The sequence below is a fragment of the Flavobacterium quisquiliarum genome (assembly GCF_019308285.1).
GTDB lineage: Bacteria > Bacteroidota > Bacteroidia > Flavobacteriales > Flavobacteriaceae > Flavobacterium > Flavobacterium quisquiliarum.
Genome location: NZ_WWEM01000017.1, coordinates 173,015 through 230,685, shown reverse-complemented (window position 1 = coordinate 230,685; position 57,671 = coordinate 173,015). Strand labels below are relative to the sequence as shown.

Annotated in this window: 29 protein-coding genes (2 of these 29 running past the window's edge); 7 read left to right on the top strand and 22 right to left on the bottom strand. The window is 34.5% G+C overall.

The window, feature by feature from the left end:
• The 22 genes from GSY47_RS07250 to GSY47_RS07145 form a co-directional block, all read right to left on the bottom strand.
• A protein-coding gene (locus GSY47_RS07250) for a glycoside hydrolase family 28 protein (protein WP_179005157.1) crosses the window boundary here: on the bottom strand, positions 1-883 show its 5' portion. 557 nt of this gene lie to the left of the window's left edge; only the first 883 of its 1,440 coding nucleotides appear in the window; it begins with the start codon at positions 881-883; the stop codon falls past the left edge of the window.
• A gap of 203 nt (positions 884-1,086) precedes the next feature.
• The gene (locus GSY47_RS07245) at positions 1,087-2,616 is read right to left on the bottom strand and encodes a glycoside hydrolase family 28 protein (RefSeq protein WP_179005155.1); all 1,530 of its coding nucleotides are present in this window, start codon (positions 2,614-2,616) and stop codon (positions 1,087-1,089) included.
• A 227-nt stretch (positions 2,617-2,843) separates the two neighbouring features.
• Positions 2,844-4,481, bottom strand: coding sequence for a sodium/sugar symporter (locus GSY47_RS07240; protein WP_219071205.1), 1,638 nt, complete (start codon positions 4,479-4,481; stop codon positions 2,844-2,846).
• A gap of 56 nt (positions 4,482-4,537) precedes the next feature.
• Complete coding sequence (locus tag GSY47_RS07235) at positions 4,538-5,680, bottom strand: acyltransferase family protein (protein WP_179005151.1); 1,143 nt, start codon at positions 5,678-5,680, stop codon at positions 4,538-4,540.
• A gap of 180 nt (positions 5,681-5,860) precedes the next feature.
• Positions 5,861-8,995 carry a glycoside hydrolase family 2 TIM barrel-domain containing protein gene (locus GSY47_RS07230; protein WP_179005149.1) on the bottom strand — a complete coding sequence of 1,045 codons (3,135 nt, stop codon included), beginning with the start codon at positions 8,993-8,995 and terminating at the stop codon, positions 5,861-5,863.
• A 181-nt stretch (positions 8,996-9,176) separates the two neighbouring features.
• A complete protein-coding gene (locus GSY47_RS07225; RefSeq protein WP_091493158.1) occupies positions 9,177-10,064 on the bottom strand; it encodes an inositol oxygenase family protein in 888 nt (295 codons plus the stop codon).
• 484 nt (positions 10,065-10,548) lie between these two features.
• Positions 10,549-14,583 (bottom strand): hybrid sensor histidine kinase/response regulator transcription factor, encoded by a 4,035-nt coding sequence (locus tag GSY47_RS07220; protein ID WP_179005147.1) that lies wholly within the window; start codon positions 14,581-14,583, stop codon positions 10,549-10,551.
• A gap of 52 nt (positions 14,584-14,635) precedes the next feature.
• Entirely contained in the window at positions 14,636-16,465 is a 1,830-nt protein-coding gene (locus GSY47_RS07215; RefSeq protein WP_179005145.1) for a metallophosphoesterase family protein, read from the bottom strand.
• A gap of 225 nt (positions 16,466-16,690) precedes the next feature.
• Positions 16,691-17,542: a DUF4861 family protein gene (locus tag GSY47_RS07210; RefSeq protein WP_109194089.1), complete on the bottom strand. Its 852-nt coding sequence runs from the start codon at positions 17,540-17,542 to the stop codon at positions 16,691-16,693.
• A gap of 84 nt (positions 17,543-17,626) precedes the next feature.
• Entirely contained in the window at positions 17,627-19,477 is a 1,851-nt protein-coding gene (locus tag GSY47_RS07205) for a hypothetical protein (RefSeq protein ID WP_179005143.1), read from the bottom strand.
• Positions 19,478-19,624: 147 nt separating this feature from the next.
• Positions 19,625-20,188 (bottom strand): hypothetical protein, encoded by a 564-nt coding sequence (locus GSY47_RS07200; RefSeq protein ID WP_179005141.1) that lies wholly within the window; start codon positions 20,186-20,188, stop codon positions 19,625-19,627.
• Positions 20,189-20,202: 14 nt separating this feature from the next.
• Complete coding sequence (locus GSY47_RS07195; RefSeq protein WP_246611278.1) at positions 20,203-22,512, bottom strand: GH92 family glycosyl hydrolase; 2,310 nt, start codon at positions 22,510-22,512, stop codon at positions 20,203-20,205.
• 80 nt (positions 22,513-22,592) lie between these two features.
• A complete protein-coding gene (locus GSY47_RS07190; protein WP_179005139.1) occupies positions 22,593-24,905 on the bottom strand; it encodes a GH92 family glycosyl hydrolase in 2,313 nt (770 codons plus the stop codon).
• A gap of 292 nt (positions 24,906-25,197) precedes the next feature.
• A complete protein-coding gene (locus GSY47_RS07185) occupies positions 25,198-26,811 on the bottom strand; it encodes a RagB/SusD family nutrient uptake outer membrane protein (protein ID WP_179005137.1) in 1,614 nt (537 codons plus the stop codon).
• Positions 26,812-26,829: 18 nt separating this feature from the next.
• Positions 26,830-29,841 carry a SusC/RagA family TonB-linked outer membrane protein gene (locus GSY47_RS07180; RefSeq protein WP_179005135.1) on the bottom strand — a complete coding sequence of 1,004 codons (3,012 nt, stop codon included), beginning with the start codon at positions 29,839-29,841 and terminating at the stop codon, positions 26,830-26,832.
• A 279-nt stretch (positions 29,842-30,120) separates the two neighbouring features.
• On the bottom strand, positions 30,121-32,295 hold the full coding sequence (locus GSY47_RS07175; RefSeq protein WP_179005133.1) for an alpha-N-acetylglucosaminidase: 2,175 nt from the start codon (positions 32,293-32,295) through the stop codon (positions 30,121-30,123).
• A 480-nt stretch (positions 32,296-32,775) separates the two neighbouring features.
• Positions 32,776-34,569: an alkaline phosphatase gene (locus tag GSY47_RS07170; protein WP_179005131.1), complete on the bottom strand. Its 1,794-nt coding sequence runs from the start codon at positions 34,567-34,569 to the stop codon at positions 32,776-32,778.
• A 263-nt stretch (positions 34,570-34,832) separates the two neighbouring features.
• Positions 34,833-36,575, bottom strand: a complete 1,743-nt coding sequence (locus tag GSY47_RS07165) for a RagB/SusD family nutrient uptake outer membrane protein (RefSeq protein WP_179005129.1) — start codon at positions 36,573-36,575, stop codon at positions 34,833-34,835.
• 16 nt (positions 36,576-36,591) lie between these two features.
• A complete protein-coding gene (locus GSY47_RS07160; RefSeq protein WP_179005127.1) occupies positions 36,592-39,561 on the bottom strand; it encodes a SusC/RagA family TonB-linked outer membrane protein in 2,970 nt (989 codons plus the stop codon).
• Between the two features lie 177 nt (positions 39,562-39,738).
• Positions 39,739-43,437 carry an AraC family transcriptional regulator gene (locus GSY47_RS07155; protein ID WP_179005125.1) on the bottom strand — a complete coding sequence of 1,233 codons (3,699 nt, stop codon included), beginning with the start codon at positions 43,435-43,437 and terminating at the stop codon, positions 39,739-39,741.
• Positions 43,438-43,578: 141 nt separating this feature from the next.
• Positions 43,579-44,559 (bottom strand): YheT family hydrolase, encoded by a 981-nt coding sequence (locus tag GSY47_RS07150; RefSeq protein WP_179005123.1) that lies wholly within the window; start codon positions 44,557-44,559, stop codon positions 43,579-43,581.
• 266 nt (positions 44,560-44,825) lie between these two features.
• Positions 44,826-46,295, bottom strand: coding sequence for a M28 family metallopeptidase (locus GSY47_RS07145; RefSeq protein ID WP_179005121.1), 1,470 nt, complete (start codon positions 46,293-46,295; stop codon positions 44,826-44,828).
• 342 nt (positions 46,296-46,637) lie between these two features.
• On the opposite strand from GSY47_RS07145, the gene GSY47_RS07140 reads away from it, so the two are divergent.
• From GSY47_RS07140 to GSY47_RS07110, 7 genes are all read left to right on the top strand, one after another.
• Positions 46,638-47,225 carry an RNA polymerase sigma factor gene (locus GSY47_RS07140; protein ID WP_179005119.1) on the top strand — a complete coding sequence of 196 codons (588 nt, stop codon included), beginning with the start codon at positions 46,638-46,640 and terminating at the stop codon, positions 47,223-47,225.
• A 222-nt stretch (positions 47,226-47,447) separates the two neighbouring features.
• Positions 47,448-48,491, top strand: a complete 1,044-nt coding sequence (locus GSY47_RS07135; RefSeq protein ID WP_179005117.1) for a FecR family protein — start codon at positions 47,448-47,450, stop codon at positions 48,489-48,491.
• Between the two features lie 189 nt (positions 48,492-48,680).
• A complete protein-coding gene (locus GSY47_RS07130) occupies positions 48,681-52,073 on the top strand; it encodes a TonB-dependent receptor (RefSeq protein ID WP_219071204.1) in 3,393 nt (1,130 codons plus the stop codon).
• A 12-nt stretch (positions 52,074-52,085) separates the two neighbouring features.
• Positions 52,086-53,453 carry a RagB/SusD family nutrient uptake outer membrane protein gene (locus GSY47_RS07125; protein WP_179005113.1) on the top strand — a complete coding sequence of 456 codons (1,368 nt, stop codon included), beginning with the start codon at positions 52,086-52,088 and terminating at the stop codon, positions 53,451-53,453.
• Between the two features lie 61 nt (positions 53,454-53,514).
• Positions 53,515-54,465: an ABC transporter ATP-binding protein gene (locus GSY47_RS07120; protein WP_179005111.1), complete on the top strand. Its 951-nt coding sequence runs from the start codon at positions 53,515-53,517 to the stop codon at positions 54,463-54,465.
• Positions 54,466-54,480: 15 nt separating this feature from the next.
• Positions 54,481-56,742 carry a Gldg family protein gene (locus GSY47_RS07115; RefSeq protein ID WP_179005109.1) on the top strand — a complete coding sequence of 754 codons (2,262 nt, stop codon included), beginning with the start codon at positions 54,481-54,483 and terminating at the stop codon, positions 56,740-56,742.
• Between the two features lie 11 nt (positions 56,743-56,753).
• On the top strand, positions 56,754-57,671 hold the start of the coding sequence (locus tag GSY47_RS07110) for a M16 family metallopeptidase (RefSeq protein WP_219071203.1). 1,896 nt of this gene lie beyond the right edge of the window; only the first 918 of its 2,814 coding nucleotides appear in the window; the start codon lies at positions 56,754-56,756; its stop codon lies off the right edge, out of view.

The following is a 57,671-nucleotide window of genomic DNA, read 5'->3' as shown; positions in this document are numbered from 1 at the left end:
CATCACGGTTTTGAATTCCTAATGCACGATTGCTATTTTTGATGATACAATTATTGAAAACTACTTGTCGAATCGCATCCATATTTTCTGAACCAATTTTAATGGCACAGCTGCTGCTGGTCATCGTACAATTGGTTACCGTAATATTTTCGCAGGCACCAAATTCTTCAAACTCCCTTCTATTTTTCAAACAGATACAATCGTCGCCACTTTCGATATAACAATCGCTGATTCTCACATTTTTTGAATGATCTAAATCGATTCCGTCGCTGTTGCGGACTTTCAAACTATTCAGTAAAGTAATACCACTGATGACAACATCATTACAACCAATCAAATGAACTGTCCAATACGCCGAATTTCCGATATGAACATCTTTAATTCTGATATTTTTTCCGCCAATAATTGTCAATACGTGAGGTCTTGGGTCTAATACATTGAACGGTTTTAAGACATAAGCATCCTCTTCTTCTGCACCCATAAAAGAAATTCCGTTTCCATCTATTTTCCCGCTGCCGCTAATGGTAAAATCTTCAATATTTTCTCCGCCAATCCAAATTGTTCCTTCTCCTGGATTGGTTCTGAAAGCACTTTTGGTATAAAGCTTTTCGTCAGGACTTGCTAATAATTTAGCACCAGCTTCGATATGCAAATCTACTTTTGATTTTACATCAATTGGCCCGGCCAAAAAGGTAAAAGGTGCTGGAATTAAAACTCTTCCGCCCGTTTTACTGCAGGCATCAATTGCTTTTTGGATAGCTGCTGCATCATTTGTTTTTCCGTCTCCTTTTGCTCCGTATTTTTTAATATCGTAAATTTTCTGTGCGGAAACGGTTAACGAAAGGCAGAAAATGATGAGCGCGATTATAGATTTCTTTTTCATATTTTTTAATTTTTTTTTATGCCACAAAGGCGCAAAGGCACTAAGTTTTTTTGTTTCACGCAGATCTTGCAGATTTTAGCAGATTCTGCAGATTTTTTTTAAGAAATCAAATTAAATCTGCTAAAATCTGCAAGATCTGCGTGAAACAAAATTTATAATCTGTGGCAAAAAACTTTGCGTCTTTGCGTCTTAGTGGCTAACTACTAATGTGCTGGTAATTCAAATTTATTTTGCTCTGGTTCGATTTTTCTTTTTAGAGATTCGCTGTCCAAATTACTTGATGAAACATCTTTAAAAACAATTTGATTGATTTTATCTAACGGAACATCAATTCCTTTCATGGTCAGATTTTTTACATCATCAAAAACGAAAGCGGGACGAAAATCTTCTTTATCTAAAATCAGTTTGATGTTCTTCATTTCGATTCCGTTTACGTGACGCACATAAAATCCCCAAGATGGTAATTCTCCAAACATAGTAAATTCAGGATAACCGTTGCTATTTTCTTTTACATCTTTCAATCGGCTTAAAGGATGATATGCCATGCCTTTTGAAGCTCTTCCTGGATAAACGATTTCAATATTTTCTAAAGTCACATTTTCAATTAAATACCCCGGAATTCCGGCAATTGAAGCTGGAAACGGATTGTGGAAATAATCGACTTCAGGCCCGCGCATATCGTAATCAATATCTGGACGACCAAAAGGAACTTGTACTTTCACATTTTTAACTGATACATTTTTAATATAACCCGGTTTATCTCCATTTCTATGACCTAAACGGATCAAGATTGCATTACCAGTATTTACGGCAGTAATATCCGAAACTTTGATATTTTCAATCTCCGCACCATCAACAGATTCAATGGCAACCGCAGATCTGAACGTATCAAATACCTTGATATTTTCAATCGTTACGTTTTTGAAACTTCCGTAAGAACCAGTTCCAAATTTCACTGCATTGGCACTTGATCTAATGGTACAATTTCCAATGTAAATATTGTTATTATGCAATCCCGGCACTTCCGATTTCAAACAGATTCCATCATCTGCAGCATTTACATTACAATTGGTAATTTGGGCATTTTCACAGCCATCAAGGTCAATTCCGTCATTGTTCCAATACGCGCGGCTTTCCACTTTCATAAAATCAATCACAATGTTTTTACATGCTCTAAAGCACATTGTCCAGCCCGGACTATTTTTCAAAGTAATTTGAGTCATGGTAATCGAATCGCATTTAACAAACGAAATCAGTTTTCCTCTTCCGTCTTCAGGACGCATTCTTCTGTAATTATATTTCGGGTCAATTCGCACTCCTGTATGGTGCAGAGAATCAATTGCCAAAGCCAGATCTCTTCCTTGCCCGTCTATAATTCCTTTTCCGTTTACTGCTATATTTTTGGATTCATTCGCTATAATAAAAGCTCTGATTCCTTCATATTTTGGATAATCATCTGGATTGGTACTTCCAAGCAAAACAGCGCCTTCTTCAAAAAACAATTCTACATCACTTTTTAAAACAATACTTCCAGATAAAAAAGTTCCTTTCGAAAAAACAACTTTTCCTCCTTTACTTTTATTGGCTGCGTCAATTGCTTTTTGGATTGCTTTTGTATTTAATGTTTTTCCGTCTCCAACAGCGCCGTATTTTTTAACATCAAATACTTTCTGTGCCGAAACAGTTAAGGAAACGCAAAAAACAAACAGTACAAGTACAAAATTTCTTTTCATTAGTTATTATTTAAATTTTTATTCGCGATAGTATTGCTAATTTTTTTCACGCAGATTTGAAAAGATTTAAGCAGATTTCGCAGATTCTTTTTTAAAAGAGATCAACTTTAATCTGCCAAAATCTGCTCCCGATAGCTATCGAGACTGCTTGAAAAAAAATCCTTTTTAATCTTAATAATCTGTGCAATAAATATTTGAGCCTTTGTGCCTTCGTGGCAAAACAAAAACTACCAGAAAACAATGTACAAAGCCACCAATATCCCACTTATAATAAAAGAACCAACAATAAACTCTGATGATACTTTGAACATCGATTTATCTACTTCTATTTTATGAATTTCAGACTCCTCTTCAGAAACTGGTTTTGCCAAACTAATTCCCACCATTATCAATACAATGATAAAGAAAACAATAGTCATACGATCTAAGAAAGGATAATCTGGGAAAGCCCCTTCTGTCCACATTGGCAGGAATTTTAAAATCGCTGCAAGTGGCACTGTTAATAATGCGCCTGCCAATCCAGCAGCTGGTGTTGTTTTTTTCCAGAACATTCCCAACAAGAAAATAGCCAAAACTCCTGGCGAAAAGAATCCCACATATTCTTGTATAAACTGATACGCCTGATCTAATGATTTTAAAGCCGGCGCTACAAAAGCAGCAATAATCATACAAACGACAACGCACCATCTTCCTGTACGTACCAATTTCTTTTCTGATGCCTGAGAATTGAAATATTTTTTATAAATATCTAAAGAAAAAATAGTCGAAATACTATTGGCTTTTCCTGCTAAAGAAGCCACAATTGCTGCCGTTAAAGCTGCTAAAGCCACGCCTTTTAATCCCGCAGGCAATAAATTCATTAAAGTCGGATAGGCATGATCTGGTTTTAAAACTCCTGCTGCATCCACCATTTCCTGCTGAAACATTCCGTTTTCATGCATTACAAACATGGCAATACCCGGTAAAACAGCAATAATTGGAACTAATAATTTTAGGAAAGCAGCAAATAAAATTCCTTTTCTTGCAGTCTTCAAATCGGCTCCTAAAGCTCTTTGAACAATATACTGATTACAGCCCCAATACGCCAGATTATTGATCAACATACCTCCAACCAAAACCGACATTCCCGGCAGTTCACTGTAATGCGGATTGGATTCATCTAAAATCATATGTAAATGTCCCGGTGCTTCATCAGCAATAATGGCAAGTCCTTTTAGAATGTCTTTCCCAAAACCAAATTGATCTGAAAGTAAGGTCAAAGCCAAATAAGTCGTCACTAATCCACCCAGAATGAGCACAATAACCTGAAACATATCCGTATAACCAATTACTTTCATACCGCCTAAAGTCACAATTACAGAGAATAAACTCAGCGCAATAACGCAAAATTGAAAACTTACTGGCGCGATAGACGAAATGGCTAAAGCACCTAAATAAATGATTGACGTAAGATTGACAAATACATAAATCAACAGCCAGATAATGGCCATAATTGTACTCACTGTCCCGCTGTATCTTTTGGCGAGAAACTGAGGCATGGTAAAGATCTTATTTTTAAGATAAACGGGTAAAATAAACATTGCCACAATAATTAATGTGGCCGCCGACATCCATTCGTAAGAAGCAATCGCAAGTCCGATGGCAAAGCCTGAACCGCTCATACCAATAAAATGTTCTGCTGAAATATTAGAAGCAATCAACGAAGCTCCGATTGCCCACCACGTAAGTGAACCTTCGGCTAAGAAATATTCGTTGGAACTGGTTGCAGCTGTTTTTTTGCTTCTGTAAATATACATTCCATAAGCCGTAACTATGACAAAGTAAATAAAGAATACAATGTAATCTGCGGTTTGTAATACATTCATAATGTGTGGTTATTGTGTGGTTAGATAGTTAGATGTATTTTAAAATTTGATTGGCATCAAATCTTGAGAAACCATTTCTTTTTATATAAAAAATAGAGTAACAAAAGCTGTACAACAGTCACCGACAAAGCTGTAAAAAAAGGCTGCCAAGCAATTGATGTATATTGTATCAGTCCGCCAAAAACATAATCTGCCGTATGTTTAAAATCTACAGAACCTTCGGCAGCGATATAAATCAAAATAGAATTAGAACCGATTAAAACCAATGGGAATGCCCATTTTTGAAACCCTAATAAGTCAATTATTACATAGAAAAAGACAAAAAATAAAATACTGAATCCACCGACAAAACAAACAAAGGAACTTGTCCATAAATGCTTGTTGATTGGAAAATTAATATCCCAGATTAATCCTGCAATAATCAGAACTACAGCGGTTAAAGTCATTAAAAGCAGTTTTACTTTTATCGAAAAAGGACATTTTGCTTTTAGAAACGTTCCAATAAAAACCCCTAATAAAGCTGTTGAAATTGCCGGAAGAGTTGAAAATATTCCTTCTGGATCATAAACGGTGCTATGTAATCTTCCTGGTAAAAACAAACGGTCAATATAACCTTCCAGTGAACCTTCTTTGGTTAAAACCCCTGCTCCAAAATCGGGAACTGGAATCCATTTCATTGCCACATAATAGCCAATTAAAATTCCGAAAAACCAGATTAATTGTTTCTTGAAATCAAAATTTAAATAGATGATTCCGGCAAAAAACCAAGCCAATCCGATTCGGCCTAAAACACTTGCAAAACGAGTATGATCAAAACCATCAAAACGAAGCAATCCATTTACTATAAATCCTAAAACCAGTAAAATACAGGTTCTTCTTAGCATTGATAAATAGATTTTACGCTTCTCGCTTGAAGGTAATTCTTGTGGTGTTTTTACTCCCGCCAAACTCATTTTCTTTTCAAAAGAGAAAGGCATCGAAACTCCAGCAACAAATAGAAAGACAGGAAAAATCATGTCATAAAATGTAATTCCATTCCATTCTGCATGATGCAGCTGTGAAGACATCCAGATAAAAATAGGAATTGGCGCTGCTTTGGCCAGAGCATGAATAATATGTTCACCGCTCATAATCCAAAACATAACAAATCCGCGAAGCACATCTAAAGAGATTAGTCTTCCATTTGTAGGGTTACTCATTTTATTTAGTATTCAGTGGTCAATAGTTAGTGGTCAATAGTTAGTGGTCAGTGGTCAGGTTTTTAGTGGTCAGTCTTACGAAAGTGGTCAGTGGTCAGATTTTTAGTAATCAGTTTAGTTTGTTTTTATCAACAAACTGTGGCAAAAACTGAACACTAAAAATCTGAATACTGAAGACTTTTAAAAAATTGGTTTAATAATAAATCCGTAGTTATACTCACTTTTTGTTAATTGATATTGCTCATGAGGCGGTAATCCCCAGCTGTTGTCTCCTCCTAGACCGCGTTGGGTTAAGTCAACACAAACTACAACTTCATTTCTTGGAGTGATGTCGCTGGAGTGAATGTTCTTTTTAGAAATTCCTCCGTCAAAATCACTCGGATAATTATTGAGAGTACTTATACCTAAAGGTTGCAGACCTTTTATTTCCAAGCCATTTCCTGAATTGCTTGACAATTTAAACCAGCGTATATCCGTCTTGTATCCATTTTCTTGTGGGCGTGTATAAGGCACATATTGGTCTGCAACTTTACTAGTATAAATTCCTTTGAAAGATGCTGTTTTTCTGTCTGGATAATTTTCTAATGGCCCTCTTCCGTAATAATCCAGATTTTCTAAGCTATTTTTTAAAGTAAAAATCATTCCGAAACGCGGTAATTCCGGAACTGGATTCGCTCCTTTTTTATAAGCAACCTGTATTTCTAAATCTCCATTGTTTCCCAGTGCATATTTGATGGTATAATCAGAAGCAACATCATTTAGTTTTAATTTCGCAACGATATATTTTTTGCCGTTTTCTTCTTTCTGCTGGATGCTTTCCAGAGAAGTATTTTTCCCAGCCGTTCTCCAGACATTGGTTCTAATCTGCATTTTATTTCCAATGTCATTATCCGTTGGCGCTCTCCAGAAATTTGGTTCAGGATATTGTTTGAAATATTCTTCACCTTTTAAACTGTAATACGAAATCAATCCAGTCGATTTGCTGATTTTAACTGTAACATTATCTGAAGTCAGCACAAAATGGTCTTTGTCGTCCTGAACTTTTGCAGTACTTTCTTTTTCTGATTTTTCGAAATATTTACTGTCTTCAATTACAAATTGTTCTTTGGCAATTTCAAAGTTTTTAGGCAATAATTCTGAACCTTCTTTTGTGTTAGCAAAAACATTCAGTAAATATTCTGTTCCTTCTTTCGATTCTATTTTTGGTAAATCAAGCTTAAACTGTTTTTTTGACTTTGGATCCAAAGCAACATTGATTGTTCCTTCTTTGATCACTTTACCATTTTCCAGAACTTCATATCTAAAGTTGTATTTATTCAGGTTTGTAAATCCGAAATCATTATTAATTTCAATTACGCCGTTTTTAATATCAACTGCTTTGAATAAAATATTCTGATAGACTTTTTTCACTTCAAAAGCTCCAACATGCGGTGTTCTGTCTGGATAAACTAATCCGTTATGGCAGAAATTTTCATCGTTTAGATAATTCTGGCTTCCCATATCACCACCGTAAGTCCAATATTTACGACCCGCTTCATCAACTCCATAAAATCCCTGATCTACCCAATCCCAGATAAATCCACCCTGCATATTTTTGCTTCCGCGAATGATATCCCAATATTCCTGAAAATTTCCGCTGCTGTTTCCCATAGCATGCGAATACTCACACATAATATACGGACGACTCACTTCTTTTCTTGCCGCATATTCTTTCATGTATTCAATTGTTGGATACATTGGGCAGACGATATCGGTATTTTCGTTTTCTTTCGCCTGCTCAAATTGAACCAAACGGGAATTATCTCTCTTTTTGATCCATTTGTAGGCTTCGTGGAAAACAGGTCCGTTAGCACTTTCATTTCCTAATGACCAAATAATGACCGATGGCATATTTTTATCTCTTTCTACCAAACTGTAAATTCGGTCTAAATGTGCTTCTCTCCATTCTGGAAGATGTCCTGGATTTGTTTTTGGATTCATCCAGATTAGAGGTTGCCCTTCTACTCCCATTCCGTGGCTTTCGATATTGGCTTCATCCACCAAAAACAAACCGTATTTATTACATAGTTTTACCCATAAAATATTGTTCGGATAATGACTGCAGCGAACGGAATTAATATTCAGCTGTTTCATCATTTTGATGTCTTTCATCATCGTAGCCTCATCCTGATAGTGTCCCGTTACAGGATTATGCTCATGAATATTTACACCGTGAACCATCAATCGGACGCCGTTTACCAATAATTGTCCGCCTTTTAATTCTACTTTTCTGAATCCGATTTGTGTTGAAACGGTCTCTACAATTTCTCCTTTTGCATTTTTTAAGGTTAAAAGTAAAGTGTATAAATTCGGCGTTTCACTGCTCCACAATTTTGGGCTTGAAACAGACTGAGAAAAATTAATGTTCTGAATTTTTGATGCTTCAAAATTGACATTGAATTCTTTACTGAAAACATTTTTACCAGAAGCATCAACCAATTTCGCCACCAGCTTTTGATTGTTTACCGCTTTCGAAGTCAGATTTTTTAGACTCACATCAACATTTAAACTTCCGTTTTTATACTTCGCATCTAAATCCGGTTTCGCAAAGAAATCTGAAACACGAACATCTTCGGTGCTGTACAAATAAACATTTCTGTCAATTCCGGAAAGTCTCCACATGTCCTGATCTTCCAGATACGAACCGTCGCTCCATCTGTACACTTCTACAGCCAGATTGTTTTTTCCAGGTTTTAAATATTTAGAAATATCAAATTCTGCGGGACTTTTGGTGTTTTCAGTATAACCTACTTTTTCGCCGTTTACCCAAATGTACATAGCCGATGTTCCTGCTTCAAAATGAAGAAAAACATGTCGGTTTTTCCAGTTTTCAGGCAGTACAAAATCTCTTTTATAAGACCCTACAGGATTATCCCAATGATTAATGAAAGGCGGATTTTTCTCAAACGGATATGTAATATTGGTATAAATTGGCACACCATATCCATTTAATTCCCAATTGGAAGGCACTTGAAGGTCTTTCCAATGCAGTGTACTGAAATCTGTTTTATAAAAATCTTTCGGACGTTCGTCTGGTGTTGGCGACCAGGAAAATTTCCATGTTCCGTTTAGAGAAAAATACCAAGGAGAATTTTCATATTTATCCATTATGGCAGAAGTTTCATCTGCATAAGGAAGAAAAGCAGCGCGGGCTGGTTCTCTGTTAATTTGAAATACCTCAGGATTTTCCCAATCGTTACGTTCTTTTTCCTGAGCCGAAATACCCGCCGAGAAAAGCAGTAAAAGGCTTATAAAAAATATTTTGGTTTTCTGCATTATTTTGGTTTTAGATAGCTGGTAATTATTTTTTTTCAACACATAGAAACATAGTTTTTCTTTGTATAAAAAGGCATTTCATTTATTACAAAAAACATAGCTATGTGTGGGAAACTAGTTTCTTTTAATTAATACTCTTACACTCAAAAAAATCTATGTTTCTATGGGGTTAAATAAACTTTTAAAACTTCAATTTTTCAGGTAAATATTTAGCAACTAATTCTTTATAATAAGGAAGCAATGCTTTTACATCTGGTTTAACTGGAGCTTTAGTGTACAAATCATAAGGATTGAATTTTCTAACCCAATCAAACATTTCGATATCTTTTTCATTCATTAAATGTGCATAGGCATTTTCTTTATGCTGAGAATAAAAAGAGTGGTAACGAATCATATACAAAGCTGGATCTGGCAGATAATCTTTCATAATCTGATACAGATATTCATCATGACCCCAGCTCATTTTTACCTTATCCAATCCGCAGTTTTGGGTGTAGATTCCTAGTTTGGTATTGAATCTCTCGTCTGTATAATCTGGATTTTCTTTAAAGAATTCTGAATATACAATTTTATCTGAATACGCACAGCCTACTGGAAATGTATCTCCAACCACAGCCCATTGCGGTTCTCCAAACAAACATAAAACTTTACCTAAATCATGGATAAAACCTGTAAGTACAAACCAATCCGGATGACCATCGGCACGAATGGCCTCTGAAGTCTGTAAAAGGTGTTGTGTCTGATCTAAGTCAATATCTGGGTCGCTGTCGTCTACAAGTGTGTTCAAAAACTCAACAGCTTCCCAGATTGACATTTCTTTTCTATTAAATTGCAGAAATTCTTGTTCTTTACTGCATACAAAGTCATAAGTTTGATAGGTATGGTTAATTCTGTAAAACTCCTTAACCGTTTCTACTCTTTCTGAATCGACATAATTCCTGAATTCTTCTTTCTGCTTTTCTTTTACCTCTTCATTTTCTTCAGAAGGATCAGGATATCGCATTAACAAATCATCTTCCCACTCATCTAAATTTTTCAACGGATTGTCTGTGTCTATATGCTTTTTCATAATGGTTAATAGTTAAAAGTTACTAACACAAAAATAGAATTACATATTCCTTTCAAAATGGATTAATACATCAAAAACATGGATAATTCTGATTATTGTAGGATTTTTACGTTTTATTTGGTTAAAAAAGCTATTGTATTGTTTTTTTGCCTGCTTTAATCTCATCGTTTTTTAGCCACGAATTCACGAATTTTCACTTTCCTGTAGAAACTTTAAACTTTGAGGGGAATTGCACGAATCTTTATAGATTCTGTTAATAGATATAGCCTATGGTTTCAACCACAGGGACATTGCGGCAGATTACAAAAAATTAGACTACGAATATGCGTTGTAAATATACGTTGTGTTCCCGTGGTTGAAACCACTGGCTATGTTATAATTCGTTCAATTTAACACAAAGAAAAAATCCTCTATATAAGTGAAAATTCGTGAATCCGTGGCGAAAAAAAATCTTTTAAATCCTCTTAATCTGTGGCGAAAAAACCTAATTAATAATTTTACTAGGAGGAAAACCAAACTGCTTTTTAAAACATCTACTAAAATACAGCGGATCATTAAACCCGACTAAATTCGTTACTTCTGAAACATTGTATTTCTTTGTTTTAAGCAGTTCTGCTGATTTTTTTAAACGAATCGTTCTAATAAATTCGTTGGGCGCCAAATCTGTTAATTCTTTGATTTTTCTATATAATTTCGAAGAACTTACGCCCAATTTATCGCACAGAAAATCAGTTGAAAGATCGACTTCACTTAAATTATCATTGATTAGATTAGTCACTTTTTCCATAAATTCTTCATCGATTGGAGAATGCGTCAGCATACTGACTTTGCTTTCCACTTCGCCAGAGAATTTCTGTTTCAGTTCTAATCTCGATTTAATCATGTTTTCGATAACCGTTTTCAGCAATAAAGGCTCAAAAGGTTTTACCAAATAACCATCAGCTCCTGTGTCATAGCCTTTTACTTTATCCATGTTTTCAGAAAGAGCCGTCAGCATTACAACCGGAATATGACTAATGAATTCATCGTTTTTAAGTTCACGGCAGAATTCCAATCCGTCCATAATTGGCATCATGACATCTGTAACGCATAAGATTGGTTTTATTTGTCGGCAGATTTTTAAACCTTCCTGACCATTTTCGGCCTCATAAACCTTGTAATAATCAGACAAATAATCCACTAGATATTTTCTGAGTTCGTTATTGTCTTCGATTACTAGTATTTTTTCTTTTAAATCGGTGTTTTGAATAATTTTCTTCGCCGCTTTTTCCGGAATAAGCATACTCAGGTTATCGTTTTTAAGAGCGTATTCGAATACTTCTTTATGCTCGTAAGAGTCACGGTCAATTGGAATTTCAACTCTAAAAGTACTTCCTTTTCCTGGAGTGCTTTCGACCGAAATAGTTCCTTTATGAATGGCAACTAAAGATTTTACCAAAGACAAACCAATCCCAGATCCAGTATTGTTGGCTTTACTGTTGGTTGCCTGATAAAATCGTTTAAAAATTTTCTCTTGACTTTTTACGGGGATTCCAATTCCGTCATCCGTTACTTCAATCACTAAAATATCCTCAACCGTGTCTTTCAATCTTACATCCAAATCTACGTTTCCGTTTTTGTTGGTAAATTTTAAAGCATTCGATAAAAGGTTGTACAGAATCTTATCGTATTTATCATTGTCCAACCAGCCGTTTATTTCATCATCTTCGGTAATAAAATTGAGCTTAATCTTTTTATTATAAGCCATTTCCTTAAAGGAATCAAAGATGTTTTTAGAATACGCGAGAATATCCGTTTTAGTCACTTTCAGTTTCAATTCTCCTGATTGTGCTTTTCTAAAATCCAAAACCTGATTTACCAGATTCAATAATCTGCTGGCATTTTGATAAATTAAATTGTATCTGCTTTTTTCATAATCCGTTGCATTACTGCTTTCATCTAAAAGCTGTTTGGCAGGGCCTAAAATCAATGTTAACGGCGTTCTTAATTCGTGCGAAATATTCGTAAAAAAACGGAGTTTTTCGTTGTTCAGTTTGATGTCGTGTTCTCTGTTTACTTTCTCCGTAAGCAGTTCTTGCTTTAAACGAATACGGTTTTTGATTTCTTTTCTAATAAAATAAAAAATCCCAAACAAAATCGCAAAAAACATCAAAAACGATGTTGGTGTAAGCCAGAAAGGAGGCAGAATTTTTATTTTATACGAAACCGTTTTACTCCAATATCCATCGCTGTTGCTCGATCTGATTTTAAAAGTATAATTTCCCGGATAAAGGTTGGTATATTGAACAATTCTCGAAGTACTGTTTGCCGTAATCCAATGTTTATCAAAACCTTCCAACATGTATTGAAACTTATTTAGTTTTTCATTTGCAAAAGACGGAGCCGAAAACTGAAGAGAAAAATTTCGGTTTTTATGGCTTAATTCTATTTCTTTTCCATAATTCAGATCTTTTGAAAGCGGAATTTCTCCATTGATTTCCATTTCAGGAAAGACCTCTTCATTCTGAATTTTAAACTCAGAAATCACAGGCAATGGCGACCAATTGTTTCTTTTCATTGCCGGTGGCGAAAAAGAAATAATTCCGTTTTTACCTCCCAGAAAAATATTAGAATTATTAAAATAGAAGAAACCACTTGAACTAAAAACATCTAGTCTGTTACCGCTGTTTACATGATAAATACTGATATCTTTTAGATTAGATTTTACAAAAGCAATATTATTATTATTGATATTGAGCCAAAGATTTCCATTGGCATCAGATAAAATATCGGTAATCCATTTTCCTGAAAGTTCTTTTAAATTTTTTACAGGCTCAAATTCATTCTTTTTCGGATTAAACAGACACAATCCGAAACGCGTTGAAGCCCAGATTTTTCCTTTTACATCTACTAAAACATCACTAACATTTTCATCATGAGGTACTCCTTTTTCTTTGACAAAAAGTGATGAATACGTTTCTATTTTTCCTGAAGTAATATTGTACTTTACAACTCCGGTTTCAGTCGCAAACCATACATTGTTTTTAGCATCTCTCTCGATAGCATTAATCTGAAAATCAGGTAAAAGTTTACTCGAAGTTTCTACTTGGAGTGTTTTAGTATTTAGAATTACAGCTCCTTCTCCAAAAGACCCCACAATTATTTTATCCTCTGCAATTTTTCGAAAAGCAAAAACAGGCGATTTTTCAAATCCTGCCTTTATTTCCCTCGAAGAGTTATTCATGTAATTGTACACCAGAATGTTTCCGTCCCACAAACCGCAATAGAAAATTCTTCCGTCATCAGAATAAATACTGGCGATATCTTTTCCAGTATTGTGTAAAGGAGTTGAGCCTTTAATATTCGAAATATAAAGGCCGTTATGATAGGTCGCCACAATTACTTTTTCATCGTAAGTCTTAGCAAAACCACGAATTCTAGGTGCCTGATTGCCAATAGAACGTGAAATATCTTTGTTTAAAGTAAACTGATTTTCATACGGATCGTATTTGTCCAAACCATCTTCAGTTCCAATCCATAAGACTCCGGATTTATCAAAATAAAGGGATGCAATTAAATTATCGACAAGCGAAGTATCATCAGACAAAATTGAATAATACCATTTGTAATTGCCACTTTGAATGTCTTCCAGCTGATCGCAGACCAATAATCCGCCCAAAGTTCCAACCCAGTATTTTCCGTCAGGGGCTTGTGCAACGGATAGAAAATAAGGGCCTAAAGCTCCTCTAACCTGTTTGTTATCAATATATAAATTAACAAATTGGTTTCTGGCTTTATCTAGTTTATACAATCCTTCGCGAGTACCAATAAAAATATCCGACTTGGCATCTTCGTAAATAAAGTTGATGTATGGATTTTTGATGCTCGAATTTGGAACAGAAAGTGTATAGCTGTTAATCCTTACAATCGCGCCTTTTGTGTCCATTGTAATTTTGGCCACACCTGACTTTTCGTAGCTTCCCACCCAGACATTGCCTTTTTTATCTTCGAAAATTTCTTTAACGTAATCAAAACCTTTAAGCTTAATTTTATCAAATCGGTTTTCTTTCAGAGAAAATAAATAGGCTCCTTTGGTCTTAGTACCTACCCAAACTCTGTTGAATTTATCTACATGAACTGATCTCACTTCATCATCTGGAAGGCTGTTTGGATCGCCTTTCTTATGAAAAAAAGTAGTAAAAACATGGGTATCCATCTGAAAAAGCGTCAATCCTTTTCGGGTTCCAATCCATAATTGATTGGCTTTTTCGTCCAGTTCTAAAGCTGTGATATCGTCATTGTATAATTTATTTTTTCCAGGTGTAGAACTCATGTAGTTTTTGAATTGATAACCGTCAAAACGATTTAATCCAGAGAACGTTCCAAACCACATGAAACCTTTTTTGTCCTGTACAATATGACGTACCGAATTATGAGACAACCCATTATTATCATTATAATGCGTAAATTTTATATTCTGTGAATAAGAATTATAAAAAAAGGCAATAAATAAAAATAATATAGGGTATTTTGGTTTCATGGAAATAAATTATAAATGCAATTTAATCTTTTTGATTTAATAAATATCAAAATTATTTAACAGATAAATTATCAATTTTGTTATTTTTCAAATCAATTTTAAAATGGTCTGAAGGCTCGCCATTCATGGTTTTGTAGATTATTTCTGCCCATAAAACCAGTTTTGGATCATCTGATTTTTTTAACTGCCTGCAGATCAATTCATATTCTTTTAATCTTTGCTTTCCAATTTTTGAAAAGGCCAGTTCATCGGCGCTTTTTAAGCGGTAAAAATCGAAAATCATATCAAAACCATTCCATGATTCAAAATCAGAAATAGTGAAAGAATTGGATTTCAAAACGGAATCAATATCTACAGCATTAGAATTCATCAGCAATAAATCTTTTCCTGAAAGATTCACAATCGATTTTAAAAAATCGGCTGGAAAATCTTCAGGCAGGAATCGTAAACGCACCAATTCTTTTAAATGCCAATTGGTAAATTCTTCATAATCTTTGGCATTCAGAATTTCTTTCTGCCAAATGTCTTTACTATCAATTTCTTTTAAATGAGCATATTCTTCTTCGTAAAAAGGAAACAAACTGTTGAATTTATTGACTTTGCTAATTACAATAGTTTCGACTTCCAAATCAGAATTAGAATGAATGGTCAATATTTTATAAGCTGGCATATACGCGGCAAGCGAAGGAGTCTGAATATTAAACAACGTATTTCCTTTTGCAGATGTTCTTACGCCAGTATCGTTAATATGCATGTGGCCTCCAAAATGAACCTGAATTCCGGCATCTGCAAATTGTTGTGCGACTTCTTCATCGGGAACTCTTTGCAATTGCATTTTATTGGCGCCGAAAAGCTGTTTTAATTCTGGCGAAGCATCATCATTGAAATCAATCATTGGATAATGACTGAAAGCAATCAGTATTTTCCCTTTTTGTTTCGCTTCCTCGGCAACTTTTTTCACCCAATTTAAAAGATGGTTTTTATAAATCAGAACGTTATTGTAACCCGTGTTCGCTCCCGAAAAATCATGTGGATCATTTGGTTTTCCTGATAATTTCTCATTCGGAACATACGCATTTGCATCTATTGCCAAAAGCCAAATTCCTTTAATTGGTTCTACCAAATAACTGGCATCGGGCAGATACAAATTAGTATTTTTTATTAGATACGTTCTTTTTTCTAAATCGGATTCTTTTTGAGCTTCTTCAAAATTGTAATTTTCATACCTGTAATTAGAAAATGGAGTTTCCCAATATAAATCGGTTTTCTTTGGAAAGAAACCAAAATCACGCATTTCGTTTATAGTTTCTTTGTAACCCCAATTTTTTATATCAGCAGTAATTATCGGTTCTAGTTCGCTTTTATTTTTGTTGAAGTTGTTTACAGAACTGCTGATAATCTGTTCTTTTCCGTTTTTTCCTAAAAAATCAGTTTTAACAGCATCTTGAGAAAATGGTCGTACAACATCATGATTTCCTGTAGTCACATAAAAAGAAAGTCCGTGTTTTTGGGAATATTCATTGAGAATTTTTCGCAATCCGCGAACGTGAACAGGTTGTCCGTCATCGCTGAAATCGCCTGGAAGCACCACGTGTTTGATACCTTTTTTAACAATATCATTCAAAGCTTCTAAAAAAGCGAAATAATTTTCATTGAAAATTCTCGTAGAATGCAACTGTGAATTCATTGTTCGGATATTGGCATATTCGCCCGTTACCGGATTGGGAATTCCGCGATAGTTGCTGTCTTCAAATTGGGCAAAAATATCCTGTAAATGAGCATCAGCTATAAAAGCAATCTGAACTTCTTTTTTAGTGTTCTGCTGTGATTTGCAGGAATATAAAGAAAGTAGTAGTACTAATATAGCCGATATTCTAAACATTTATTTTGTTTTTAATTTTATGATTATCCGTTATTTCTCCTATTTTTAAAAATAGAAAACCTGTAAAATCAGACGCGGATTAAACAGATTCGCTAACGCGAAAACGCGGATAAAAACGGATTTTTTATTAATCTTTTAAAAAGTATAAATAGATTATCCGTTTTTATCCGCGCCTTTACGAAGTAAATCCGTTTAATCCGCGTCCTTGCTTAAAGGATAATTCAATTATTTTTTAATGTATGCTTCCAATTTATCTAAAGTGTTTAGTTCTGTTTCTCTTGCACATGAAGATAAAATGGTTGTTTCTATGTTTTTTGCAGGTTTTGAAATCAACAAATACTGTGTTCCATCATCTGTATTTTTTTCAAAATCTTTTGGGTTGTACTTGATTGCTCCTCCAACTTCAACAATTTCGGCAGCAACGTCTTCTGGATGTTTTCCCCAAACTGCGATATAATTCGCTCCTTTTTTCGTTGCCGAATCTTTAAAGTAATTCACTCCCGTTGCAAATTGTACTTTTTCTCCAGTTAAAGAAACTGCTTCCACTTTTGCTTCTCTTTTACCAGAAAATACAGTTACACGAACTAGAATATCCACTTTTTTTCCTTTGTAAGGCACGCCTCTTGAAATCATTTCCATCCAAGAAGTGGTATCTGTTTTTCCAACTCTTGCCAAACGATTGGTTACTGGATTTAAAGGCACTAATTTCTCTCCATCCCAAAGTTTTACACCTCCTAAACCAACAGTTGACGCTACTTTATAATAATCGGCTCCCCAACCTTCTTTTTGCTGTTCTGGTGTTGGATACCAATTTGCTTTTCTTAATTCTAAACCTGGTTTTGCTTTAGAATAAACGTCGATTGCTACTTTATCGCTAAAGTAAATTCGCAACGCCATCCACTCGTTTTCAACCGCTGGCCCGTGATGTCCAATCGTTTTATATAAATCCCCTGAATCTGAGCCGATATCTGATAAATAAGTAATTTTGTCCGACTTCATATACAAACTGTTGTCTGTATTATTCTGTCCAAAACAAACGCAGCAAAAAAGTAAAGAGGTTACAATAGATAGTTTCATAATTTAAAATATTATAGTTTAAGTTGTAATTCCTGTAAATTTAAAAACAACTTTTAAAAATCTACTACGAATTTCAATCTAATCCTAAAATATTGTCATTTGATGACGAAAAGGCGTGAATCCAGTTATGTAAACATGCTCTCCATTGGTACGCAAACTTCCCTGATGATAAGTGTATTCTTCGCTTTCAAGGTTTTCGACATTTAAATGTTCACATTTTCCTGGCCCAAATTTTATGGCATCTCCTGCGGTGGCAACTTCTCCATAACCGTTTTTAAGAAAATAATTCTTCTTTTCATCAGCCGTTGCTCCATTTACAATACTTTTTTCGTTGAAACACATTTCGACTGTTACCTCGACATTTGGCGGGCCATCTACTTTAAAATCCAAACTTAATGATCCGTTATTCTCCGTAATTTCAATTACGGTAATTTGTTTTTTGACATTGCTTTTTGTTCTCGAATCAAAATCCATTTTGTTCCAAAATCTTCCATCCAATGATTCTGATAATTTATAGTCTCCATCGGGATTTCGATATTCAGGGGCAAGAGGCTGATAATAATCTGCTTCTTTGGTTTCGGTCAAAATATATTTGTTGCCTTCTTTTACAATTCCGTTGCTGCTGAAATACCCCATTCTGAAAAACGAGGTCGACAAACGCATGTATTTTAAAATAGCCTCTCCTTTTCTGTACATTAAAAAATTAGGGTTTGATGATCTTCCTGATACAATTTGAACCGGCTGATCATTTCCTCCAAATAAAGTAATAGACGTTTTTTCTCTTCTGATTCTAGCCAAATTAGAAAGAACAAAAAACTTTTCGAAATCATTTGGAACATTGCTTTCAGCTGGAACTTGCTTTTGAAGGTCTTCATTTTCCATAAAAAAAGCTAACGAATCGGATAAGATATCGCTTGTAAACTCAGGAAGTTTTTCAATCGTATTTACCATATAAACAAACATCGGATTTTGAGTACGAATAGCCATATATCGATATTGCCAGTAAAATTTCGTCACTTTCAAAGCCATAAACTGATCCTGTCTTTTGGAATCGACTGTAACCAGATCGCCGTTTTTTTCTGTATAATAAAAATAAGTAATGAGGTTTTTATTTACGATTTCCAGCAATTGCGGTCTTTTCAGCAATCTTGCCATCGTAATTAAAGCTTTATCAATTACTGCCGAATAAATACCACTTCGTTCTGAATAATGCCCGTCTTCGTTGAGATAAATTCCTTCTGCCAGCCATTCGTCAATTCGCTTCACATATCTGGTATCTGGATAAAGCGCATTAATATTTGCTAAAGCGGCACAAATAACCCATCTATGGTTTGGTGTATGAACACCTCCCGTTATCATTGCCTCGCCTGCATTTAAAATAAATTGTTTTACTTTTTCACGAACTACTGCCAGCTCTTTCTGTTTACTTCTGTTCAATAAAACAGCAGCGGGGCAAATATATTCTAAAATAAAAGCAGTATCTGGTGGAGATTGTCTGTTTCCTCCCGCATCTAAAGTTCCGTCGCTATATTGCCCTTTTAGTAAAACATCTATTGCTTCATTTAATTTTTCGACTAAAACAGGCGACTTATAATATTCCGATCCCGAATTACAGAATGATGCTGAACAAACCGTTACAGTATTTGCAATGCCTCGAAAATTACTTATTCTGATATTCGGATCCAATGACGGTCTGTTCAACAAACTTTTGACTTTCACATCATTATTTTGAATTAGTTTTTTCATTAATTGAAGATCCTCTTTTGAGACTGTACCTTCTGAAAAAAAATCATTTGCAAAAAGAGTATTACTCATTAAAACACCTCCTAATGATAAACTGCTTAATCTGATAAATTCGCCACGGCTCATAGAATGTTTCATAATACTTTCTTTAATTAATGAAAAAACAGCTTTTACTTCAATTGTTTTAAACACATAGAAACATAGATTTTAATACTTGTTAAAAGGCGTTTCACTTGCATAAATGCACATAGCTATGTGTGAGAAACTAAGTTTCTTTCCCTCTTCCTTTTACGCAATCAAAACTATGTTCCTATGTGTTTAAAAATAAACCCAATATTACTAATCCACTACTTTTACCAAAGTCGGATTAATTCCTAACGGGTTCTTAATTACTTTACAGATCAAAGGAAACTCTGGATTTTTGATAATCCACATTTCGGTTTCATCTATCTGTGCTTTTACATGTAATGCATCAACTGCTTTTCCATCAATAGAAATTTCATTTTTATCATCACTTTTATTCAAAACATAAGTCGTGTTATTGTAAACAAATGAACCTTTTTTAACCAAATCCTGATAAGCTGACTGTGAAATCATAAAAAACGTTTCTGTTGGTTTTAGGTTCAGAACCGGTGCATATTCTCCCTGATTGAAACTTAATTCAGTTCCGTTTTTTACGGCTTCGGGAAGCATTACTATTTTACTTTTTACTCCTCTTGTTTCTAATTTAAAAGCCAATGCATTGTTTGAAGTTTCAGCCGTAAGCTGTAAAGTTCTCGTTTGTCCGTGAAGCTTGCAGACATAATGCAGTTGGGTATTGTTTTTTAATGTTGGAATGTAATTCTGAGAAATTCCTTTCTGATAAACAATGCAGAAAAGAATCATTAAAAATATATTTTTCATCTTGTTCATCATTTTTATTTTGCTGGTGGTAAAATTGTTGTTCCCCAAGCTGAAGGTTTCGAATCCATTTCTAAAATCAGTTCTCCTCCATTATTAATATCCTCATGTAAAATCCATGCTTTGTTGTATGGTTTTCCGTTTAACAAAGCGGTTTTGATGTATTTGTTTTTATCACTCATTTTTTTAGTAGTGATTTTAAAACTTTTACCGTTTTCTAATTTCATAACCGTTTCTTTTATCAAAGGCGTATTAATCAAATAATAAGGCTGTCCTGCATTTGGATATAATCCCATCATGTGGAAAGCCAGCCAAGAAGACATTGCTCCCGAATCGTCATTACCTGGAAGTCCTTCTCTTGACGTATTGAAATTATCCTTGATAATGGTTCTGATTCTGTCACTGCTTAAATAGGGTTTTCCAATCCAGTGATACAAACAAGGCGTTAAGAATGAAGGTTCATTGGCAACATTGAATAAATTATTATCAAAGAAAATGTCCAATCGAGTTTCGAAAGCTTTTTCTCCACCTGCTTTTTTTACCAATTCCGGAATATCGTGTGGCAAACTAAATGAATATTCCCAAGAAGTTCCTTCGTAGAAAAACACACACCAATGGCAGACATACCAAGGAGATTCGATAATGACAGGCGTATATTTAAAAGTTGGTTTCTGGATTTTAGATTCTCCGAAAACGACATCATCCAGCCAGTTTCCGTCTTTGTCTTTTGGCATGATGAATCCTTTTGCACCGTTATTTTCATAATCTGCACGCCATAAATTCTGCCAGCTTTCAGCTTGTTTCATGTACTGATTGTACAATTCTGTTTTACCTAAACCTTTGGCTACTGTGGCAATGTTATAATCGTTGTATGAATAATCAATAGTTCTATTTCCAGCACGGTCTGTACCGTAAGGAACGTAACCTAATTTTAGATAATCTAAAAGTCCGCCACGTCCTTCTCTTTCTTCATTTCCTCCCGGCGGTACTGTTGCGTCTTTGATCATTGCCTGCAAAGCAAGTTCATAATCAATTCCTTTTAAGTTTTTTACAAAAGCATCTGCAATTACAACCTCAGCGTTAGAACCTCCTTGCGTTCTTCCGTTATCGTTTCCACTTCTGCCTTCGGGCATATAGCCTTCGCGTTTGTAAATATTCAGCATTGCGTTGATGATATCTACTTTACGTTTAGAATCTATTAAAGTAATTAACGGACTTGAAGTTCTAAAGGTATCCCAAATCGTATAAAAATCATCGTAATACGGTTCATCATTTGTCCATAACGGATTTTCGCCTGTTCGATCCACCGGCATAATCATCGTGTGGTACAAACCAGTATAGAACATTTTTCTGTATTCTACAGAAGTATCATCTGATAATTTGATTCGGCTTAATAAATCTTCCCATTTATTTTCTAAAGTGGCCAAAACAGTATTGAAATTCCAATGCGGGATTTCAATTTCTATATTATTTTTCGCTTTTAATTCACTTAAAAATGAAATTCCGATTTTGACATTCAATTCTTCTTTTCCCGAATTTCCGAAAGAAAGTAAAGCTCCTGTTTTCTTTCCGGAATCAAACTGTGCTTTTTGATTGTTGTAAAATTTACCGTCTTTAAAAGTGACATACTTTGCAATCGGCTGATCGAAAACGGCCCAGAAATAAACGGTATAAGCACGTCCGTTATTCCATCCTCCTCTGATTCGGCTGTAACCTCTTACTTCTGTATCTGAAACAATTTCGATTTGAGAACCTACAAACTGCTGGGCTTCTCTGGCATCAGGAATTTTTTCTTCTCCAAGGAAAAATCCTGGATCAATTTTTAATTCTTTTGATTTATTTTTTGGATAGGTTATTCTGTAAAATGAAACTTTTTCTCCTGTCGTGATTTCGGTTTTGATGTTATTTTCTTTGAAAACCGTTTCATAATACCCCAGTTTTACATTTTCTTCTGTTCTGAACGAAGTTTGATCCATTTTGTCTAAAGCTCCAGATCCAGAAAAAGGCATAATGGAGATGTTTCCATATTTTGGGCCACCTCCCGTTCCGCTCACGTGTAACTGACTGAATCCTGTGACTTCTTTAGGCATTGGAAGCCATCCACTGTTTGGACTCGAAGTACAGTCTGGACTTGGTTTTACCATTCCGTAAGGACAGGAAGGGCCGATAAAAACCCTGCCCACTCCCTCTGAACCGATCATTGGGTCAACGTATTGATGAACTTTTTGCTGTGCGCTACCTGTAATAGTAAGAAATGAAATTCCTAAAAAAAAGATAAACTTGGATGGTATTTTCATTGTGGTTACTTCTTTGTTTTTTGTTGGCATGTATAATTATTTTTAATATTTCTCAAATAACTATAATTCTATTTTCCTTTACGTTAATAGGGCTTTAACCCAACGTTATATTAATGTTTTTGCTGATCTGACATTTGTAAAATCAATTCGCCTCCATTAGTAATATTCTGATGTGAAAGCTCAAAATTTGACACTTCTTTCTGGTTGAATTTGATATCCTTTATATATACATTTTCAGGATTATTAGCAGTAGCTTTAATCACAAATGTTTTCCCTGAATAATATTTCTGATTTAATGTAATCGTGATTTTATTGAATATCGGACTTCCAATTTCATAAACGGCATCTTTGTCTGTTCCCCCGTTCATTTGGAATAAACCTAATTTCAATAAAACATTCAGGCTTCCCATTAATCCCTGATCTTCATCTCCGTTATAACCTGTTGCAGGTGATAATCCGCTGAAGGTTTCTTTTACCACGTTTCTTGTCCAATATTGCGTTAAATCAGGTCTTCCCAAAACGGTAAAAATATTTGACGTCTGCATCGACGGCTGATTTCCAAAATTTACTGGAATTCTGCTAAACTCTGGGTGTAATTCTGCATCGTGTGATGTACCAGAGGTATACTTTAGTTTTTTAGCTGCTTCAAATTGAGCATTCAATTTTTCTACTGCTTTTTCTTTTCCGCCCATTAAATCAGCCAAACCTAAAATATCATGCGGAACAAACCAAGTCGATTGTGCGCCGTTTGATTCAATAAATCCATTTTCGTACTGATACGGATCATAATTTTCACGCCATTTTCCCTCTACATTTTTGGGACGCATCCAGCCTATTTTAGCATCAAAAACATTTTTATAGTTTTCGGCTCTTTTCATGAAATATTGATAATCATCTTCATGATTCAATTTTTTAGCCAATTGAGCCAAAGTCCAATCCTGATATGCATATTCTAAAGTCTGGCTCGCACCGTCTTCGTGGCTTCCGAAATTTCCATCTGGAAGCGGATACGGTACATATCCTTTTTCTAAATAATATTTTAAGCCTCCTCCAATATTGGTGTTATGCTCATATCCGGCTTTTTCCATAATTCCGCCCGGCATATGATTCTTTTTGAGTGCAATGTAAATTTCCTCTAAATTTTCTTTTACAATTCCTTTCTGAATAGCGCTGACAATGAAAGGCGTTGCCGAAGCTCCCGTCATAACATACGTATCATTTCCTCCCGAAGGCCCGCGCGGGATTATGCCACCGTCTTTGTAATATTGCATCAACGAATACACAAATTCTTCCATAATCTCTGGATACACCAATCCCCAAAGGTTATTGATGGTCCATTGTGCTCCCCAAAAAGCATCTGAATTGTAGTGGTTGAATTTTGGTTTTCCGTCTGTATTTAACGGCAAATGTCCCACCCTGAACTTGTCCCCTGTATTATCAGGATAGGATCCATTTGCGTCACTAATCATTTTCCTCCCTTGCAGGGCATGCCATAAATCAGTGTAAAATCTTCTTTGGTCGGTTTCAGTTCCGCCTTCTACTTTTATTCTTCCTAATAAACTGCTCCATACTTTTCTGGAATCTTCAACTGTTTTATTAAAATCCCAATGGGTTAATTCGGTTTCGATATTGTTATTGGCATTTTCAATTGAAGTATAAGAAATACCGACTTTCATTAACACTTGTTCTTTGGTTTTATCAAAATGAATCAAATAATTTCCCGTTGCATTATCTCTTTCAACAGAAGAAACTGGCTCATTTGTTTTCACTTTAAAAAATACCGTTAACGGTTTTGGACGTCTGAAATTGGTACTTAAAACCAAAGATCCAGATAGTTCAAAATCATTATTTTTTTCCAATGTTCCATTTGTATTGTCACAAGGGCCTAAAACAGTATTTAAATTAAAAAGAACTGCTTTTTGTGCTTTTGCTGGAAAAGTATATTTATGAAAACCAACTCTTGGTGTGCTGGTTAATTCTGCTGTTATCTGATATCTATCTAATTTTAGCGAATGATATCCAGGCGTAATAATTTCAGTTTTATGGCTGAATTTAGAATAAAAATTTTTGAAAATAGTCTTTTTATTTTCTTCTGAAATAGTCACGGGCATTACGGATACTCCCGACATCTGCCATTCGTGAACGTGGCTGAAACCTTTTACTGTATCTGTAGTATATTTATAACCTCCTCCCCAATCGCCATTAATTTCAGTGTCCGGATTTAAATTAACCATTCCAAAAGGGCGACTCGCTGATGAAAAGAAAAACCATCTTGAATTTTCGGTGTCCAACAACGGATAAACCATGTCTGATAACTGTTTTTTCTTTAAAGAAACCGTTTTCTGAGCGTTGCACGACACTAAAAAAATAAGGGTTAGACTTATTGCGATACGTCCTATTTTATTGATTTGACTTAGTTCCATTTATTCTGTTTATTGATGAGGCACTATTGGTTTGTAGAGGATTCTTTGTACTGGCTTATTATTCTGGATTGAAAGAATGTTTACAAAGCTTAATCTTTCGTCGGGGTCTCAGGAATTACATTCGATTAAGCTTTGTATTCATTCAAAAAATGAAAATGAAACTAAACTGGCTATCATGAGCAACCAAAAAAGACCAGTTTTCTTTTTAGTAAAAAAGGAGAAGAATTTTTACGCTCTTCTCCTTTCACAATTAAAATTGAATTACAATGCGTACTTAACTAAACTTTTATTCTTAATATCCATCATTCTGAGTCAGAGCTGGATTTAAAACCATTGCATTTGTTGGGATTGGGAATACACGACGGTAAGTGTCTGTATTGGTTTTGTATCCCCAAGATCCTTCATATTTTCCAAAACGGATCATATCGTTTCTATGCCAAGCTTCCCAAGCAAACTCACGGCTTCTTTCTTTATAAAGATCTTCCAGTGTTACACCACTTAAAGCTGCAGATGTGGTACGATTAGAACGAACCATATTTACTAATGCATCTGAACTTTGTCCTAAAGTAGACGCTCCACCACGTAAAATTGATTCAGCTTTCATTAAAAGCACATCTGAATAACGTAAGAAAGGAACGTCGTTGTTTTGATTACGGTTTGTTGAAGTTGCGTCTGGATAAAATTTGATATTTCTGTATCCCATGTTCCAAGCGATTTCATCATTTCCAAGGTCAAATAAAGCAACACTTTGACGAGGAATAATATCTGGCGTTAGATTTACCTGATAGGTATAAGCTGCTCCACCATCTGCTCCAGTGTAAAATTGATCGTATCCTTTTTTGGTCGTTGTTACTCTTACTGGCGTAACACCATCATTCATGTATTGAAGACCTGTAAGCCATTGTTTGTTACGGATGTCATTAGCATCATTAAAATATGCATAGAATTCAGGCAGTGTACTTCTTGGTGCACTTGGTGTGTAAGGCAGACCGAATTTTGCTCTTTCAGAACGCGGTACATCATAACGTGCATGATACATTTGTCCATTAAAACCAACTGTAACAGCTACTGGATCGTAAGGAACTGCAAAAATGAATTCTTTCATTGCTGGTCCATTATTTGGATAAAACATTTGAAGATATGTAGCTCTTGGCTCAACCGCATATAAACCAGAATTGATTACCTGATCACAGGCTGCAATACAATCTGTGTAACGTGCTGTTCCTGTATAAATGTTAGCATTCAAATACAACTTCGCTAACATTGCATTAGCAGTTTGTTTATTTGGTCTACCGTAAGTAGAAACTCCAGATGCCGCATTTAAATTTGGAACGGCACTTTTTAATTCTTTTTCAATGAAATTAAAAACTTCTGCTCTTGGTGTTTTAGCATGAGAAGAGAAATCTCCGTATAAAGTATCCAAAGGCACATCTCCATAACTGTCCATTAACATGAAATAAGAAATGGCACGCATCGTTTTTAATTCAGAAATCAAAGTTTTTTTGTCCGCACCTTCAGGCATTGCTTTTCTTAAAATAGAAATAGCCTGATTGCTTGTTCCAATCACTTTAGATGACCAATCCCAAAGACTTCCAACGATACCGTTATCTGCATTCCAATCGTGGTAGTGCATGGCAATATAGTTTCGGTTGTCAAACCAGTTTCCTCCTCTTGCAGGCAGAATCGCTTCGTCTGTAGTTAAAGACTGAGACCACCACCAAGCAAATGAAAACTCACCTCTAAATGCGGCGTAAACTGGCCCTGTTGTTTGAATATATTGTGTTGAATTTTGCGGAAATACGTCAGGTGTCAACTGCGTTGTAATAGGCACATCAAGATCACTGCAAGACCATACTAAACCAGCCATCAATACTGGAAGACCTAAATATTTTAATATCTTTTTCATAATTTTTAGCTTTAATTTTTAGAAGATCACATTTAAACCAAACATATACGTTCTGGTTTTTGGATAGAAATTATTTGAATCTACACCCGGAGCTGTTCCTCCTTGCTCAACTTCTGGATCAATTCCTGTGTACTTAGTAATAACAAATACATTGTTTATCGTTTGATAAATACGTACACTGCTGATGTACCTGCCGACTCTACCAAAGTTATATCCTAAAGTCATGTTGTCTAATCTTAGGTAACTGCCGTCTTCTATAAAACGATCCGAATACTTGAAAGAGTTTAAGTCATTTGGCGACTCATTTCCAGCATCGACCAATATATTAGTCGTCATTGCAGTACTCGGTCTAAATAAATCGGCACGCGTAGCATTGAAAATTTTGTTACCAAAAACCCCTCTAAAGAAAATACTTAAATCAAATTTTTTGTATTGAAAATTATTTGCCCATCCTAATAATAATTTTGGCTGTGCACTTCCTGCATAGTGATAATCTACTCCAATTTGAGGTGTAGTAGTCAAATCACCGTTTTTGTCATAATACTGAGAAACTCCGTCAGCATTTTTTCCTGCGTATTTAAGTGTGAAGAATTGTCCTAATGGTTTTCCTTCTTTAAAAATCTGTAAAGTACTTCCTGTTTGTCCACCTCCGTCTGGCTGTACACGACGAATTGAATCTCCACCAACAAAGAACGGACTAGTTAATTTCACAATCTCATTTTTGTTATGCGCCAAGTTCAAGTTAGTTGTCCAACTGAAATCTGCTGTTTTAACTGGAGTTGTGCTTAAACTCACCTCAATACCTTTGTTAGACATTGTTCCTCCATTTGCTACAATTGTTCCTACTGGCACTAATACAGGATTCACATTGTAGTTAAAAATCATGTCTGTTGTTTTCTTGTCATACAAGTCAACAGAACCTGTCACTTTTCCTTTCAAGATAGAGAAATCAAGACCAATATTTGATGTAGCCGTTTTTTCCCATTTCAAATCTGGGTTTGCTGCCTGATTTGGACCATAAGCTCCAATCTGTTGTCCATTGTAATAAAAAGTACCTAAACTTCCTGAGATAAATTGCGCTGTGTAAGCATTAAATCCAGAAGAGTTACCTGTTACCCCCCAGCTTCCGCGAAGTTTCAAATCACTAAAGAAGTTTTGGTTCTTCATGAAGTTTTCTTTGTCTAATCTCCAAGCTCCACCTACAGAAGGGAAATATCCCCATTTGTTGTTTTCTCCAAACATAGATCCACCATCTCTTCTGATTGATCCTTGTAAAAGATATTTGTCTTTATAGTTGTAGTTTAAACGTCCAAAATAAGAGATCAAACGTGTTTTCTGATAGGCTTTGCTATCTCCAAAGTTTACCACATAACCGTTAACGGAAGTATAATTACTTAAAGCTAAGTTATTATATCCAACATTATCAACAGGAAAGTTAGTTGTTGTTGCTTGAAAACCGTCTCCTAAAGTATTTTCCTGCCATGAATAACCAGCAACCGCTTTTATTTTATGTTCTCCAAATGTTCTATCCCAACTAAAGAAACTCTCAATAATATTGTTTCTGGTTTCGTAAGAATTTCTCAATGCAGAACCATTTATACCAAAATTCACTAAAGATTTTGTCAAAGGTGGATCTGGGTTGTTGTAGAAGTTGGCACTATTGTATTGCGAATAATAGCTGTCATAAAACTCTCCATGAGATGCCGTTAACCTTTGATGCGCTAAATTTAAATTATAAGTAATTCCGAATGGTAATTTTACTTCTGCAGTTAAGTTCCCAACAAGGTTATCTGTTTTTGTTTCGTCTGTACCGTGTGCAATTAAAGCTACTGGGTTAAAATATCCTGTACTTATGAAATTTTCAAAAAAACTTCCGTCTTCGTTTCTTACTGGCGAAACTGGAAGGTGGCTCGCTGCTTGTAAAAGAACTGTATTACGCTGTGGTACATTTTGATATTTTGTAGTCGAGTTCGTAACATTTAAACCAAATTTAACCTTATCATCAAAAGCAAACTGCTCAACAGATAAACGAGCAATGATACGTGAAAAATCACTTTTCTGCATTACTCCTTCTTTATTAAACGAAGTAATACTTGCTGTATAGTTTCCATGATCTCCGCCACCGCTCATAGACAAGTTATGGCTACTTGATGCTGCACGTCCTGGTCTTAAAATTTCTTTCTGCCAGTCTGTGTTAGCTCCTTTATCATTTTCTGGAGTAAAATTCAAATTGTTTTTAACAGTAAAAGCTCTTAACTGATCTGCATTCATCATGTTTAGGCTGTTTGAAACTTCTTCCCAGCCCACATAACCGTTGTATGCAATTTGTGTTCTTCCTTTACTTCCTTTTTTTGTGGTTACCATGATAACCCCATTTGCAGCACGGTTACCGTAGATTGCAGTTGCCGCCGCATCTTTTAGAACGTCAATTGTAGCAATGTCATCTGGAGCAATTACAGAGATATCTACTCCCGGAATACCATCAATTACATAAAATGGCCCTTGAGAACTATTTAACGTCGATGCTCCACGTAATACTACAGAAGCCGTTTTTGTAGGGTCACCACTTGATGAAATATTTAAACCAGAAACTTTACCTTGTAAAAGCTGTCCAACATCACTGATGGCTCCTCTGTTTAAATCTTCGGCTTTAACCGAAGTTACAGAAGTCGTTAAGTTTTTACGAGATCCTTTTCCATAACCTACTACAACTACCTGCTCTAAACTTGTTGTGGTTGGCTGTAATCGAATTGAATAAGTTGTTTTTGTTCCATCTAATTTTAAAGGCTGATCATCAAATCCCATAAAAGAAAATATAAGTGTGGCGTTTTTGTTTGAAGCCGAAATTTTAAATTTCCCATCAAAATCTGTAGATGCTGTATTCGTTGTACCTTTTTCTAGTACATTGGCTGCTGGCAGTGGAACGCCTTTGTCATCTAAAACTACACCAGACACTTCTGTTTTTTGTGCCCATGTATTCATTGAGAAGCCAAAGCAAAAGGCTAATAATAAAAGTTTAAGTTTTTCCATTGTGAATATTGGTTAATTGGTTAAATAGTACTGACGAAATTAGTGCTAATGAAATGTTAAGAAATGGACAAGTTATTCATAAACATGGATAATTTCAATAAAGTCAGTGGTAATAAGGCTTAGCGAAGTTATTTTTATTTTTTTCTATAATTAAATACTTACTAATAAATCGTTTTCGTGGAAATTTCATTTCATATTTTCATGGTTATTTAGGTTTTGTTTATCAAGAATTAGTTAATTTTTTCTTTATATACGGATTAATCTCAATTAAGTATTAGTTTAATTATTCTCTGTCCATTTTATTTCCCAATTTTTAATTGATTCTCTTTCTTTCGTTTCATCAAATGGAGTATTATTTATTGCTGATTTTTTTAAAGCTTCTAAAAACATTTTCCATCTTGGCCAATAGAATCCTTTATACATTCCCTGCCATGATCTTGAAGCGTAATCATTCAAATGACCTTCTCCGCCCCAAAGCGTAATTAATGTTTTAGCATTTTTTGCATACAGTTTAGAAACCGAAGCTGTACTTCCATAATCTGAAGCCGATTTTACCCACTGTTCTACATTATTTAAAGGCTGTCCTGACATTATCTTATCTGTTTCTAAAACTTGTTTTTCGATCTGTTTAAACAATTGATCTCCTTTTGTAATGTCTTTCTTTTTATATGCCTTAACACACTCCATTAATTCTTCATCAATAGCAAGTGAATTATAATGTCTTGAAACATCAATTAAATCGTATTGAATAAGGTTTGTTTTATTGAACTTTTTAGCTTCTTTGCTTAAAATATCCAAAGCTTCTTTTAGTTTGGTCTTGTCGCCAGGATTCCCTTTAAATTCTGTAATAGTTATTGTTGGTCTTTTAAACAATAAATAAGCTCCAGCCCAATCATTCCACCAGCGTGTTTGCCAATATTTGACATTATAAACAGATTCTAATAATAATTCCCAAGCTTGAAAAACAGATTTTGATGGAGCCTGACCGTATCTTGCATTTAGATATTTAGTCAGCCAGTCATTTACAGGCTGTTCGCCTTTTGTCCATGGAAGATCATAGATGTATTCGTAAACAACCGAATTATTATTTAATCCTTCCGGCATTGCGCCATAACCGACCACATTTCCTTTATGCGGATTTTTCAATAAACTGGTTAATTCATCTTTATAAAAATTTAGATCCCCATAAACTGGATTTGATCCGCCGTAATTATGCACATAACCATAAGTCCATTGTTTACCATAAAAAGCTTCCTGATTGTCCCATACCTTATATCTATCATTAGCATAATCCTGAACCATTACTTTCTCATTTGGCACTTTGCTTAAAAATGCGCTTGTTGCTTCTTTTGTCCAGAATTCTTTGTTGTCGCCAAAAAGCCATCCCTGCATTACCCAAACTGCGCCTGGAGCTGCTTCGTTTATAGTTTCATAAACAGCGCTTCCATAATTAGAAAGTTCTTCATATTTATTATGTTCGGTAACAGGAGGTTCAATTTCGTTGAAAGAATCGGCTAAATAGAAATTAGACTTTCCATACATTTTAGTATAGATTTCAATAAAACGTTTCCCAATTTGTTTGAATAGAGGATCTTTAGAATCTAACAGAAAAGTACTTGCAAAACCGCCTCCTGACCAAGATTTCAATTCGGTTATTTTGGCTTCAGGATGTTTTTCGGCGAAAGCCTTAGGCACATATCCGCTAAAAGCTGGTACAACAGGATGCATGTCCAGCGCTCTCATTCTTTCTAAAATTTTCTTTTGAAGCGCTTCTTTTTTAACAAACCATTCTTGCGGCAAAGGACCTTCCAAACTATTGATATTTCCCATTCGCTGCCAAGGCAGATAGGCCGGCCCTGCAAAATGAGATTCTAACTGAGAATTCGTCAAACCATATTCTTTCCATAATTCCTGCCATACTGCTTCCTGACCTTCCATTGCTGTTGGAAGATTGATTCCGTGTAATGCCATCCAGTCGATTTCTTGTTCCCAGCGTTTCCAGTCCCACCACGGAGTGGTATAACCGAAAGTACAAGCATTTAAATATTCTCTATATTCAAATGGCGTGTCTCCTTTTTTGGAATATTTTGGCCACGTTTTAGGCAGATTAACTCTGTTTCCTTCCCAGCTTACTAAAACAGCACCAATATCTCTTAAAAAATTATAGGCTGCATAACAAACTGCGGTATTGTTTGATGCTTTTATTTTTACCTTATTATTAGCTGTTTCAATTTCAAACCAATCCGATTTGTTATTGTTTTGATTTTCAGCAATGCTTAATTCAAACTCATTGGCACGATTTCCTACTAATCGTTCAATTACGCTGAAAGCACTTTTTGTTTTTTCATCAACTTGACAATGTGCTTTAAAAGAACCCAAAAACAACAGCATAAAAGCCATTACCGCCATTTTTAAGGAATCGTTCTTTTCAATTTTAAAATTCTCACTTTTCATATAAATAACCTATTATTAAATTGTCTTAACTCATTTTAGCCTAACAAAAACAAGGGAGATTAAATTATTTATTAATCTCCCAACTCAAATAAAAACCTAACAAAAATTTATTACTAATAATTAACAAACTTAATTCAAGATTCAGAACGAAGAATGGAGTTCTGAACCGAAAATAAAATTACACTTATTGCTTTTTATTAAGATGGATTAATCAGTCAAAAATATAGACAGATTCTTTGTGTAGTTATCGCCTTTGTTATCGCTAACAGCTGAAATTATTCTTTTTTTATGGCTAAAAGAAAACTTGCATGACAATGCTTAAATAATTATGATTGATACTTATATAAATATCCAGACAATATTTCAATTGAAATTTGATCTAATAATAAAAGCCTGCCATTGTTTAGTAAAAAACACTGACAGGCAAGATTGAACATTTGGGGGTTGTTCGTGATGCTATTATTATTTTGGGATTCTTTTTTACTTCAAGACTGAAAGTATTTTATGGAATACTTCGTTGTTTTCATAAACGCCCTGGAAATCATTTGAATGCGGTCCGTAAGAAAAAACAGGAACCATAGTAGCAGTGTGATCTATAGTAATAAAATCACCTTCCACTTTATGCTGTTTTACATTTCCCTGTGGAATGGCAAAACCAGAAGTTTCATGATCCGCCGTAACGATAACCAATGTTCCTTCGTTTTTATCTGCAAATAGTAAAGCCTGAGTAATGGCTGTATCAAAATCTATGGTTTCAGCTACGATTCCTGCGGCATTATTAACATGACCAAAACTGTCGATCTGTGCACCTTCTACCATTAGAAAGAAAGGTTTGTTCTTTTTGTTTAAAAATTCCAAACTGTATTTTACGGCATCGGCCAATACTTCTCCTCTTCCTTCTAAAACAGACGGAACTCTATGCTGCGAAATAAAAACACCTACTGCATCATTATTCTCGGCCTGCATTTCCTGTACCGTATTCAATAATTTGAATTTAGGAGCCAATGCTATATTTTTAAAAGTAGAAGCGCCACCTCCAACAAATAAATTCAATTTGCTTTTTAATAAATCCTGCGCTATTATTTCTGTATTCGATCTTTCTTCGGTATGAGCATAGAAAGCCGCTGGTGTTGCTCCTGTAACTTCATCTGTTGTAATAATTCCTGTAGAGAAATTTCGCTTTTGCAATACTTCTAAAATATTTGGAATTGGTTTGCGCAGACTATCCGTTCCAATTGCTCTGTTATTTGTTTTCTGACCTGTTGCCAATGCCGTTCCTGCAGCAGCAGAATCGGTTGTAAAATCATCTGCCGATTGTGTTTTTATGAAACCGATGCTTTTCATCTGTGTTACAGACAAAGCACCATTATTAGTCAAAACAGCTGAAGAAATTTGTGATAAACCATTTCCGTCCCCAATTAAAAGAATCACATTTTTTACAGGAGTCTCCTTTTGATCTGTTTTATATGTTGGAACATACACTTTAGAAGAATTGCTTGCTGTAACCAATCTTTTTGGTAAAGCCTGCAGATACTGAACACAATTATAAGGTGAATCGGTATTAATGATATCAACTCTTAATTCTAAAAAGGCTTTCCATGCTGTTTTAGTGTCTGGACAACCCCAAAAACGAAATGGTTTGTTATTTGCTTTTGCTTTAGTGATTACTGATTTTACTTTATTGTAATCGTCATGCGTTAATCTTCCTAAACCATTCCAAACTGAATATTTTTTAAAATCTACACTGATCATAGCGACTTTTTCCCAATTTTCTTTTGAAATCGTTTTGTCTATTTCCTGAAAATCAAACCAGATAAAATCTGGGTATTTTTTATACGTTTCTGCGTCTGGTCTGTTTCCAGATATAACGATTTTAATATCCTTATTTTTTGTGATGGCCTCATATTTTTTAAGAACAGAAATAAGCTTATCTAAAGTAGCTATCGCTTCTGTTTTAATGTCAATCAGTAAAACTAATTTATGCTCTTTTTTATAATTCATTTTTAGAGCCGTTTCTAACGGTTTTAAATACAAATCTTCTAAAGTTCTTGTCGCAGAAATTCCTTTTTGATCATGAGAGACATATAACATATTATCTTTCAAAAAAATATCGGCTTCTATTGATGATGCTCCATTCGCGTATGCATTCCAAAAAGGAACGGCTTGTTCATAATCGTTATGAGAATGTACTGTAACTAAGTTCTGAGAATATAACTGATCACCTGCTCCCCAGAAAAACAGGGACAGCCAGATGAATAAAAATGATGTTTTCATTTGGAATAAATTGATGGATTTTGAATGAACAAAATGGCTGGTAGTAGATTGGTAGGGGCAAAAAAGGTCTGTCAACTGAAATTATCAGCCGAAACAAATACTTAAAAAATAAAATTGGGATTAAAAAAAACAGGGCGTTTTCTTAAAAGGTTCAAAAACTACCCTGTTTTTAACAACTAACACAAAAAGACTGCCTATTTTACAATAGCGTACGATAGAAAATCGGCAGTCTTCAATTCAACGTATAAAAAAACAAACTTAAACTAGTAACCTTTATTCTGTACTAAATAACCAGGAGTATTAGATGCTCCATCAATTGATACCTGTGGAATTGGGAACAATCTCTTGTTTACATCTGCATCTGATTTTTCAGTCCATTTATCTTCAAAATGGCTGAAACGGATTTGAGTATTTCTTCTTAAACCTTCCCAGTAAAATTCGAAACCGTATTCTCTGTACAAAATATCTAAGTTAATTGCAGGAAGCGCTGCAGGAATTGGAGTACGAGCCGTTCTTGAAGTTCTAACTGTATTCATATCTGCTAATGCTCCAGCGTTATCTCCTTTTCTTAATTTAGCTTCAGCACGCATCATAAAAATTTCTGCATATCTAAGCAATACCATGTCTACACTACTGTATGTATTTCCGTCAGGAGAAGTGTGGCTAAATTGATATTTCGATACTCTATATCCAGAATAGTGCATACTTCCTTCTTTAGTGAAATCAACTTTTTCTGTAAGGTTTACATATCCAACTCTTAGATCAGGACCATTTCCTTTAATTTGTTTAACTGGATAAATTCTGTATCCACCATCACATTTATAGAATGCTCCATTATTGTCTTTTCTTGCAGCCCATGGAATACCTCTCATAATTCCTCTATCTATTTCAAAATCTTCCGCTTTAACGCAGTAGTAGTGGTTTTCATCATTTAATGGAGATAATCCTGTAAGATCTTTTAAGTTATCCGGAACTTTTGCATTGTTTTTATAAAATCTTGAATCAGCATCGGCTGGATCTACAGTACCATAAGCACTTACCCATGTTTGATAAAAATCTGAAGTAATAGCAGGACCGTCTGTACCATCTGCATTGATTGACTCAGGTCTTGGGAACATAGATCCTGGAATTGACCAATATGCCCAACGGTTGTGCTCATCAGCTAAAACTCCACGCTGATCTATTGAAAAGATAACTTCTTTGTTTTTGTCATTGCTGTCATCAAATAAGTCAAAATACTCAGGAGAAAAACTGTATTTACCAGAGTTAATAATGTTATCTGTATATTTGATAACCTTATCCATATCTGCAGGAGTAAATGAAGGCACACCATAAGGATCACGATATACTGCTGCATTTAAATTTAGTCTCGCAAGAAGTCCCCAAACTGCAGCTTGAGTCATTCGTCCTGGACCTTTATCTGTATTAATTACATCAGCAACAGAAAGTAATTCATTTTCAATGTATGTTACAGCATCTTGTCCACGAAGGATTTCAGAAATACTAGCCGATGACTCTTTTTTAAATACAAGTCCCCAGCTGTCTAATGTCTGCATATTTAAATAAGCTCTCAAGGCTTTCATTTCATAAAGAGCTCCTTGTGCTTCTGTATTGCCTCCTTCTGCAAGAGGAGTTAATACTTCAATAGCAGATAATGTTCTAGAAATATTTTTAGTAAGAGCATTCCAAGTACTTGTCACCAAGTCATTAGTAGATGTTGTAGTATGCGCATGTACTGCTAAATATTTACCTCCATCATACCAATCTGTTCCTCCTCTGTAAGGTAAAATACCTTCATCACTGGCAATTAACTGTAAACCAAAATTATTTGTATGGTACCATGTTGCCTTTAATTGTCCATAAGCTGGAGCAACAGCACCACTGATTGCTTCTGCTTGTCCTGCACCATTTAAGGATTCGTCAAGGATCTTTTCTTCTAAGTCAGTACAGCTCCAGGTAAACAATATACCTAATGCAAGAGCAGCTATTATTATTTTATTTTTCATGTTTTTTTATTTTTGATTAAAATGCTACGTTTAAGCCAAATACAATGGTTCTCGCTCTTGGGTAACTGAAATAATCAATACCGAAAGACTGAATTTCACCCACAGAAGTTCCAGTATTAATTTCAGGATCATAACCACTGTATTTTGTGATTACAAATAAGTTCTGACCTGTTACAGAAAGACGAATGTTGTCCATTACATCACCAAGTCCAACTAATTTTGGGCTTAAATTATATCCTAAACTCGCATTATTTAATCTTAAGAAACTTCCATCTTCTAAGTATCTTGTAGAAACTGTGTTTGAGTTTGTTCTTGCTTCATCTAGATATTGTGAAGCTCTGTCTGTTGTATTAAAATTGTTTGCTAAATTTCCTCTATTGAATGAAGTCATCGCAACGTGGTTGTAAATTTTATTTCCGGCTGCACCATTAAAATTAGCAACGAAATCAAAATTCTTGTATTTTAAATTCAAGTAAAAAGCATAGATATAATCTGGCAATGCGCTTCCTGCAACAATACGATCATTGTCAAGGATAGAACCATCTCCATTTATATCTGCAAACTGATTTTGACCATCAGGACGAATTCCTGTAAAATCAAGCATGTAGAAAGAACCAATTGAGTGTCCGTTTAAAACTCCATTGATTGTTGCTCCAGTTTGCCCGCCTCCTTGTGCCGCTCCTGTTGTTAAAACTTGATAAGGAGAATTTACTACTTTATTTTTTGTAAAAGATATATTTCCTCCAATGCTATAAGAGAAGTCTTTACTTTTATCACTGCTGTAATCTAAAGCAACTTCAATACCGTTGTTTTGGATTTCCATATCAGGAATGTTTGTCCAATATTTTGATGCAGGCTGAATAGGGTCTACAGGAGCAACTTCTAACAAAATATTATCTGAAACTTTGTTAAAATAATCAACTGTACCTGATAGTCTATTATTGAATAGACTAAAATCTAAACCAACGTTTGTTTGTGTTGAAACTTCCCATTGAAGATTTGGATTTGCTAAACGAGTATAGATTGAACCATAAGGATAACTAGCTAAATCTGTATCGCTTGGATCTAATGGATAAGTATCATAACCGCTGTTACTTTCTTTATAACTTGTTTTTGTAATTTTTGAAGGAATCTCTTGAACACCTGTCTTACCCCAGCTCGCTCTTAATTTCAAGTTGTTCAGTGTTTCAGATTCTTTTAAGAAATCTTCTTTCGTAATATTCCAACCTAATGCTACAGATGGAAAATATCCGTATCTGTTGTTTTTACCAAATTTAGAAGAACCATCTGCACGCATAGTTGCAGTCAATAAATATTTATTGTCATATCCATAGTTTAATCTTCCAAAGAAAGACTGAAGTTCATTTTCTACTGCTGATGATGACTTGGTTCTAAGCTCAGCTGCTGCTCCAATTTGATTTTTAGGCTCTACACCATTATCTGGAAATCCTTTAAAATCATAATTCTTCTGATTCACTTGTATTTTCTGGTAAGACTGACCAGCTAAAACCGTAAAATTATGTTTCTTAACATTGAAGTTATACGTCAAAGTGTTTTCGTATAAAACGTTATTATTATTCGTAACAATGTTGTTTAAAGTACTTTCAGTTGTATTAGTAGCCGAAGTATATGGTAAAACTTGAATGTCTCTTTCAGACATAGAATAATCAACTCCAAGATTAAATTTATACGTTAATCCTTTTATAAATTCGTATGATGGACTAATGTTCGCAAGAATACGATTGTTGTTCGTTTCATCAGAATAAATTCTCTGCTTGATTAACGGATTTACAGCATCGTTACTTAAGTTAACATTTGGCTGTCCGTTAACATATACTGCATCAGTAGGATTCAATGTCAACATATTTCCAACAACTTCTCTCGCATCTGGTCTTGAATTTTCAAGTTTAGTTGCTGTCAAGTTAAAGGCAATATTAAGTTTATCGTTTAATCCTTTTTGATTTAAATTCAAACGTCCTGAATAACGTTTTAAATCACTATTTTGAAAAATACCTTCCTGATTATCCATACCCACAGAAGCTGCGTAAGTAGATTTTTCAGTTCCGCCGCTCATCGATAAATTAACGTTTTGAGAAACTCCAGTTCTTGTTAATTCATCCTGCCAGTCTGTATTTGCTCCTCCATCTTTTAAAGTTCCGTCTACAGCAACAACTTGTTTTCTAAATTCATCTGCACTAAAAACATCTACTTTATTTGCTAAAGAAGAAAAACCAGTAGTCATAGAAAGGTTAATTTTTGACTGTCCTTTTGAACCTTTTTTAGTTGTAATTACTATAACTCCATTCGCAGCTCTAGAACCATAAATAGCCGCAGCAGATGCATCTTTAAGAACATCAATGCTCTCGATATCCTGTGGATTGATAAAGTTTAAAGGATTTGTAGCAACACCATTAGTAGAATTGTCAAGAACAAATCCGTCTACTACATAAAGAGGTGTTGTTCCAGAACGTAAACTTCCAACTCCACGAATAATAATATCTTGATTAGCTCCTGGCTCACCACTAGCAGCCATTACATTAACTCCGGCAACTTTACCTTGAATTAATTGCCCTGCATTGGCAACAACTCCTTTGTTGAAATTTTCATTTTTTACAGAACCAATAGCACCCGTTACATCAGATCTCTTTTGAGAACCGTAACCAACCACTACTACTTCATTTAAAGTACTTACCTCTTCTGCTAAAGAAACAGTCAGTTTTTGAGTACCTGAAAAAGAAACTTCTTTTGTTTTAAATCCAACATAAGAAAAAACCAAAACACCTTCATTTTGTTGTGCTTTAATTTTGAAATTTCCATCAAAATCTGTTGTAACTGCTCCTTTTGGTTCTCCTTTAATATAAACAGAGACACCAGGAACTGGTACTTTTTCAACATCAGAAACTACAATTCCTGATACATTTATCTGCCCATAGGAGTATGACATACATCCGAAGGCAAGAATTAGCAATGCATAAATTTTTTTCATTTAAATTACTTTTTTTGTTTTGCCAAAAGTATTTTAACGATTCCTCCAAAAGGAGGATTTTTGTTTTTCAAAAGAGGACTTTTAATTCAATTTAGGATAGAATTAACGCTGAAAAAGGGTGAATTTTGTACATTAACATTAGCCTAACTTTGTGCAAATACAGGGCTAACAGAAAACCTAAAGCGAATATTCTTTATATTCCTTCGGACTTTTACCAAAATACTTCTTAAAAGAGCGACCAAAATATTTTGGATCATTATAACCGCACTCAAAACTAATTTCAGAGATGTTTAATTTTTTAGTTTTTAATAATAATTCTGCTTTTTGCAAGCGAAGGGACATTAAAATATCTGATGGAGACTGATTCAAAGTTTCTTTAAACAAGCGATAGCATTTTACCCTAGAAATCCCTAATTGTTCGCCCATCATTTCAACATTAAAAGCTGGGTTCTGCAATTCTTCTTTAATGATTTCCAAAGCCTTTTTCAGAAGCTTTTCGTTTGGCGTGATATTCTCATTATTTTCTGTCAGAATCTCGAATATCTTCTGCTGGATTTTATACTCTTTTACCGGTTCGCTGTTTTGATTGATCAGCCTATTAATCTTTTTGCTGATAAATGATAAACTAGCCGGCAGTTTAATATGATTATCAATACCCAATTCTAACAATTGTTCGTCTTGTTCGTAGTTAATATTCTCAGATATATATATGAGTGGAATTTTTACCGCGCTGTTTTCTCTATTCTGTTTTAGAAAATTAATCAGCTCTCTGGAGAATTCTGCTTGATAGAAAACTAACGCTGCAATTTCTGTCTGTTTAATTATGGCATTTAAATTTGAAATGGAACTTTCAAAAATCAAATTGTATTTTTCATTTTCCAAAATCTGATTGGCTGCCGGAGTATTGTATGGATCTCCAAAAACCAAAAGACACTTTTTATCTGGAGAAAATTGATTTTGATGATTAAAATTTTTCCAGGAAATTGTTTCTTTTAAATTCACATTAGAATCAACAACTTCAATAGGAATACGTAATTTGGCATTAAACTGTTCTTCAGACGAAGAAACAATTTCTCCATTCAAATCTTGAAGCAAAATTTCTAAGGCTTTATAATAAGGACTATAGTGTAAAATATTGTACCAGTTATCCCTTAAAATAACACTATCCGAAATCGTCCTTATTTCGATACAATCATTCTCGTAAGTAATCGCGATATTTAAAGTACTATCCTTGTCTGAATATTTACTTAAGTCATTAAAAAAATACTGAAGCGAGAGTTTCAAACGCAAAACATCGACAGCAGCAAAACAATCTGAATTGTCTATTTCGCAATTAAAATTTACGTGATTAAGCTGTGAATCTTTCTGTAGTTTTTCGACATTGTTTTTTAAAACCGGAAACAAATTCACTGCTGTTTTTTTAACAGGACCTAAATCTTTTACATGTTCTAGATAATTCCATTCCGAAATAAGATTGAGCAGTTTACCTGATTCCGCTAATAAAGCTCGCTGCATTTCGGTATCTTTTTTTAAAGAGCTGGAAGTTTTAATTATTCGCGATATGGGTTCCTGAAATTCAGTCAGCATAAAGGTTTTGAACTTTTCAATCTCGAAATTTTCTTTTTTTAAATTACTATGAAGAATGAGCAGTTTTTCTTTTTGTTCCTCTATTTTTTTACTTTTTTGATCGAGTTCTGCATTAATTTCTTCCAGATTTTTTTTCTGATTTTCAATAACAGCCGTTCGTGCTTTTACCAGCTCTTCCATATATTGCTGCTGTGCCAGCGCAGTTTTATTTTTAATATAAATCACTACCAGACAGCTCAATAATATAAGAATAGATAATAAAATGTAAAACAAAATCGACTCGTAGAAAGCTTCGGTAATGTGAAGAGTAAAAAAAGCAGGTTCAGTGATACCGTCTATTCCTTCTTTTATAAGAAAACTATAATCTCCAGAAGACAAACCTGCATATTCAATTTTATTGTCTGTAGGCAGTAAAATCCAATTTTCGTCTCTCCCTTCTAGTTTGTAATAAATATTGTTTCTTCTGCTGTTGGGAAATATAATCGGGATGACTTCGATTTTTAATTCATTATCACTAAACCCTTTTTCAATGGCAGACAAATAATTTTCACTTCCATCTACTTTCAGTTTTATTTTTGCTTTTGCATTATTTCCTTGAATGGTATTTGGATTAAAATAATTGAGTCCGCCAACACCGCCGAAGAACAAATTCCCTTTTGAATCCTGATAATAAGCGCCTTCTGAAAATTCAGGCGCCTGCCAGCCATAATGCGGATTATAAGAAGTAACTAAATAGCTTTTTTTATCAATAGATGCGATTCCTTTTGTAGTACTTAACCAAACTTTATCGCCATTATCGATAAGTCCGTAAACCATGTGACTTGGCAGTCCTTCAGCTTCTGTAATATTTTTTACGACACCTTTTCTTTTATTAAAAATAGTGACACCTCCCAAAGAAGCAATCCAATAATTATCTGATTCATTATCTACAAAAACAGAATAAATACTGTTTCCTAAAATTCCTTCTCTGGTTGTTATTTTTTTTAATGCACCAGTAACTAAATTATATACAATAACACCACTGTTTTCTGTTGCCAGTATCAGATTCTGATTGCTTTTTTTTACACATCTTATATGATATTTATTGAACAGTTCCTGTCCTCTAAACTTTTCAAACTTTCCAGTAATCATATTAAATTTAGCCAGACCGCCCCAGCATCCCATCCAAAGCTGTTTGTTTTGATCTTCGAAAATAGAATAACACCTATTGATAGACATTCCTGGAATACTGTTCTTTTCAAAACTTGTCACCCCATGATCCGAAATACGCAGAATTCCTTCATAAGTCCCAGCCCAGACCGTTCCATCGCTAGAAGTAAATAAAGTTCGTATTCTTTCCCAATCAGGACTTGAAGTGGCTTGATCAATTTTGAACTTTTCAAAAAAATGACTTCTTTCATTGTAACAATAAAGGCCTCTGGTATAATAACCCAACCATATTTTTCCTTTACTGTCTTTGGTTACAGCTCTGATAGTTTCATTTGGAAGATTAGGTTCTTTTACAGGATGTGGCATAACCGAATTTATCTTTTCAGAACCGCTGTATGCCATACTTAATCCGCCATCTTTTTGCCCTAACCAGATATTCCCAAAATCATCTTCATGAATAGTTTCTATTTCATTGTTTTTAAAGGAATAAGGCGAATACAAATCGGAGGTAAAATGCTGTATATTGTTTTCATCTGATTCATTTGTGATAATATACAATCCGTTTTCACGAGTCGCAAACCAAATATTTCCAGCTTTGTCTTTTAAAATATCATTAATGATAAGGTTCGGATACTTTCTGAGTAGAATACTTTTCAGATTTCTAAAATCCGTTGTTTTGATGCTATTCTGCTGGATTTCGACAAAAGATTTGTTCTTGAATTCGTAATATTTTTTTCCAGTTTCTACAACAATATTTCCTTTTTGAGATAAATAAATATCCGTTGGAAGACTTTTGAATTTAAATTCCTGAAACTCATTATTTCCAAGATATTTATTAATGTGGCCTTCTTTAGTAATAAGCCAGATTTGCCCCTCAGCATCTTTTTCTAGTTTCGTTATATAGTTGCTTGAAATCGATTTAGGATTATCAAAACTCTTTTTGAAAATTTTAAAAGTGTAACCATCAAAATAGTTCAAGCCATCCCAAGTTGCAATCCACAATCCGCCTTCTTTGTCGCTTTCTATATCAACCACAGAATTGTTGGACAATCCTTGATTGGTGGTGAAATTCTCAAATTTTATCTGCTGTCCAAATGAATATATTGTGAAAAAGTAAAGAAATAGTAATATCCTAGTCATGGTTTGTAATTTAACTGACAAGGATACAATCGGAAGTTTATTTAATCATAAACTGTATGTTAAGTTAAAAACGAAAACGAATTAAAGCCGTTAATTAGAAGGAACTGTAAGTATTTTACAGCAGACTTTAATCAATGTTCTCTAAGCTTTAAAAGTTTCTGCGGATTGATAAGACGTAAAAAACTCAAATGCTCTTTTCTCGGCATAAGAATAAGTTGAATTACGCAGCGGAAAAGCACAATGTCCGCCATATTTTGGAGTTTCAAGATATACATATTCGCTATCCTGTGCAATTGCTCTTGGATAACATCTTTCTCCTAAAAAAGGATCGTCAAGTGAATTAATAATTAAAACGGGAGTCGTAATATTTTTAAGCGAAAATTCTGGAGAAACTCGGTGATAATAGTCTTCTCTACTTGCAAAACCATGAAGCGGTGCCGTAAAATACTGATCGACTTCATCAAAAGAAGTAATTTTATCAATCTGATCGCTATTTATAAAATCTGGAAACTGAACGGCTTTGTATTTCAGCTTTTTCTTTATATCAATGGTAAAATTCTTTAAGTAAACCCTGTTGAAACCTTGTTTTAGTACCTCAGCACTGGTAGCAATGTGTGTTGGAACCGAAATGGAAACGGCAGCTTTTATTCTTTCATCAATTTTTGTCCAGCCTAGATAATTCAAAAGCTGTACACCTCCCATTGAATATCCAATTAAATAAAGCTCTTCAAATCCTTTCTGCAGTGCAAACTGAACCACTTCATTAAGATCATCAACCGCACCATGATGATACAACCTTGGTAGTCGATTCATTTCTCCTCCACAAGTTCTATTATTCCAAGCAAAAACAGAAAAACCCTGCTCCAAAAAATAAGAGGCACAGCTATTATTATAAGTTCTTCGGGAATCTCCTTCTAAACCATGACAAAGAATAACCGCTTTTTTAGAATTGTTTAGAACAAAATCAATATTGATAAAATCTCCATCGTTTAATTCCAGTTTTTCTCTGGTATAATCAGGAGCATCAAACTTTTTAATCAAAGCGGCATAAATAGTAGAAATATGCCTGTTACGGTGAATAATAGAAGGAAAACTATATTCTGATTGTTTAATTATTGGCATAATAAAACGGTTTTTATGGTGCGTATTACAAATTTAAGAAATACACTAATATGTAGTTTATAAATAACGAAAAGTTTTACAAATGAAAAGCGTAATCTGTACTATTTTATGAAAAATAGGAGTGTAAAATCAAAAAACATAATGGTGTAACTTTTAAACGAAAAGATGAAATCGCTAAAATGACACTTCAAGATAAAACGTCAGTTAGACAATAAAAAAACAGAGGTGCCTGATTAGTCAAACACCTCTGTTTTATATATTAATAATTATCTTTCCCTTTTTTGTGGAATCACTTTTGGACGTTCCACTTGATTCGATAAAATCCAGCCTGTTCGGTACATCCAATCTGTCATTTTATGCAGTTTTTCAAAATCTATATTTTCCGACTCATCCATTGGAGTATGATATTGACTGTGCAGTACGCTTGTAAAAAATACTGCTGGAATATTTTTTCTGGCATAAGGCAGATGATCCGATCTAAAATAGAAAAATTCAGGATGTTCAGGTCTGTCCCAAAGTTTATCAAGCTCAAATTTTGGTCCTTCGTCATTGGCTTTTTTAGCAACAGCTACCAAATCAGGCGAATTTTGATGCGGGTCACTTGATCCTAAAAGTGCTGCTTGATTGATATCATTTCGACCTATCATATCACCATTCAAAACAGCAATTATATCTTTTTCAGGTACTGTTAGATGTGAAGCATACCAACTTGAACCTAACAATCCTCGTTCTTCCGAACCATGAAATACAAATAAAGCTGATCTTCTTGCTGGTTGTTTTTTGTAAGCTCTAGCAATAGCCAGCATTGCCACACAAGTACTTGCATTATCATCTGCTCCATTATAAATAGAATCTTTTCCATATTTCTGTCTTACGCCATCATGATCTTGATGTCCGCTGAAAAGAACATATTCGTTCTTTAATTTAGCATCTGTTCCTTCAATTTTTCCAACAACGTTTACAGATGGATATTTGTAAGTTTCTGAAACTACTTCGGCAGATAAAAACTCTTTTGTGTTTTTAAGAAAATCTAATTGATCATTATGAACCCAAAAAGCAGGCATTCTAGGAGGAACAGGCATTTTATCACGGTATCCTTCAATTCCGTAAACACCTCGTTTCATTTGAGGCTCCACTTCAGACCAGCTTTTTTCGCCCAGTTCATCTGCAACGATAATAAGAGCTGCAGCACCTCTATAAGCTAAATCTTCATAATATTTCTGTTTTACGAATCCTGGATAACGTCTCTCAAAAAGCGAAATATTATCTGAAATTCCCTCTTTAGAGGCCAATACTACAACAGCTTTTCCTTTTACATCTGCTTTTCTGATTTCCTCAGCAGAAGCGTTAACTAAAAATAAAATGGGAGCTTCAACTTTCTTTGTGGTCGTTTCGGCAACCAGTACCTCACTCCATAATTTAAATTCTTTTTGCCCGATTTTAAATTTGGTATTATTGGTAACCTGATGTCGGTATAAATCAAAAAACTGAAAGAAAGTGCCATCATCTCCCGCTGGTGACATTCCGGCTTCTTTGGCTTTCTCTGCCAGCCACATGGATACTTTTAATTCATCTAAAGTACCAGCCTCACGACCGTTAAAATGATCACCAGCCATTTGGTACATATCTGTTTTAAGATCCTTTAAAGTAATCGCACTGACCAAAGGTTTTTTGATTGTTTGCGAAAAAATAATACTACAGCTTAAGCTGAATAATAAAAGCAACTTCTTTTTCATAATTAAAAATCAAATTAAAGATTGAATAATTTTCTGATAAAAAAAGAAGGGGTCTGAAAAAAAGACAAATCTATATTTTTTATAAATATACTTCAAAAAAGAATCAATTTTTAATTGTATTCTGCTCAATTTTCAATTAAAACAAGACTTAACCTACAATATATCAAACATCGCAATTTTACTTCATTGAATCTTATGCAAAAGAGCGTTACTTATTTTTACGATTATTTATTATTTTAATGATAAAATGGTAAAATAACATTTTTCGAGGCTTGTTACCGATAAATAATCTTCATATCAAAAAAAATAAATAATATTGCTGAATTGATTGTTACCAAAAACATGGCTCAAAATTCGAATATAGACGAAAAAAAACTTCTCCTTGAATTGTCTCAAGGAAGTGAGCTTGCGTTTACCAATATGTACAATCAATATAAAAATAATGTGTACTCTACTGCTTTACGAATCACGAAATCGAAAATTCAAGCAGAAGAAGCCGTTCAGGACATTTTTCTAAAGATATGGCAGAATCGAGATGTTTTAGCAGAAGTAGATCATTTTGAAAACTACCTCTATATAATTTCACGCAATCATTTGTTCAATTCCATTAAAAAAATCGCGCGAGAAACAAGTCAAATCGCAGAATTCAATCAGAAAGAAGCTGGAATTATTGATACTGACAGTAATATCAAAGACGAGCAGTACAATACGATTTTAAATCAAATCGTTGAACAGCTGCCACCTCAACAGCAAAAAGTCTATCAAATGGCCAAAAGAGACGGCCTTAGTCATCAAAAAATTGGTGAAGATTTAGGCATCTCAACCGAGACGGTAAAAAAGCACATGGCGCAGGCTTTAAAATTTATACGTCTTAAAATTTCTCCGTACATGAATATGTTCATGTCATTGCTGCTGTTTTTAAAATTCTAGACTAAAGTTTTTTCTTTCAAAAAAGCCGAGAACTACATTTTTTTACATTTTTTTTACATTTTTTTCACTTTCGACTACTCCCTCCCCTTTTTTAAATGGTCTTTATATAAAAGGGGCATTTAAAACGTGTTCTATCCCTAAAATTAGAAGGGCTGAAAAAAAAAAAAAAAAAAACTCCAATCTATCATTTACAAACAAGTACTAATTTAATTAACGAAACAAATGCAGCAAAAAAAGTTCGAAGAGTTATTTGAAGGCTATCTGCAGAATAATCTATCTGATGCAGAACAGCAGCAAATGATGGAAATAATGCAGCAGGGCGAGCATGACGATTTTCTGAAAGAAAAAATTCATGAGATGCTGAAAAGTGATTATGTTACAGACGTAATGGATAAAAAACAGAGTGACGATATTCTGAATTATATTTTATCTAAACCGCAAAATGAACCTAAAGTGGTGGATTTAACTCCAAAACGAAAAAGAAAAATCGTTTTACAATCGCTTTTTGCAGCGGCAAGTATCGCTTTATTAATTGCTTTGGGAAATTCATTCTTTTTTAAACAAAAAGCAACAACTCCAACTATTGCACCCGAAACACCAGCTGTTGTAGCGCAAAATACATTAATTGATTTTAGTGGAAAACAATTGGTTCATCTTCCTGACGGCAGTACAGTTTTGTTAAATGATAACAGTACTCTAAAATACGAGCAGAATTCTTTTGACTCTAAAACTCGTGAAGTTACCTTAACTGGAGAGGCATTTTTTGACATTAAACACAATCCAAAAAAACCTTTTATCGTACATACTGGTAAAATTCAGACCAGAGTTTTAGGAACTGCTTTTAATATTAATGCGAAAAATTCCTCGGATAATATTGAAGTTACAGTTGCCCGTGGAAAAGTTCAGGTCGGAGATGTTGAAAAAGTATATGGCGTAATTACTCCAAATCAGCAGATTAAAGTAAACAAAAGTACTTTGAACTTTGAACAAAATAATGTCAGCGCAGCTATTGTGACCGAATGGAAAAGCAATTACCTGATTCTGGATGATTTAAATATGGCAGAAGCTGTTTCGCTAATAGCTCAAAAATATAAAGTACAGATTTTTATCTCGAACGAAAAAATTAAGAATTGCCGCATAACAGCAAGTTTCTTAAACGAAGAAGATTTAGATCATGTGCTGAAAGTAATTAGCAGTGTTATCGAAACCGAATATCGTTACAATAAAGCCGGCAACGTTGTTTTGGACGGGAAAGGTTGTGAATAAAGAGAAGAGAATAAAGAGAATAGATAAGGCTGACTAACCTCCTACTTAGGAAGCTTTGAAAATAAATATTAACCTTAAAAACAAAGACCAATTAACCAAAACTAAATTAAAAAAGCCATCCAGCTCCTACACCAGATGGCCGAGATTTTTAACAATTAATCCAGTAACCATTAAAAAACAAGCAAATTTATGAAATTACGCTGTAAAACAACCATGTTTGACAGTGAAAAGAATTCGTCTTTTTTTCACTTGTCAAAAAAAACCATTATGATTATGCGAATCAGTTTATTCCACATTTTCTTGCTGACCTGCGGCACTCATATGATCTTCGCAACCGAAATGAGTGGTCAGAATTTAGAATCTATATCTGTTGACATTGAACTACATAATCAAGATATTAAAACGCTTTTTAAAACTATAGAAAACAGAACGGGATTATTGTTCGCATACCAGCCACAGATCATAAAAGATTTCCCAAAAGTTACTACGCAGCGTGGTCGCCGAACTGTAAGTGATATTTTAAACACTGTATTTCAAGGCACAAATTTGGTCTATAAACAAGTAGACAAAAATGTTGTAATTTATAAAAAGGAGATCGCTAAAACTGCTTTTAATACTGAAAAAACAGACAATGATAAAGATGTAAACTTTATGTTGAATGGAAAAGTACTGGATGAAAACGGACAACCTCTTCCAGGTGTTTCTATCGTAGTTCTAGGAAGTAATAAACAAGGTGTATCTGATTTTGACGGTCAATTCTTTATCGAATTACCAAAAGGAAAACATACCTTAAAAATAGCTTATTTAGGATATAAAACACAAGAAGTTATAGTCGAAAACCAGACTACTATTACCATTAAAATGCAACCCGATTTGGCTAAATTAGACGAGGTTGTAATTATTGGATATGGTACAACAACTAGAAGAACTTCTACAGGATCTGTTGTAAAAATTACTGCTGAAGATATCGAAAAACAACCTATAACCAATATTCTACAAAGTTTGCAAGGAAGAACTCCTGGAGTTTTTGTTACACAGACTTCTGGTTACGCAGGAAGTAATATCAATATCAGTATTCGTGGTACAAATTCTATCGCAGGAGATAATCTACCTCTTTATGTAATTGATGGAGTTCCTTATATCGGTGATGATATAAAAGAACAAGTTCAATCTGATCGAGTGATTAGAGGTGCACAAAAAGCTACAAGTCCACTGAATGTAATCAATCCAAATGACATTCAGAGTATTGAAATTCTTAAAGATGCCGATGCAACTGCAATCTACGGTTCTAGAGGAGCAAATGGTGTGGTTCTTATTACTACTAAAAAAGGAGAAGCTGGAAAAACAGTTTTTACAGTAAATACCAACTCTGGAATTTCTGATGTTGCCCATATGGTAAAAACATTAGACACTCCAACTTACCTAAACATGCTCCGCACAGCTTTAACCAACGCTAATGCACAACCAAGCAGTTTTAGCACAGGAATTGCCCTAACCGCTTTTGACCAAAATGCGTATACAGACTGGCAGCAAAAATTAATTGGAGGAACTGCCGATTTTACCAACTTTTCTGCAAGTTTAAAAGGAGGAAGTGAAAATACAAACTTCTTGTTAAGCAGTGCTTACCATAAAGAATCTACGGTTTTACCTGGAGATTTTGGATACAATAAGTTTTCTACCAATTTCAATATAAACCATTATACGCTAAACAAAAAACTGAAAATAGGAGCTTCAGTTATTTTTTCAGCAGATGATAATAAACTGCCTTTTTACGATATTACCAATTATGCTATCAATACAGCACCAAACCACACTATCTATAATGCAGACGGATCTTATTACTGGTCGCCAACTTATTTTAGTGATGTAAACCCATTAGCAGCTTTAAACAGAAGAGTTGAGGATAAAGGAAATAATTTAATTACAAGTTTCAGTATCAACTACGAAATTGCAAAAGGATTATCTTTTAAAACAGATTTAGGTTACGGAAGAGCACAAATGACTTCTGAACAATTTTTACCTGCATCGGGAATGAACAATGTATATTATACAGCAAATAATATTTCCTTAAATGCATCTAGAAGTTATACCGTTTCGATAAACAATACGAACAATTTCAGTATTGATCCACAATTAAATTATACAACTTCTATATGGAAAGGTAATCTTACCGCTTTAGTAGGTGGTTCTTGGCAAAACAGAAAATCTCGTATGCCATCTTATGTAAACACTTCAGGTTACAGTTCAGACAACCTTGTTGGTATTACAGGAACAGCTGCAACAGCAACAATCTACAATGGTTCTTCAGAGTATAAATATGCTTCTCTTTTTAGTAGAGTAAATTATAATATTCAGAATAAGTATATTTTAAATGTCAATTTCAGAAGAGATGGGTCTTCTCGTTTTGGAGCTAATAACCGTTATGGTAATTTTGGTTCTGTGGGTGGAGCTTGGGTTTTCTCAGAAGAGAACTTTCTTAAAGATAATTCCATCATAAGTTTTGGTAAACTTCGTTCAAGTTATGGAGAAGTCGGTAGTGATGCTATTGGAGATTATGGATATGCCAATACGTATTCGACTGCGACTTATGGTGTTGGAAATTCTTCTATGGCCGCAACAAGAATCGCTAATCCTAATTTTCAATGGGAAGTTACAAAGAAATTTGAAGCTGCATTAGACTTAAGTTTTCTTAATGACAGAATCTCTTTCACTACGGCTTATTACAGAAATGTTTCAGGAAATCAGTTAGTAAGTGCTACGCTGAGTCCACAGGCTGGATTTACTTCTTATCAAGCTAATTTAAATGCCGAAGTTGAAAATAAAGGTTGGGAATTTACCTTGGCTACAACCAATATTCATAACAAAAACTTGAATTGGACTACCTCTTTTAATATCTCAACAAACTCAAACAAATTATTGTCTTTCCCTGGTATAGAAACCTCTAGTTACTATTCGACTTATGTAGTTGGAAATCCTTTAAGCAGTAGATATTTATACAATTTTACGGGAGTAAATGCTAGTGGTATTGCCCAATTTGAAGATGTAAATGGAGACGGAAAAATCTCTACAGGTTTTGCGCAGACTGGACTTGGGGATAGAAAATACTATGGCCCTTCGTATCCTAAATATTATGGAGGAATTTCAAATTCAATTTCATACAAAAATTTTGCACTTGACTTTTTGTTCCAGTTTGTAAAACAAGAAGGAAGAAGTCTGCTTTCGTCTATTGCCGTACAACCAGGATATCCTTATGGTCTTGCTAATTATCAGGTTGACGAATACAATGAATATTTAGCTCAAGGAAATGTATTGAGTTCCAACTATCAGGCTAGTTTCTCTAATTATGCCGGGTCTACAGCAACTATTGTTGATGCATCTTATATAAAATTAAAAAATGTTAGCGCATCTTATACTATTCCTTTAGATCAAAAAACTCAAAAATTTATTCAAAGTATACGTCTTTCCCTTCAAGGGCAAAACTTAGTCACTTTTACCAAATACAAAGGATTTGATCCAGAAACCCAAGGTTTAAATTTACCTCCTTTACGTACCATAACTTTAGGAACTCAGTTTACATTTTAAAGCTAAAAAGACATGAAAAATACTTCAATAAAATACACCTATATATTTTCGTTTTTTCTTTTACTTGGATTAACGAGCTGTGAAGAAATGCTTAATGTTGACCTTCCGAGCAATGAATTATCTTCTGTTACCATTTATGCTTCTGACCCAACTGCTGAAGCTGCTGTCAACGGAATCTATCAAAGTATGGTTACCAGTACTTTTTACAGTTCATTACATTATGTTTTAGGAGAAACTTCAGATGAACTTATTCTTAAAACACAATTGGAAAACGTTTATACTACTAACGAAATTCCTGAAAATGATGGAACAACAGGAAGCATGTGGACAGAACTTTATAAAACTGTTTATAATGCAAATAGCGTAATAGAAGGAATTAATGCAAGCAAAACACTAACTCCTACCAAAACTCCACGCTGGATTGCTGAAGCTAAGTTTTTAAGAGCTTACTGTTATTTCTATTTGACCAATATTTGGGGCGATGTTCCTTTGGTACTTACTACAAATGTTGATCAATCTGCTTTGGCACCACGCACAACTCAAGCGGAAGTTTACAATCAAATTGTACTTGATTTAACTGCCGCCACAGCTGATCTTCCTGTAAATTATTCGAATTACAATTCACAAAGAATTAGAGCTACAAAATGGGCTGCCGAAGCATTATTGGCAAGAGTAAACCTTTATTTAGGAAAATGGAGTGATGCAGCAACACATGCCACAGCTGTAATTAATCAGACGGCAAATTATAAAATGATTACAGGATTAACTTCTGCAAACAGCCCTTTTATTGCCGATAATACGGAAGCTATTCTGCAAATCCCTTATTTTACAACAGCTTATACTTATGAAGGTGCAGCTTTGTTTACAACCGCAGGAACATACATGTTAAGAAAAGGAAATACACTTTTTGAAACTGACGATGCTAGAAAAACAAACTGGACAATTAGTGTTGTTGCCTCAAACGGCAGTACGTTTTTAGCGCCAAGAAAATACAAAAATGCATACGTTTCAACTCCTGTTGAACGTTCTACAGTTTTGAGATTAGCAGAACTTTATTTAATTAGAGCAGAAGCAAGACTTAAATCAAATGACATTACAGGTGCTCAGCAAGATATCAATGTTATTCGTAACCGAGCATTGTTACCTTCAACTACTTTGACTGATCCAACTCAATTAGCTGCTTTAATTTCGTTGGAAAGAGAGCGCGAATTATTCGGAGAGTTTGGCCACAGATGGTTCGATCTTAAAAGAAGCGGTACAATAGATCAAGTTCTTGGAGCTACAACAGGAAAAATCTGGTCCTCTACAGACAGTCTTTTTCCAATCCCAGAAACGGCTATTCGTTCTAATCCCTTCTTAACCCAAAATTCAGGATACTAAATATTAAAAGTCACGCAGGAATGAATGTGTAAAATTCATTCCTGCGATTTTAAAAAACACTATGGAAACAACAACTATTGTAAGAGTTGAGGACTTGTCGCATCAATACAGTAAGGATTGGGCAATTCAAAATATCAATTTCGAAATTAAAGAAAACAGGATTTTAGGTCTTTTAGGATCTAATGGAGCTGGAAAATCAACTACTATGAATATTCTTTGCGGCGTTCTAAACCAAACCAAAGGAAACATTTATATTGATGGAATTAACCTAAAAGAAAACCCAGTTGAAGCCAAAAAACTAATTGGTTTTTTACCGCAGACACCACCGCTTCATTTGGATTTAACGGTTGATGAATATCTGATTCACTGTGCGCAGTTAAGATTAGTTCCAAAAGAGAATTTAAGAAATGCTGTAGAAAAGGCAAAAGAAAAATGCGGAATTTCACATTTCAGTCACCGTTTGATTAAAAACTTGTCTGGAGGTTATAGACAGCGTGTAGGAATTGCACAGGCTATTATTCACGAACCAAAATTAGTCGTTTTAGATGAGCCAACAAACGGATTGGATCCAAACCAGATTTTAGAAGTTCGAAATTTAATTAAGAAAATAGCACAAGACAAAGCCGTAATCTTTTCTTCTCACATTCTTTCTGAAGTTCAGGCAACCTGCCAGGATATCAAAATGATTGAAAACGGACACATGGTTTTTTCTGATACGCTGGACGCTTTTAACAATTATATCGAAGCTGATAAATTAACGGCTAGTTTTGAAAATCCGCCAGCTGTAGAGGCTTTCAAAGAAATTTCTGAAGTTACAGAAGCGGTTTACCTGACTCCTAAAAAAGTACAGATTACTTTCAGTGGTACACAGGAAGTTGCTGAAAAAATCGTCTCATTAAGCGTTCAGAAAAATTGGAAACTTCGTGAAATTCAATTTGAAAAAGTTTCACTAGACGAAATCTTTGCCCAATTATCTAAAAAAGCACCATCTAAAAACGCTATTCTTTCTTAAATAAAAAATATAAAAATGAAAACAATATATAGAATTGCTAAAACAGAACTCAACACGATGTTCTACTCGCCTGTTGCATGGGTGGTTTTAGTAATATTTTCAATCCAGTCAAGCTGGAAATTTTTCAATACCATTGAACGTTTCGAAAAAGCACAGAAAATTGGACAAAGTATGGACAATTTATCACAGATTATTTTTTCTGGTTTCAGTGGGTTGTATACAGAAATGCAAAATTATCTTTATCTGTATGTACCGCTTTTGACAATGGGATTAGTAAGCCGTGAAATCAACAGCGGTTCGATCAAATTACTCCTTTCTTCACCAATTAGAATTAAAGATATTGTATTGGGCAAATATTTAGCCATTGCCGCTTACTGCCTTTTATTTATTGCAATTCTAGGCTTGCAAGTTGGTATTGCTTATTTTTCTATAGAAAATTTAGATCTTAAGTTTGCCATTTCAGGATTAATTGGTTTGTATTTATTAGTTTGTACTTATGCCGCAATCGGACTTTTTATGTCGTGTCTGACTTCTTACCAAGTTGTAGCCGCTATTAGTACTCTGGTAGTTTTAGCAGGTTTAAATTTTATTGGAAAACTTTGGCAGGATGTCGAAATCGTAAAAGATATTACCTATTTCCTTTCGATCGCCGGGCGTGCTAACGAAATGCTCGAAGGATTAATTATCAGTAAAGATGTATTATACTTTGTTTTGGTAAGCAGTCTTTTTATTGTATTGAGTATTTATAAACTACAGACTGGAAGAGATGCACAGACTGCATCAAAAAGAGTTCTAAAATACACTTTGCTAATCGCTACTGTCTTATCTCTTGGGTATATTACTTCTAGAGCGCCACTTACTTTCTATCATGATATGACTAGAAATAAAGACAACACATTAACCAAAAGTAGTTTAGATGTTGTTGATAAGATAGAAGGACCTGTTAAGATAACGACCTATGTTAACTTATTAGACATTAATTATTATATGGCAATGCCATACTCTCAAAACTCTGATATTGCGAGTTTTGCAAAATATACCCGTTTTTTGCCCCAAATAGAAATGGAGTACATTTATTATTACGACACTTCAACAAATGAAGCTTTGTATGCCCAAAATCCAGGGTTAAACGACAAACAGCTTGCCGAAAAAATGGTCGAGTCGCAGAATATGAAACTTAAAAAATTATATTCTCCAGCAGAAATCAAAAAAATTATCGATTTAGGACCAGAACAAAACAGAGTGGTCAGAACAGTAGAATATAACGGAAAGAAGACTTTCCTGAGAATGTTTGATGACTTATTTAAAGTACCATTTGAAAAAGAAATCTCCGCTTCATTAAAGCGCTTAGTTTCTAATCCTGTAAAAATTGTATTTGCAACTGGAAATATGGAACGCAGTATTGAAAAAAATGGAGATAAAAATTATAAAACCGGATTTAACGAAATAACATTCAGAAACTCATTAATCAATCAAGGATTTGACGTTATTTCTGTTGATATTAATGCACAGAACATTCCTTCTGAAACTACTATTTTAATCATTGCAGATCCTAAAACACAATTAAGTCAAGGTGCTGTCGACCGTATTACTAAATATATTGATGAAGGCAAAAACTTGATGCTTTTGGCAGAACCTGAAACTAATTCAGCTTTAGCTGCAGTTACAGATAAACTTGGAATCGGATTTACAAAACAGACTTTAGTGCAGGAAAGTGAAACAAATTCACCTGATTTCTTAGTAACCGAACTTCAAAAAAATGCTGATTCTACAGTAATCAAATTAAGCAAAATCAATAATCCAATTCCGTTTTTAGGAAGCAGTGGTATTACCACAACAAAAGATGCTGGATTTAAAGTTACGCCACTTTTAAAAACCAATAAGCAGCCAGCATGGGAATCTCAGGCAGGAATTACTTCAATTTCAGAAGATTTAAAGAAACAGCCTTCTTCAAAAGAAATTCCTTTGGTAGCTGCATTAACCAGAAACATCAATGGTAAAACACAAAAAATAATTGTTGCGGGAGATGCCGATTTTATGGGCAATGCCGAATTAAGCCGTGGCGGATCTGGAACTTTTCAATTTGTAACGGATATCTTCAGCTGGTTCAGCAATTATCAATTCCCAATTGATACTACTCGTCCTCAAAAAACCGACAAAAAAATCACGATTACTTCAAATCAAGTTTTCATTGACAAAATTTTGTTTATCGGAATCTTTCCATTATTGATCATATTAGGCGGTGCTTTTATACTTATAAGAAGAAATAGAAGATAAAATTCAAAAAAATGAATACTAAAAAAAATATCATCATTGCGATTATGGCCTTGTCTTTTCAAGGCGCATTTTCGCAGTTTAAAACCACGATTCCGCTGGACAAAAACGTGACGACTGGAAAATTAAAAAACGGTCTAACTTATTATATTCTGCATAACGAGGAGCCGAAAGATAGAGCGAGTTTTTATTTTGTTCAAAATGTCGGCGCTATTTTAGAAGATGACAATCAAAACGGATTGGCGCATTTTCTAGAACACATGGCGTTTAACGGAACCGAACATTTTAAAGGAAAAGGCATCATTAAAATGCTGGAAAAAAACGGTGTAAGTTTCGGAAAAGACATCAATGCTTATACCGCTCAGGACGAAACGGTTTACAATATCAGCACGGTTCCTGTTTCCAACGAAAAACTAATCGATTCTACACTTTGGGTTTTACACGACTGGTCGGGTTCTCTTTCTTTGACCAATGAAGAAATTGATGCCGAAAGAGGCGTTATCCGCGAAGAATGGAGAACACGCCGTACAAGCGGTTTCCGTTTAAAAATGCAGACTGATCCTGTTCTATATAAAGGTTCGAAATACAGTAAAAGAGACGTTATTGGTGATTTAAATATCATCAATAACTTCAAATATCCTGAACTGAGAAATTATTATAAAAAATGGTATAGACCCGATTTACAAGCTGTAATAATCGTAGGAGATATTGATGTAAAAGCAATGGAACAAAAGGTAAAAGCTATTTTTTCTGGAATTCCATTAGCAAAAAAACCAGCGCCACGCACCTATTTTGAAATTCCAAAACACGATGAATTGTATTTTGGAACAGCATCTGATAAAGAAGCTTCATCAACCAATATTACACTGCAATATGTTTTGGATGAACCTTTGGTAAAAGACAGTATTCTGAGCCGTAAAAACGTAATGAAT

What these genes read in the sequence shown, in the direction of transcription:
- GSY47_RS07245 (WP_179005155.1), bottom strand. Translation starts at nt 2,616, where the DNA reads ATGAAAAGAAATTTTGTACTTGTACTGTTTGTTTTTTGCGTTTCCTTA.
- GSY47_RS07240 (WP_219071205.1), bottom strand. Translation starts at nt 4,481, where the DNA reads ATGAATGTATTACAAACCGCAGATTACATTGTATTCTTTATTTACTTT.
- GSY47_RS07235 (WP_179005151.1), bottom strand. Translation starts at nt 5,680, where the DNA reads ATGAGTAACCCTACAAATGGAAGACTAATCTCTTTAGATGTGCTTCGC.
- GSY47_RS07230 (WP_179005149.1), bottom strand. Translation starts at nt 8,995, where the DNA reads ATGCAGAAAACCAAAATATTTTTTATAAGCCTTTTACTGCTTTTCTCG.
- GSY47_RS07225 (WP_091493158.1), bottom strand. Translation starts at nt 10,064, where the DNA reads ATGAAAAAGCATATAGACACAGACAATCCGTTGAAAAATTTAGATGAG.
- GSY47_RS07220 (WP_179005147.1), bottom strand. Translation starts at nt 14,583, where the DNA reads ATGAAACCAAAATACCCTATATTATTTTTATTTATTGCCTTTTTTTAT.
- GSY47_RS07215 (WP_179005145.1), bottom strand. Translation starts at nt 16,465, where the DNA reads ATGTTTAGAATATCGGCTATATTAGTACTACTACTTTCTTTATATTCC.
- GSY47_RS07210 (WP_109194089.1), bottom strand. Translation starts at nt 17,542, where the DNA reads ATGAAACTATCTATTGTAACCTCTTTACTTTTTTGCTGCGTTTGTTTT.
- GSY47_RS07200 (WP_179005141.1), bottom strand. Translation starts at nt 20,188, where the DNA reads ATGAAAAATATATTTTTAATGATTCTTTTCTGCATTGTTTATCAGAAA.
- GSY47_RS07195 (WP_246611278.1), bottom strand. Translation starts at nt 22,512, where the DNA reads ATGCCAACAAAAAACAAAGAAGTAACCACAATGAAAATACCATCCAAG.
- GSY47_RS07190 (WP_179005139.1), bottom strand. Translation starts at nt 24,905, where the DNA reads ATGGAACTAAGTCAAATCAATAAAATAGGACGTATCGCAATAAGTCTA.
- GSY47_RS07185 (WP_179005137.1), bottom strand. Translation starts at nt 26,811, where the DNA reads ATGAAAAAGATATTAAAATATTTAGGTCTTCCAGTATTGATGGCTGGT.
- GSY47_RS07180 (WP_179005135.1), bottom strand. Translation starts at nt 29,841, where the DNA reads ATGGAAAAACTTAAACTTTTATTATTAGCCTTTTGCTTTGGCTTCTCA.
- GSY47_RS07175 (WP_179005133.1), bottom strand. Translation starts at nt 32,295, where the DNA reads ATGAAAAGTGAGAATTTTAAAATTGAAAAGAACGATTCCTTAAAAATG.
- GSY47_RS07170 (WP_179005131.1), bottom strand. Translation starts at nt 34,569, where the DNA reads ATGAAAACATCATTTTTATTCATCTGGCTGTCCCTGTTTTTCTGGGGA.
- GSY47_RS07165 (WP_179005129.1), bottom strand. Translation starts at nt 36,575, where the DNA reads ATGAAAAATAAAATAATAATAGCTGCTCTTGCATTAGGTATATTGTTT.
- GSY47_RS07160 (WP_179005127.1), bottom strand. Translation starts at nt 39,561, where the DNA reads ATGAAAAAAATTTATGCATTGCTAATTCTTGCCTTCGGATGTATGTCA.
- GSY47_RS07155 (WP_179005125.1), bottom strand. Translation starts at nt 43,437, where the DNA reads ATGACTAGGATATTACTATTTCTTTACTTTTTCACAATATATTCATTT.
- GSY47_RS07150 (WP_179005123.1), bottom strand. Translation starts at nt 44,559, where the DNA reads ATGCCAATAATTAAACAATCAGAATATAGTTTTCCTTCTATTATTCAC.
- GSY47_RS07145 (WP_179005121.1), bottom strand. Translation starts at nt 46,295, where the DNA reads ATGAAAAAGAAGTTGCTTTTATTATTCAGCTTAAGCTGTAGTATTATT.
- GSY47_RS07140 (WP_179005119.1), top strand. Translation starts at nt 46,638, where the DNA reads ATGGCTCAAAATTCGAATATAGACGAAAAAAAACTTCTCCTTGAATTG.
- GSY47_RS07135 (WP_179005117.1), top strand. Translation starts at nt 47,448, where the DNA reads ATGCAGCAAAAAAAGTTCGAAGAGTTATTTGAAGGCTATCTGCAGAAT.
- GSY47_RS07130 (WP_219071204.1), top strand. Translation starts at nt 48,681, where the DNA reads ATGAAATTACGCTGTAAAACAACCATGTTTGACAGTGAAAAGAATTCG.
- GSY47_RS07125 (WP_179005113.1), top strand. Translation starts at nt 52,086, where the DNA reads ATGAAAAATACTTCAATAAAATACACCTATATATTTTCGTTTTTTCTT.
- GSY47_RS07120 (WP_179005111.1), top strand. Translation starts at nt 53,515, where the DNA reads ATGGAAACAACAACTATTGTAAGAGTTGAGGACTTGTCGCATCAATAC.
- GSY47_RS07115 (WP_179005109.1), top strand. Translation starts at nt 54,481, where the DNA reads ATGAAAACAATATATAGAATTGCTAAAACAGAACTCAACACGATGTTC.